44 protein-coding genes, 1 tRNA gene and 1 pseudogene are annotated in these 49,698 nt (G+C 52.6%); 27 read left to right on the top strand and 19 right to left on the bottom strand.

The window, feature by feature from the left end; genetic code table 11:
* The first annotated feature begins 359 nt into the window (after positions 1-359).
* From K4305_RS11260 to K4305_RS11225, 9 genes are all read left to right on the top strand, one after another.
* Entirely contained in the window at positions 360-932 is a 573-nt protein-coding gene (locus K4305_RS11260) for a hypothetical protein (protein WP_331562550.1), read from the top strand.
* Entirely contained in the window at positions 922-1,878 is a 957-nt protein-coding gene (locus K4305_RS11255) for a toll/interleukin-1 receptor domain-containing protein (protein ID WP_331562549.1), read from the top strand. The genes K4305_RS11260 and K4305_RS11255 overlap by 11 nt, the downstream gene beginning before the upstream one ends.
* Positions 1,879-2,004: 126 nt before the next feature.
* The gene (locus K4305_RS11250) at positions 2,005-2,967 is read left to right on the top strand and encodes a XamI family restriction endonuclease (RefSeq protein ID WP_331562548.1); all 963 of its coding nucleotides are present in this window, start codon (positions 2,005-2,007) and stop codon (positions 2,965-2,967) included.
* Positions 2,968-2,969: 2 nt separating this feature from the next.
* Entirely contained in the window at positions 2,970-4,538 is a 1,569-nt protein-coding gene (locus K4305_RS11245; RefSeq protein WP_331562546.1) for an Eco57I restriction-modification methylase domain-containing protein, read from the top strand.
* A gap of 11 nt (positions 4,539-4,549) precedes the next feature.
* Positions 4,550-4,771, top strand: coding sequence for a hypothetical protein (locus K4305_RS11240; RefSeq protein ID WP_331562545.1), 222 nt, complete (start codon positions 4,550-4,552; stop codon positions 4,769-4,771).
* Positions 4,772-4,798: 27 nt separating this feature from the next.
* Positions 4,799-4,846, top strand: a complete 48-nt coding sequence (locus tag K4305_RS12345; protein WP_442880476.1) for an SEC-C metal-binding domain-containing protein — start codon at positions 4,799-4,801, stop codon at positions 4,844-4,846.
* 41 nt (positions 4,847-4,887) lie between these two features.
* Positions 4,888-5,553 (top strand): DUF2971 domain-containing protein, encoded by a 666-nt coding sequence (locus K4305_RS11235; RefSeq protein ID WP_331562544.1) that lies wholly within the window; start codon positions 4,888-4,890, stop codon positions 5,551-5,553.
* 62 nt (positions 5,554-5,615) lie between these two features.
* Positions 5,616-6,398: a Cthe_2314 family HEPN domain-containing protein gene (locus K4305_RS11230; protein ID WP_331562543.1), complete on the top strand. Its 783-nt coding sequence runs from the start codon at positions 5,616-5,618 to the stop codon at positions 6,396-6,398.
* A 234-nt stretch (positions 6,399-6,632) separates the two neighbouring features.
* Entirely contained in the window at positions 6,633-7,604 is a 972-nt protein-coding gene (locus tag K4305_RS11225; RefSeq protein WP_331562542.1) for a transposase, read from the top strand.
* Positions 7,605-7,649: 45 nt separating this feature from the next.
* On the opposite strand, the gene K4305_RS11220 is transcribed toward K4305_RS11225, so the two are convergent.
* On the bottom strand, positions 7,650-8,666 hold the full coding sequence (locus K4305_RS11220; RefSeq protein ID WP_331562541.1) for an STAS-like domain-containing protein: 1,017 nt from the start codon (positions 8,664-8,666) through the stop codon (positions 7,650-7,652).
* 169 nt (positions 8,667-8,835) lie between these two features.
* Here K4305_RS11220 and K4305_RS12340 point away from each other — a divergent pair.
* The 3 genes and pseudogenes from K4305_RS12340 to K4305_RS11205 form a co-directional block, all read left to right on the top strand.
* Positions 8,836-9,124: pseudogene (locus tag K4305_RS12340) on the top strand (IS1634 family transposase); the annotation flags it as partial.
* Between the two features lie 61 nt (positions 9,125-9,185).
* Positions 9,186-9,542, top strand: coding sequence for a hypothetical protein (locus tag K4305_RS11210; RefSeq protein ID WP_331562538.1), 357 nt, complete (start codon positions 9,186-9,188; stop codon positions 9,540-9,542).
* Between the two features lie 213 nt (positions 9,543-9,755).
* Positions 9,756-9,893 carry a hypothetical protein gene (locus tag K4305_RS11205; RefSeq protein WP_331562537.1) on the top strand — a complete coding sequence of 46 codons (138 nt, stop codon included), beginning with the start codon at positions 9,756-9,758 and terminating at the stop codon, positions 9,891-9,893.
* 106 nt (positions 9,894-9,999) lie between these two features.
* Here the strand turns inward: K4305_RS11205 and K4305_RS11200 are convergent, their stop codons facing one another.
* From K4305_RS11200 to K4305_RS11190, 3 genes are all read right to left on the bottom strand, one after another.
* A complete protein-coding gene (locus K4305_RS11200) occupies positions 10,000-10,512 on the bottom strand; it encodes a hypothetical protein (RefSeq protein ID WP_331562536.1) in 513 nt (170 codons plus the stop codon).
* A 436-nt stretch (positions 10,513-10,948) separates the two neighbouring features.
* Positions 10,949-11,968 (bottom strand): SEC-C domain-containing protein, encoded by a 1,020-nt coding sequence (locus tag K4305_RS11195; RefSeq protein WP_331562535.1) that lies wholly within the window; start codon positions 11,966-11,968, stop codon positions 10,949-10,951.
* A 56-nt stretch (positions 11,969-12,024) separates the two neighbouring features.
* On the bottom strand, positions 12,025-13,005 hold the full coding sequence (locus tag K4305_RS11190; protein WP_331562534.1) for a hypothetical protein: 981 nt from the start codon (positions 13,003-13,005) through the stop codon (positions 12,025-12,027).
* A 146-nt stretch (positions 13,006-13,151) separates the two neighbouring features.
* Here K4305_RS11190 and K4305_RS11185 point away from each other — a divergent pair, with 146 nt between their 5' ends.
* From K4305_RS11185 to K4305_RS11165, 5 genes are all read left to right on the top strand, one after another.
* Positions 13,152-13,934 (top strand): hypothetical protein, encoded by a 783-nt coding sequence (locus tag K4305_RS11185; protein WP_331562533.1) that lies wholly within the window; start codon positions 13,152-13,154, stop codon positions 13,932-13,934.
* Positions 13,935-14,327: 393 nt separating this feature from the next.
* Positions 14,328-15,212: an N-acetylmuramidase family protein gene (locus K4305_RS11180; protein ID WP_331562532.1), complete on the top strand. Its 885-nt coding sequence runs from the start codon at positions 14,328-14,330 to the stop codon at positions 15,210-15,212.
* 182 nt (positions 15,213-15,394) lie between these two features.
* Complete coding sequence (locus K4305_RS11175) at positions 15,395-15,961, top strand: nitroreductase family protein (protein ID WP_331562531.1); 567 nt, start codon at positions 15,395-15,397, stop codon at positions 15,959-15,961.
* Between the two features lie 263 nt (positions 15,962-16,224).
* Positions 16,225-17,331 carry an Acg family FMN-binding oxidoreductase gene (locus tag K4305_RS11170; protein WP_331562529.1) on the top strand — a complete coding sequence of 369 codons (1,107 nt, stop codon included), beginning with the start codon at positions 16,225-16,227 and terminating at the stop codon, positions 17,329-17,331.
* Positions 17,332-17,397: 66 nt separating this feature from the next.
* A complete protein-coding gene (locus tag K4305_RS11165) occupies positions 17,398-18,369 on the top strand; it encodes a transposase (RefSeq protein WP_331562528.1) in 972 nt (323 codons plus the stop codon).
* An 86-nt stretch (positions 18,370-18,455) separates the two neighbouring features.
* On the opposite strand, the gene K4305_RS11160 is transcribed toward K4305_RS11165, so the two are convergent.
* Complete coding sequence (locus tag K4305_RS11160; RefSeq protein WP_331562526.1) at positions 18,456-19,355, bottom strand: SDR family oxidoreductase; 900 nt, start codon at positions 19,353-19,355, stop codon at positions 18,456-18,458.
* Positions 19,356-19,602: 247 nt separating this feature from the next.
* Positions 19,603-22,467: a PAS domain S-box protein gene (locus tag K4305_RS11155; RefSeq protein WP_331562525.1), complete on the bottom strand. Its 2,865-nt coding sequence runs from the start codon at positions 22,465-22,467 to the stop codon at positions 19,603-19,605.
* A gap of 95 nt (positions 22,468-22,562) precedes the next feature.
* Here K4305_RS11155 and K4305_RS11150 point away from each other — a divergent pair, with 95 nt between their 5' ends.
* Both K4305_RS11150 and K4305_RS11145 read left to right on the top strand, forming a co-directional pair.
* Complete coding sequence (locus K4305_RS11150; protein WP_331562524.1) at positions 22,563-22,760, top strand: hypothetical protein; 198 nt, start codon at positions 22,563-22,565, stop codon at positions 22,758-22,760.
* On the top strand, positions 22,757-23,584 hold the full coding sequence (locus K4305_RS11145; RefSeq protein ID WP_331562523.1) for a 5'-nucleotidase, lipoprotein e(P4) family: 828 nt from the start codon (positions 22,757-22,759) through the stop codon (positions 23,582-23,584). The genes K4305_RS11150 and K4305_RS11145 overlap by 4 nt, the downstream gene beginning before the upstream one ends.
* A 71-nt stretch (positions 23,585-23,655) precedes the next feature.
* Here the strand turns inward: K4305_RS11145 and K4305_RS11140 are convergent, their stop codons facing one another.
* Together K4305_RS11140 and K4305_RS11135 are read right to left on the bottom strand one after the other, a co-directional pair.
* A complete protein-coding gene (locus K4305_RS11140; RefSeq protein WP_331562522.1) occupies positions 23,656-24,510 on the bottom strand; it encodes an MBL fold metallo-hydrolase in 855 nt (284 codons plus the stop codon).
* A gap of 82 nt (positions 24,511-24,592) precedes the next feature.
* Positions 24,593-25,162, bottom strand: a complete 570-nt coding sequence (locus K4305_RS11135) for an outer membrane protein (protein WP_331562521.1) — start codon at positions 25,160-25,162, stop codon at positions 24,593-24,595.
* 202 nt (positions 25,163-25,364) lie between these two features.
* On the opposite strand from K4305_RS11135, the gene K4305_RS11130 reads away from it, so the two are divergent.
* The 3 genes from K4305_RS11130 to K4305_RS11120 are packed head-to-tail and all read left to right on the top strand — an operon-like array spanning position 25,365 to position 27,925.
* The gene (locus K4305_RS11130) at positions 25,365-26,174 is read left to right on the top strand and encodes an SDR family oxidoreductase (protein WP_331562520.1); all 810 of its coding nucleotides are present in this window, start codon (positions 25,365-25,367) and stop codon (positions 26,172-26,174) included.
* 7 nt (positions 26,175-26,181) lie between these two features.
* Positions 26,182-27,540 carry a cobyrinate a,c-diamide synthase gene (locus K4305_RS11125; protein WP_331562519.1) on the top strand — a complete coding sequence of 453 codons (1,359 nt, stop codon included), beginning with the start codon at positions 26,182-26,184 and terminating at the stop codon, positions 27,538-27,540.
* Between the two features lie 7 nt (positions 27,541-27,547).
* Positions 27,548-27,925, top strand: a complete 378-nt coding sequence (locus K4305_RS11120; RefSeq protein ID WP_331562518.1) for an AAA family ATPase — start codon at positions 27,548-27,550, stop codon at positions 27,923-27,925.
* Here the strand turns inward: K4305_RS11120 and K4305_RS11115 are convergent.
* Positions 27,915-28,385 (bottom strand): hypothetical protein, encoded by a 471-nt coding sequence (locus K4305_RS11115; protein ID WP_331562517.1) that lies wholly within the window; start codon positions 28,383-28,385, stop codon positions 27,915-27,917. The two genes, K4305_RS11120 and K4305_RS11115, sit on opposite strands and share 11 nt — an antisense overlap.
* A 180-nt stretch (positions 28,386-28,565) precedes the next feature.
* Between K4305_RS11115 and K4305_RS11110 the strand changes: the two genes are divergently transcribed.
* Entirely contained in the window at positions 28,566-31,118 is a 2,553-nt protein-coding gene (locus K4305_RS11110) for an ATP-dependent Clp protease ATP-binding subunit (RefSeq protein ID WP_331562516.1), read from the top strand.
* 77 nt (positions 31,119-31,195) lie between these two features.
* On the opposite strand, the gene K4305_RS11105 is transcribed toward K4305_RS11110, so the two are convergent.
* From K4305_RS11105 to thiL, 3 genes are all read right to left on the bottom strand, one after another.
* Positions 31,196-32,572 carry a TrpB-like pyridoxal phosphate-dependent enzyme gene (locus tag K4305_RS11105; protein ID WP_331562514.1) on the bottom strand — a complete coding sequence of 459 codons (1,377 nt, stop codon included), beginning with the start codon at positions 32,570-32,572 and terminating at the stop codon, positions 31,196-31,198.
* 131 nt (positions 32,573-32,703) lie between these two features.
* A tRNA-Leu gene (locus K4305_RS11100) sits at positions 32,704-32,789 on the bottom strand.
* Between the two features lie 92 nt (positions 32,790-32,881).
* The gene (gene thiL, locus K4305_RS11095; RefSeq protein ID WP_331562513.1) at positions 32,882-33,949 is read right to left on the bottom strand and encodes a thiamine-phosphate kinase; all 1,068 of its coding nucleotides are present in this window, start codon (positions 33,947-33,949) and stop codon (positions 32,882-32,884) included.
* 133 nt (positions 33,950-34,082) lie between these two features.
* Between thiL and ftsY the strand changes: the two genes are divergently transcribed.
* Positions 34,083-35,036 (top strand): signal recognition particle-docking protein FtsY, encoded by a 954-nt coding sequence (gene ftsY / locus K4305_RS11090; protein WP_331562554.1) that lies wholly within the window; start codon positions 34,083-34,085, stop codon positions 35,034-35,036.
* Here ftsY and K4305_RS11085 read toward each other — a convergent pair.
* Positions 35,024-35,617: a GIY-YIG nuclease family protein gene (locus tag K4305_RS11085; RefSeq protein ID WP_331562512.1), complete on the bottom strand. Its 594-nt coding sequence runs from the start codon at positions 35,615-35,617 to the stop codon at positions 35,024-35,026. The genes ftsY and K4305_RS11085 overlap by 13 nt on opposite strands.
* 124 nt (positions 35,618-35,741) lie before the next feature.
* Here K4305_RS11085 and K4305_RS11080 point away from each other — a divergent pair, with 124 nt between their 5' ends.
* A complete protein-coding gene (locus tag K4305_RS11080) occupies positions 35,742-36,374 on the top strand; it encodes a protein-L-isoaspartate(D-aspartate) O-methyltransferase (RefSeq protein WP_331562511.1) in 633 nt (210 codons plus the stop codon).
* An 88-nt stretch (positions 36,375-36,462) separates the two neighbouring features.
* On the top strand, positions 36,463-38,562 hold the full coding sequence (locus K4305_RS11075) for a peptidylprolyl isomerase (RefSeq protein ID WP_331562509.1): 2,100 nt from the start codon (positions 36,463-36,465) through the stop codon (positions 38,560-38,562).
* Between the two features lie 20 nt (positions 38,563-38,582).
* On the opposite strand, the gene ptsP is transcribed toward K4305_RS11075, so the two are convergent.
* From ptsP to rfaE2, 6 genes are all read right to left on the bottom strand, one after another.
* On the bottom strand, positions 38,583-40,343 hold the full coding sequence (gene ptsP / locus K4305_RS11070; RefSeq protein WP_331562552.1) for a phosphoenolpyruvate--protein phosphotransferase: 1,761 nt from the start codon (positions 40,341-40,343) through the stop codon (positions 38,583-38,585).
* A 48-nt stretch (positions 40,344-40,391) separates the two neighbouring features.
* Entirely contained in the window at positions 40,392-41,924 is a 1,533-nt protein-coding gene (gene dnaB / locus K4305_RS11065; protein ID WP_331562508.1) for a replicative DNA helicase, read from the bottom strand.
* A 2-nt stretch (positions 41,925-41,926) separates the two neighbouring features.
* Entirely contained in the window at positions 41,927-42,568 is a 642-nt protein-coding gene (locus K4305_RS11060; protein WP_331562506.1) for a uracil-DNA glycosylase, read from the bottom strand.
* A 2-nt stretch (positions 42,569-42,570) separates the two neighbouring features.
* A complete protein-coding gene (coaBC, locus tag K4305_RS11055; RefSeq protein ID WP_331562505.1) occupies positions 42,571-43,815 on the bottom strand; it encodes a bifunctional phosphopantothenoylcysteine decarboxylase/phosphopantothenate--cysteine ligase CoaBC in 1,245 nt (414 codons plus the stop codon).
* A gap of 61 nt (positions 43,816-43,876) precedes the next feature.
* Positions 43,877-48,439: a translocation/assembly module TamB domain-containing protein gene (locus tag K4305_RS11050; RefSeq protein WP_331562504.1), complete on the bottom strand. Its 4,563-nt coding sequence runs from the start codon at positions 48,437-48,439 to the stop codon at positions 43,877-43,879.
* On the bottom strand, positions 48,426-48,929 hold the full coding sequence (gene rfaE2, locus K4305_RS11045) for a D-glycero-beta-D-manno-heptose 1-phosphate adenylyltransferase (RefSeq protein ID WP_331562503.1): 504 nt from the start codon (positions 48,927-48,929) through the stop codon (positions 48,426-48,428). Before rfaE2 ends, K4305_RS11050 begins: the two co-directional genes overlap by 14 nt.
* Before the next feature lie 427 nt (positions 48,930-49,356).
* Between rfaE2 and K4305_RS11040 the strand changes: the two genes are divergently transcribed.
* Positions 49,357-49,698, top strand: a 342-nt coding sequence (locus K4305_RS11040; protein ID WP_442880474.1) for an LpxL/LpxP family acyltransferase, incomplete at its 3' end; no start/stop codon positions are given.

Genomic DNA, 49,698 nt, shown 5'->3' with positions numbered 1-49,698 from the left:
AGGTTCTTCCAGGGAGCTTTTAAGCCCAAAATGTGTCAAAGAACGGTGTTTTTTAGGATCGACTACGAGCTTTTCGGCTGACCCAAGTACAGAGATATATCAAAACTCAATAAATCGAGGTTCCCTTAACTGGAATAAATAAAATAAATGAAATGTGATTTTATGTGTAACACCTTGTCCTGTTGCAGTCCCAAGTATGACCAAACAATACTGAATTTATAGAGCGATGAGGTGAATTTCTGGTTTTAGGTATTGCTGGTAAATAATGTGGTTTTTCTTGGCGTAATAAGTAGTAATTATGGTGATTGTTTAGCATTTTACATAATTCGATAAACAGATCTTGTTAAGAGTGATATTCTATGGTTGTCATGCAAACTGAAAAAATGATGCCCAATATAAGCTGCTTTTTGCGTTTTCTTTTTAACCCATTTTTTCGGAACTGGTGGGCGGTGCTTACTGGATGTGCATCGATTCTTGCAATATATATTACGCCATCGCAAGGTGTTAATCTAACGGGCGCTATGATGATGACAATGACCTTTTTTGTTCTCACCTTGATCTTTATTACCCTATCGGTATTAAGCCAAGGTTGGCAACTGTACATTAGCCGATTAGAAGGATTGCGTGTATTCTCATTTGATCGCAATCGTGAGTTCCCAGAAGGGTGGGTGTTTATTCTTGATGGAAATATCGATCTTGCTGTTGGTACGGTGGTCGATGTACACAAGAAAACCGGGGAGGCTGAGGTGCCACTTGCTCTTGTTCGAATTAACTCACGGAACTCGATTGGAAGATACCAAGCAACACCTATTGGGAAAATGAATCCTGTGCATATCAAAGAACATTCAGCTGGCGGTCTAAAACCGAGGGACCTGACTGTACATACTGCTGTTGACTTGCAACGTATAAGGGAGGTTGCCAATGACCTCTGATAAAAAGCTGTTTATCAGCCACTCTCACAAAGATCATGATTTTGCTGAGCGCTTAGCACGTGAGCTTATGTCGCAGGGACAGGATGTATGGTTAGACAAATGGGAAATACAACCGGGGGATTCAATAGTTAGTAAGATATTTGAGGAAGGGCTTTCCAATGCTGCTGCATTTGCTATCGTTCTATCAAAAGAAAGTGTTCGTTCTAAATGGGTACGTGATGAACTAAATATAGCGACAATCCGTCGTATCGAGGATTTAACAAGGGTTATTCCTCTTCTCAAGGAGGATGTAGAAATTCCAACTGCACTCCGCACATTGCACTGGATAGATATGCGATCGGATTTTGCTCGTGGTGTACGTGCGATTTATAATGTACTGCATGGTATATCGGAGAAGCCAAGCCTTGGAGAAACCCCTGCACACTTGCAGTCATTAATAAAACCTGTGGCGGGATTGTCTCGGATTGCCTCATCAGTTGGTCTTTACCTTCTTAATGCGTCAGATGTCGATGAGCCTTTTATCCGAGGAATTCGAAACAAAGAGCTTTCTGAATCTCTTAGCCTTGCCCCTGTGGAGGTTAATGATGCAGTGGATGAATTAGAATCTCAGGGACTTGCTGAAACGGATAATGAACTTGGTACTCACCCATTCGTTTTTGGTTTTGTCACAGCAACATATCTTCTCTTTCATGCGTTGAGTGACTTTTTGTCATATAGTCCTCAAGATGATGTGAGAGTTGTGCTTAGTGCTGTTGCTGCCCTAGAGAAAACAGATGGTACGGTACTTCAAAGTCATACTCATTTATCCCCTGGACGATTAAATAGGGCTGTTGATTACATCAAAGATTATGGATATGCCGATGTTTTGTTTGCGTTAGGCACTGCCCCCTATCGATTTTCTGAGGTAAAAGCCACAAGAATTACAAGACAGGAGTCGCTTGATTAGTTTTGAGATACCTATATAATATGAAAACTGCGAAAGCATTGTTCTGGGTGTTATAACAATACGACCGAAGTAATTGATGTTATGAATGCTGGGTTTCTGTAACGCGTTTTAAAATGCAGGGAAGGTATGGCGGTTAATCTCGATAAACCGGCGAGGTGGAAAGCCGACATTGCGAAATCGGTCGATATGTACAACGACTGGTTCATGACCTTTGCCCCGCAAGCGTTCCGCTCGACACGAATGCAGACAACGAGGGACGTAGAGTCTGCATTGCATTTCACCGGCAACATGACCGCAGTAACTCCTGCAGTCATTCGCGATCATCCCGATATCCTGCCGACACTTCGCATGTCCACCTGCCCTCCGCTTGCCGTTGACCGACTTATCGGACTTTCGGGTGTTTCTTCAAATCTTGTGAAAAGTCTTGAGCTGAGAAAGAAGCTGCCTTCAAAAATGAATTCCGGATTGCTGGATGAGGATCTTCAACGGATAGCAGCTATCATCGTCAAGATGGCCGATCCGGATATTTTTGTCTGGCTTGGCCGGAAAATGCAACCGGACAACGATGAAATACACAGGGCGGCTACCATTGTTGCCGACCGGCTTTGCGGCGCGGTTGCCAATCCGATTATCCGTAATGCCCAGGAGAAACGGCAGCTTGCAGCGATCAAGTCATGGCTTGAAGCTCGTGGTTGCAGGCAGTTGCAAAATGGCGAGGCGGTACGTTTTGACTCGATGCCTCCGGGCACGTTTACCTTCCGCATGAATGTGCCGGTCGATCTTGAGGGCGGCGTCAAACGGGTGAACATACCGGTTGATGCTGTGATCATGCCGGGGAAGTCGAAGAATGGAGCCTTACCGGTTTTCTTCGAGGCGAAATCTGCCGGGGATTTCACCAATACGAACAAGCGCCGGAAGGAAGAGGCCATGAAGATGAGCCAGCTTCGCAGCACCTATGGGCGGAACGTCCGGTTCAATCTTTTCCTGTGCGGTTATTTCGACAGCGGTTATCTTGGATATGAGGCCGCAGAAGGCATCGACTGGGTCTGGGAACATCGCATCGACGACATGGCGCTTTTCGGGATATGAGCATGACGGTTTTACAGGATACATTCGAGGCGAACCGCCTCAGGCTGCAAAGCGAACTCGACGCCGGAAAGACTCAGGCTGAACGCAACCGTCTCGGCCAGTTCGCGACGCCGACAGCCCTTGCTCTCGATATCCTTACCTATGCGTCAACGCTGATTCCTGAAGATGAACCTGTCCGTTTTCTCGATCCTGCAGTAGGGACAGGCTCATTCTTTTCAGCATTCCGGCAGGTTTTTCCGGCAGGGCGTATCGACTCCGCACTTGGTTTTGAAGTCGATACCCATTATGGTGAACCGGCCACCCATATCTGGCGGGATACAGGTTTCACGATCAGGCTTGCCGATTTTACGGCAAGCGAACCTTCAGTGCCTTTCAATCTGGTGATCTGCAATCCCCCGTATGTGCGGCACCACCACCTGCAGAATGGTGACAAACTGCGCCTTCAGGCGAAAACCGCCTGTGCAAGCGGCATGAAGATCAGCGGTCTTGCCGGGTTGTACTGCCACTTTCTTGGCTTGTCGCACTCATGGATGGCTGAAGGTGGCATTGCGGGCTGGCTCATTCCGAGCGAGTTCATGGATGTGAATTACGGCAAGGCCATCAAGCGGTATCTGCTCGAAAAGGTCACGCTGCTGAAAATCCATCGCTTCGATCCTGACGATGTGCAGTTTGCCGATGCGCTTGTCTCTTCCGCTGTCGTCTGGTTCCGCAAAGCACCGCCCCCGGAAAACCATCAAGTCTCGTTTACCTTTGGCGGTTCGTTGCTTGAACCCCGCTGCAGCAGGGATGTTTTGGCGGAGGATCTTGCCCGAGAGGCGAAATGGACACGGTTTCCCAAGGCAACCGGTACCGGAACAAAAGAAGCGAGAGCGGTCATAGCCGACTTCTTCCATATCCGGCGAGGCATAGCTACCGGCGACAACGCTTTTTTCATTCTTGACAGAAAAGAGATTGTTGCAAAAAACCTTCCGATGGAGCTGTTCCGGCCCATCCTGCCAAGCCCTCGCTATCTCGTCGAAAACGAGATCCTTGCCGATGCGGATGGATATCCCCTGCTTGAACGGCAACTCTTCCTGCTCGACACAAAGCTTCCTGAAGAGACGATCAAGGAAAGGTATCCGGCGCTCTACGCATATCTTGAAGAAGGGAAGGCAGAGGATGTTCACGAACGTTACCTGTGCCGCAACCGTACTCCCTGGTATTCACAGGAAAACCGGCCTTCTGCTCCTATTGTGTGCACGTACCTTGGCCGCAGCAACACGAAAAGCGGGCGACCTTTCCGCTTCATTCTGAACAATTCGATGGCTACCGTAGCGAACGTCTACCTCGCATTGTATCCAAAACCGCAGCTTGCAAAAGCTGTCACTCAGAATCCCTCGTTGATTCGTTCAGTATGGGAAGTTCTGAACCGGATTACTCCCGAACAGCTTCTCGGGGAAAGTCGGGTTTACGGAGGAGGTCTTCACAAACTCGAACCGAACGAGCTTGCCAATGTCGATGCATCGCAGATAGCCGAACTGATTCCGGATTTCAAGATGGAATCGGGGGTGGAGCAACTGGGGTTGTTTTAGAAAGGAAAATAATGTGCGCCCTCCGAGGCGTCCGCATTTCCGCAGGCGAGCACGCGCTCGTCTTCACCTACGACAGCTCCGATTTCGACAAGGGCAGGTATGTGTCGCTTGCTGCGTTCGGCGTTGCTGTGGTGATGGTTGTGGAGGGGAGGATAAAAAATAGGTTTCTTTTGATACATGCGACAACCAATTCGAGCTGGGACTTTTTTTCGCTGCATTGCCGAATGCTGTGAGATGGAGAAGGTTGATTACAACGATCCGTGTCTGTGTGGTCCGGGCTCAAATACAAGAAGTGTTGTGAGGATTGACGAATAGAAAAAGAGACAATTACAAATCGAGGTCAAATCCTATGGGGTTTCTTTATAAATTTAGGCCCTCCGAGCCATTAGGGCACTTGGTGGATATATTACTTGAAATGCGCCTCTATTGCGCTCCTTACAATGAGCTCAATGATCCTTTTGAGGGTCAGTTCATAGAAGAACTCACTAATATAAGCCATCCGATGGCACTCACATATATGCTTACGAAAGGAATGCCTTTATCGTATTCTCAGGTGGATAGGACTATGAATATCAAGAAGTCAGTCCAAGATTTATCTGCCAGCAAAACAGACCTTCCGCGAATATGTAGCCTGACATCATCTCATTCCGATGTGCGAATGTGGTCTTTGTATGCATCTGGCCACAATGGCGTGGCGTTCGAACTGAATTTTGATGGGTGTGATATCAAGACTCATGAGGTTATCTATGAACCTACGTTAAAAAAATGGAGTACAGGCCTGTTAACGGTACCATCCCATGAAGAAGTACTTACCCGAAAGACGGAGCATTGGAGGTACGAGCAAGAGTATCGGATATTTACCAAAGAAGAGTATGTGTCTGTAGCAAACCGGATTCGCCGAGTGATTCTCGGTGCTCGAGCTACGCCTATGCTTGAGACTCTTGTGCGCAGGCTGGTTGGTCACAATATTGAGGTAGTCAAAGCATCTTTGGATTTTGATGGCGTTCGCGTTTGATCGTATAAGCGAATCAGGAGTATCCTGAAAGCGCCTATAAAAACTGGTAGAGTGAGGAGAGTATGAAAGTTTCTTACATAAAAGGTCAAGCTAACCAACAAGTGAACTCCTTCGCTGCACTCACAGAGAATGCGTTTACGCAAGCGGTATTTAAGGATGCTCTGAAGTCAATGAAAATTGCAGATAAGGGCAGGCTGATCCCTGAAGATGCCGATGTTGATGAATATCAGTTCTATATACAAGGAGTCGGTTTTCATCTAGCTCATGCTCTCACTTGGATGAGACAACTAAATTCTGCTGTTGAGCTTTTAACTAACTACGACTACTCGAAGCGCATCTCAACCTCAAGGGCAGATCACCTGATTTACAATATTGAAAATTATTTAATCAGATTGAATTCAACTTATGACAGGATGTTGCAACTTACTAATGCGGTTTTCCATATCTGCACTCATGAAGAGCATGTTTCACATTCAGTAATAATAACTAACGTTAAAGTGCAGCACCGACCTGAAGTTGTAGAAAAGTTGAAAGCGATTAAGAAAAATCTCGATAAGTACGCACAGGATCGACACGCAATTATTCATAAACATTCATTGCTTGATGAAAAATTGCGGCAAATTGAACTTCTTTACCAAGACAATCTTCTGTGCCAAATGACTGGAGAAGAAAAAAATCAAATAAAACTTGTCAGAAAAAATTGTTTGCGTGATTATGTTGTTGCAAAAAAAGCTGAATTTCAGAACATGAATTTCAAGTTAAATAAACTTGCAGAAGAGCTTTTCGAGGAATTGCTTATAGAATATGAATTTCAGAAACAGCAGTTCAAACTACGAGGGTACTGAAAATAAAAATTCATTTAAAGTAAACCCCCTTATAGGGAAGTCAAAAGGGGTTTACTATAAATATTTATGGGGAATGAGGAGGTGTGAAGTCTATGCATCGAAGGCCCCACTAGTCGGGAGGGAGGGCGGAAGGAGGGGACGCTCACAACTACGTAAACTAACGCGATAAAATTCTTACTTTTCAGAAACAACGCCAATCCTCGGACAGTAAGGAACCCTTAACAACGAACACCAATGCCGAGAGGAGCAAGACTGGACTCGCCGGGTACGCTGCATCATGTGATGGTGCGGGGCATCGAAGGTAACAGCATTGTTGCCGATGACGAAGACCGGATGTATTTCGTTTCGCGGATGGGGAAGGTCGCGGCGGCAACCGGCACGAGCATCTATGCCTGGGCGCTCTTGACCAACCATGCGCATATCCTGCTGAAGAGCGGAGCTTCCGGCCTGTCGACGTTCATGCGCAAGCTCCTGACCGGTTACGCCACAGGGTACAACCTCAGACACAAGCGTCACGGCCATCTGTTCCAGAACAGGTACAAGTCGATTGTCTGCGAGGAAGAGCCCTATTTTCTCAGGCTGGTCAGCTATATCCATCTCAACCCCCTTCGAGCAGGTCTTGCCGAATCGCTTGATGATCTGGAACGTTATCCTTGGAGTGGTCATGCTGTGGTGATGAAACGGATACGGCATGAGTGGCAGGACCGGAACTATGTGCTCGGATACTTCGGCAAGCGGGAATCGTCTGCCCTGCAAGCGTATCGGGAGTTCGTTGCAGAAGAGAGTGGACGGGGTCGGCAGCCGGAACTGACCGGAGGCGGACTTATTCGCTCGATAGGAGGCTGGTCGGAAGTGAAGTCGCTGAGGAAACGACAAGAGAAGCAGTTCAGCGACGAGCGGATTCTCGGAAGCGGCGAGTTCGTCAAAGAGATGCTCGACGATGTTGAAGAATCCGTGAAAGAGAGGCTGCCTGCAACAGCAGCAGCGACGGAAGCCGGGGAACGGCTGGTGAGCGCATGCGAAGAGGCGGGAATAAGTGTTCAGGCGCTGCAGGGCGGAAGCCGGAAGCGGGAGTGTACGGAGTTGCGGAAACGGCTTGCGCTGAAATATGTGCTTGAGCTCGGGATGACCTATGCCGGATCGGCGCGTCTGCTGGGGATTTCAGCAGCTGCGGTCAACCAGATCGTGAAGCGTTGTGGGTTGTAAGTTTTCGTAGTTGTGAGCGTCCCGTTGCTCCTCTGATGGGGAAAGTTACTTGACAGATAGAGCTCTCAGGATCATTTTGTTTACGGCGTCCGTTGCATGAGCGGTAATGAGTTTCACTTCGGGATGGTTCGATGCAAATACTCTGAAGATTTCGTCTGCAAATGCTTGTCCGATTTCTTCGACGTCTTCAAAATCAAGGATTACGGTTGAGAACTTCTCGAAGCGCGACACGAGCCTCTTTGCCTGCGATCGGGATACGAGCTTTTCCCCCTCATATCGGGCAAGCTTTACCGGAACTCTTGTTTTGTTGAAGGAATACTCGTCCGGCTCTGCATACTCGTCATAGATTTCCTTCATGGTTCGAGGGCAGGTGTTGCTCAATCTGAGATAAATGCTTGTGCCCGGTGTATCAGAGTCGATATCGATCAGCCAGTCATCTTTTTCTGCCTGGTGGGTGAAGTACAGATTTCTTGAGATGATAGCGAAGCTGTCGAATGCCCTCGATGTAAAAAATATACCTTCGCCGGAATGGTTCTGCGGGTCGGTTGTCAGCTTGCCCTTGGCAAGCTCAAGGATTGATTCCCGTGCATCATACAGGCCGGTCAATCGTTGAATACGGTGGAAGATGCCCTCGCCATCGTCAGTAATCGTCAGTTCGCAGTCTATTGCGTTTCTTGAAAAGTAAATTGACAGGTTAAGTCCCTCTGAGTGATCAAGAGCGTTGTTGATCATTTCTGTCGCACCGTATTGCCACATTTCGCGGACATTCCCCGGCAAATCGGCAATCAGGGGAGCTATCGATTCAAGCCATACCACATCCTCTTTCAGGCCAGCCAACCGGAATGTCCAGGATGTTTGTTTAAGAGGGATAAGTGTCGATTTTTTGACGTTTTTCGCCCCCTCCGATCTGACAAGTCCGGCTTCTTCGAGTGCATGCAGGTGCCGAGAAGCCGCCTGTCGTGAGATTTTGAAATGCCTTGCAGTCTCCGCGGCGACATTGAGCGACCTGTCCCTGCAAGCTGTCAGCATGTAGTTTCTTATTTCAGTTGTTCGTTCTCTCATTTGCCCGCCATGTCGTATTCATATTGTATTGATGACAACAATATATGGTTATATATTGACAATGTAAATGAGACTTGTTGACAACAAAGCTGGAGGATTTGACAACAACAGGCATGATCCACTGTGCCTGGAAGTCTCCGAGGCGTTGATCCATACCCTTAAATGTTAAAACTCCCTCGATATGAAGTGGCTGAGGATGCATTCCTCAGCGACGGTTTGATGGACGACTGTTCATCCAGTTCGACGCCCTGATACTCATCAGTGCGCTTCGCAAGCAGATGCGGGACTCCGGATTGATCGAGCAGCATACGGTGCGCAAACTGCTCAGGGAGATGGAGACGCTCACCAAGGTAACCTGTTTCGGCAAGTTCGGGCATATCCTTACCGAAGTGACCAAGCCTCAGCGTCAGATTCTCATCGCACTCAATATTCCCGTCCTTGACCCGGCATTGTTATAATTCTCCGGGAATTTAGGTTATAATACGTTATTGTATGTCCAGCTTTTAAAAAAGTGCTCTTATGAATAAATACTCTGTAATTAATATGATTCTCAGTGAACTTGATGAATTAATCGCAATATTGAGCCCGGCTCTAATTGCTGCATTTGTTGGATTCATCCGGTATTTTCACGAGGAAACCCCATTTGGAGCATTTCTCGAAATAATCAAATTTACTTTTCTGGCTGGTATTGTTTTGGCTTTTCCTATTGGCTTGATACGTGATGCAGTTTCTCCTCCACAAGGTAATATGGGTGGGCTTGTCATTTGGCTACCTTTTTTTACGATCATTACCAGTTCTATTATTGGCGCGATAACCGGTATTATTGCAGCTCTATCCTTGGCTTTGCGTCAGAATGACAATGAGGCCGAGAATTAGAGGAAGGTGTTTGCTATGAATACTTATGGAGCGTGGAGGAAGGAGATGGTGCCACTCATAATGGCATAAATTAAGTAGAGAAGGGTCGCTCGCAATTACATAAACTAACGCTGTGGATGATTTGCTTCTCAGCAGCCAAATCAATTCAGAGACCCGAACGATACCATAACGACGAACGCCAATGCCAAGGCAGCGAGACCGGACGCGCCGGGCATGCTGCATTGCGAGATGCTGCGGGGCATCGAGGGTAACAGTATTGTTGAGGGTGACGAAGACAGGCTGTTTTTCGGTTTGCGGGTGGGGAAGGCTGCTGCGGCAACCGGTATGGTCATCTATGCCCGGAACAAATAATCCTCGCAGCCCAAAAGGTGCGAGGATTATTTGTTTTAGTATCAATCGAAGAGAGCTGCGCGGCAGTTCTTTTCCATTTCGAGTCATTCAGCAGTCTACATGCGTGTTATCCTGGCGGCCGCTGATCGTAACGTCCCGGTCCATTCCAGGGGCCCTGGCCCCTGTTATCGCGCCATTGGCGATCGTACCGGTCGCGATGCCTGTTGTATTCAATATCCCTGAAACGGCGAATCTGCTCGATTCGGTAATGACGGATTCTGGGCGGTAGTTCGCGTACCCGGAGAGCTTTCCATGGTCCATTGTACCGTGCCGAACGGTACCATTGTCCACGGTCGTACAGATAGTAGAAATTCCCGGAAAGAACTATGTCGTAAGGAGCTCCGACTGACACTGAAAAACCGTGGCTTGCAAGTCGTATGAATGCCGGAGGTCTGTCGATAACAATGGTTTTTCTTGGTCCGCCCCCGATATTGACGCGTACATCAGCCAATGCGTCTGCCGTCGGACTTGTCATAAGCATACCGGTAACACCGGCGAGTATCAACAGTTTGTTTTTCATCATTCTCTCCTTTTTCATCATTACAGAATTACCCGCAAGAGCTTGAAACGATGTTGCCATCTCAGGTCCGGGTTTCAATCACAATCCAGCGGCTATAACTTCTGACGGCAGTTTGTTGTTGATTCCTTCGCTGAAACATTCCGGACTTAAAGGATACTTCTTGTCGTGAAAAATCGATGTTGCTGCTACGCGTTCCAATCAGGCATTCATATCTCCGCGACACTGTTCCGTATCCTCGTTATTGCGGGAGATAAGCTGACGATACATGAGATATGTCTGCGGTAAAAAAATGATTTGGATGTCATGATGTGTCAATGGAGCAATACAGGTGCCCCCAACATTATTTCACATTCCCGCAAAACAGGGATTGATGCAGGGATCAGTGTTTTGGATAGATGGGCGCCGGGGGTGGTCCGGCTGAGAACAGAACAGCGTTTTTGCGGACGATTCAGCCCGTCACTGGAGGGTTGAGGTTTTCTGCAATCCCGCAAGCGAATTACGGCACATGAAACCGGATTGCCTGATCGAGCAGCGGCAGCGCCCGGACTTGATACACGCGGTTCTCGCCATACTTCCAGTCCGACTTTTCGACATGCGCAAGTCCAAAGAATCCTGCAAACCGGTCAATTACCCGATGCAGATAAGACGATATTGCTATCTCTTCCGGACTTTTGGAGTACATTGGAGTGATTTCGTCAAGAAATGCAGGAAACGCCCGGAGAAATGCATTTGCGTAAAACAGGCCGTCACGTTTTTCCGAGCCGAACCGGTGGAGCAGATAGAGCGTAAAGAGAAATGAGCGCTGCAGTAAATACATGGGGCCGTATCCGTCTCTATAGGCCCAGTTATACTGTTCTGCATAAACCCTGAAAAGCTCCGGCCAGATTCCGGCCATGCCATGCCGGTCAAGGATTGTCCGGCATTTTTTTGTCAGGATAAACCTGCCCTTGTATTTTCTGATGAGACCGGCATAACCCGCTACGATTCGTATAAGGTGGAGATCGAAATAGTCGGCCTCTTTCAGCAGCTGGTATGGAGTGCGTTCGGTACCGAAGGTATCGGTGCCGTTGATGACTATTGAAATTTCGCGAACGGTATTCCTGGGCAGATTTCCTGTGGCGGTTGGTTTGAGTCCCTTGTCGCCGATCGCGTCGGCAAGCGCCTTGAACAGCGCTGCTGCGGTGCAGTCCGGGTTTTGCGGAAGAACGTCGGCAACTGTGGCGATGTCAGGGGCCGCAAAAGGGGTGTTGAGAATACTGCGCATTTCTGCGGGCGACAAACCGGCAAAAGCATCGCGAGGCTTTGTGTTCTGCCGGATCATGAATTCTTGCATAAACTGATTGGCATCCTTGATGGAGCCGAACTCACGATGCTGTTGAGCCTCTTTCAGCGCCTGCATCACCTCATCCATGGGATTGCCCGATTTCTTGTTGTGCGGTCTGAAACAGCACTCGTCAAATGGTTTTCCGCTGCCACAGGGGCAGGGAAAAGAGTGATAGGTATTGCCGTTTATCATATCCCTTGATGGTAGAACTATTCAAACTGGTCGAAGATGTAAAACAGTCCGACCGATTATTCCACGGGCCGCCATATGCCGCCATAATTCTCGTCGTCGCTGCCGATGCTCATGCGGCTTCCGGCGACAGATTCCGCAGGTCCGCTGAGCGCCTCGATTTTATTCGAACTGACAGCCCGCCATACCTCGGTATAACGATTACGCATAACGGGCGCGTTGAAATTTCCGGTAATTTTTCCCGGCGAGTAGATGATCGACGCGAACGTTCCGTTATCTCCGTTGTCGTCTGCGGCCGACAGCCAGATCACCCCTTCAGGCGAGATATGCATGTCACTGATATCGCGGTTTGTCAGCCCGTTTTTCCATTTACCGGGTGCATTGACCTTCACGCCCTCGAGCCCCTTTCCGGTGAACTGAAGCTCATGGCGTTCGAGATCGATTGTGCCCCATCGGATGACGCCATCGGGAAATCGTTGCGATCCTCCTCTTTCGCCGAGCAGGAGCCATAACCGGCCATCAGCTCCTTCGATGCACGCAACGCCCTCGTACTGATCGCCAACCTGCTGCGGATTGTTATCTGCCAATACAGGCAGTTTCATGACGCCAAGAATAACGGCTTTGTTTGTTCCGGTATCGAGCCGAAGATGAAACAAACGCCCGAATTTTCCTTTCCATGTTCCTGATTCAGCCATAAGGTATTCGTTCGGGCGCGAGGGAACGGCGCATAGCGCTTCAAGATCGCTTGCGCGGCCGTCGGGATCCGGCCAGAAGTCCACAGTAACGGGATGGAAAACCGGCGGAGCATCTGCCGGCAGCCTGATGATCGACATTCTGGGGCCGTTTTCGAACGACAACGCATCGTGAACGACGAGCCAGGAATTTCCGTCGATCTGCGCCATTCCGCTTATGCCTGAGGCTGAGGGCGGCAGCAAAGAAGCTTCATTCGCCTGATGAAAAGTGCTGCAACCGGACATCGGCAGCCATAGTGGAAGCAGCAGCGCGATGACGAGAACCGGGAGATGACTCTGAATTTTCATGATAAGCAGGTGGTTGAGACGCGACAAGTTGTTATTATTAAAAAGGTATGTAATAGTGCATAAAAATGTGCAACCGTTATGCATTCCGATTTTTGGGGCGCGTTATTTGAGCGCAGGTAAAATCGATAAATTCAAACGGAGCTGGTATGCATTTACTTTCATTTCGTTTTTCTGTCTCAACGGTTCTTTTATTTGTTTTTCTGCTCACGGATTTTGGCAGTGCGGAAGCTGAGACCTATTACCATGTTACCGTCAAAGCCATGCGGGAACCCTCTGATCCCGATGATTGCGAATGGGCCTGGGTAACGCTGGTCGAGATACCGAAAAGCAGGGCTTATCCGAGCGAGGCGGCGCTTGCGCAGCGTTACGGGGGTTCTCTTCGCGGCAGCGTGCTCGCTCTCGTCCGGGCCGACGCCTGGCGTTCGTTACATCGCCATACCAGCGAAGTCCGCTGCAACGGCCGTCGTTCGGAGATGGTTGTCACGTGGAGGGAGAGTCGCGGTGAGAGGGTATATGCAACAGGTGGACTGGACGATCCGAACGATCCGGACAAGATCAATTTCGGGTTTACCAGCAGGGAGATTCCCGACGACAACGGACGCTGGTTCGATCCTCGAAGCGCGGCTTACGTCGTTGCGGGCGTTCCGGTTCCGGCGGGAGGCGAGCCGGTCGAAATGCGAGGCGATTACCATATCAGGGCGGTCAATTACCTCGATCCGCTCAAACATTACGAACGATGCGGAAAAAGGTGGGTCGAGCAGTTTATCTCGGCGCTCGATAATTTCCATCTCAGCACCAGCTTTGAGCCGGGGGAGAACGAGCTTTTTGGCCAGACCCTGACCTCTCCCGCCAGAAAACGCATCTATGTCTACCAGATTATCCGTTCCGCCTCAAGGGAGCACCCGCAATGGCGGCAGACAACGATGTAGCGTTTATACTCCAGACGTCACTGTTTGTTTGGAAAGTAGAGGTGCGAAGAAATGCCTGATACGTGCGAGGCCGACCCTTTTATTCAGTGACTATTAGATGCAGATAATCGGGGACGAAAAGTTTCGGTTGCAATCTGGAAAACGGATCGTATCATGGCGTATGGTGCCAAAAGGAATCGCATCGTTGCCGATTTGCCTGTAATATCCTTTATATTATAAATATTCGGACTATACGAAGGAGCAGATTGCTTGTTGACAGGCTTTCAGCGGCCTGTTCACTAATGGGCAATTTCCGCCTGATCGCGTCATAAACAACCGCTTGTCTGCAGTTGATCAGCATCGTTTTATTTCCGGTCGTATAGCGTTGCACCCTTATTATTAACCAAATAAGTCATGAAAGACATTATCAGACTCGCTCAGGAAATCCTGTGCCAGCGCGGATTGTATTCAGGCGCAATTGATGGTTTAACGGGACCAAAAACGCTCAAAGCGGTTATCAGTGCCATAGGCCGGAAGTATGAACTGACACATTCGCCAAAACGCACGGAGCAGTATGTGGTAATGTTCCTGCAGGACTATGCATTATCCTGCGGTATCGATCCTGGGCCTGTTGATGGATGGTACGGACGAAAAACAGCAGCCGCTGTCATGCAAATTCGCCGGAACAGGGGCGAACGGGAAAATGAAGATACGGACAAACTGCTTGATGAAGCGGATTTTGACAATGCGGCCGCGATGTCAGGAATCGAAAAAGCTCTCATCAAGACGGTTACCGCCGTAGAGTCGAGAGGCCGTGGGTTCCTTGCAAACGGAGAGCCGGTCATTCTTTTCGAGGGCCATGTTTTCTGGAAACAGCTACAGCTGAAAGGAATCAGTCCCCTCGAATCATCCGGACTATTACCGGCAGGCGTGCTGTATCCTTCATGGACGAGCAAGTGGTATGTTGGCGGAGAAGGTGAATATACGCGACTTGCAGCAGCGAAAAAGATAGACGAGGAAGCCGCGCTTAATTCTGCTTCGTATGGCCTTTTTCAGCTTATGGGATTCAACCATAAAGGTTGCGGCTATGAGGACGTTCGGTCGTTTTTCGAAGACATGCGTCGGCATGAGCGGTATCAGCTTATCGCGGCCATGCGTTTTCTGCAAGCCACCAGGCTTGATAAGCCGCTCAAAGCGCATGAATGGGTGAAGTTTGCCAAAGGGTACAACGGTCCGGGTTATGCGAAAAACAGCTATCACATCAAACTTGAAAAGGCCTATAAAAGGTACGCACAGTAAAACGTACAGAAAGTATTCCGACTATAAGTGCCGAGTACTGATAACTCATTGTTAAAATTATTATTACAACGCTGCTCCTGATCCTGAAATGGTCATGTGACATGCGGTTCCGCATCGCCACATGTCAGCTTTCGATTGCCATGTGAATGCTTTTTCAGGTGGAGTCATAATACCGAAAAACCATGAACGAGACTATATCCACGATACTAAGGCGCAGAAGCGTGCGCGTCTATCGGCCCGATCCGGTCGGTCAGGCCGAACTCGGGCAGATGCTCGAAGCCGGTCGTTATGCTCCCAGCGCCATGAACCAGCAGCCGTGGCACTTCACGGCCATCCGGAATCCGGATCTGCTTCGTCAGCTCGAAGAGAACTGCAAAAGCGCGTTCCTCGAATCAAATGTCGAAGCTCTGAGGGAGGTCGCAAAACAGGAGGGATTCAGCGTTTTCTATAAGGCACCGTTGATGGTCATCATCTCTGGAGATTCCGGTGCTCTGGCCGCGCAATACGATTGCACGCTCGCCATGGAGAACATGATGCTTGCCGCAACCTCGCTTGGTATGGGCAGCTGCTGGACGCATGCCCTCATGATGTTTCATGCCACCGAAAAAGGCAAGTCGATTTTCAGTGAAATCGGTTTGAGATTTCCTGAAGGTCACCAGCCTTACGCTGCGGCCGTCTTCGGATGGCCGGCGGAGCCGTATCCGGAAGCCCCGCCCAAAAAAGCGGATTGCTCCACCATTATTGACTGAGCGCCGGGACTCTCTGCAAAGTAAGTTCCAAGGATCGCTGATCGGTAATCTGAAAAGTAACAGTCATTGCTTGCCGGATTGTTCCTGGTTTTCCCGCGCGCATGTCCGGCAGCGGCTGGTTGTTCGCCAGTGAAAAATCCGTTACTTTTTTTTCAGAGAATCAACAGGCGTATGGTAAGCTGATGAACGGCTGTCTGGTTTCAGGATTCTCGTGAGAGTTCTGGAATCTTCCGTGCGAAACCGACGCATCAAGGTTTAATAATATGATGACTCGAAGACGGTTTATCGTCTCCTCCATGGCTGCAGTTGGAGGTCTGGCGACCGTATCGGCATGTTCATCCCGAACAAATACCGACAGCCATACTCATATCGTAAGCAGCATAAGACGTCATGGTAAGGTCCAGGAGGGCAGCAGGCCAGCGCTCATGAGAGAGCTTGTACGCTACGCGACACTGGCGCCATCCAGCCACAACACCCAGTGCTGGAAGTTTCACATTGAAGATCGCTCCATCTCAATCCTGCCCGATTTTTCGAGAAGATGCTCCGTAGTTGATCCGGACGATCATCACCTGTTTGTGTCAATCGGGTGCGCTACCGAAAACCTGATACAGGCTGCATCGGCCAATGGGCTTAATGGCGAAGCGCTATTTGATTTGTCTTCGAACGGGATCGTACGCGTTTCTCTGGAGCCGGCAAAAGCAGTTAGCACTCCACAGTTCAATGCGATACCGGAGCGCCAGAGCACGCGGTCAGAGTATGACGGAAAACCGATATCAACGAATGAGCTGGCGATGCTTGAACGGTCGGGTACAGGCAAGGGAGTTCGTATCCTTTTACTCACTGAGCCTGCGGAAATGGAAAATGTGCTCGATTATGTCGTTCAGGGTAATACGGTACAAATGAATGACAGTGCATTTGTTGAAGAGCTGAAAGCCTGGATCCGTTTCAGCGAGAGCGATGCAGTGCGGACACGAGACGGGCTGTATTCGGCATCGTCAGGTAATCCATCCGTGCCTTCGTGGCTGGGCAGCCTTCTTTTTGGTTTGTTTTATACGCAGAAGAACGAGAACGACAAATATGCCAGGCAGGTGCGCAGTTCGTCAGGTATAGCGGTGTTTGTATCGGAGATCGATGGTCCTGAGCAATGGATCGAAGTCGGACGTTGCTATGAACGGTTCGCGCTCCAGAGCACGGTATTGGGAATTCGAAATGCGATGCTCAATCAACCGGTGGAAGTTTCAGCACTGAGGCCGCAGTTCGGCACCTTCCTCGGTATAGGGAGCCTCAGGCCGGATCTGGTCGTACGGTTCGGCCGTGGCCCGACGCTGCCACCATCGCTGCGACGTCCGGTTGCTGACGTTATGGCATGATGTCGCTTAAGTATATGGATGGGACGCTCGCAATTACATAAACTAATCCGATAAAATTATTCACCAATGCCGAGAGGAGCAAGATTGGATGTGCCGGGTACGCTGCACCATGTGATGGTGCGGGGAATCGAGGGTAACAGCATCGTTACTGATGACGACGACCGGCGATTTTTCGTTTCGCGACTGGGGAAGGTCGCTACAGCAACAGGCACGGGCATCTATGCCTGGGCGCTGATGACCAACCATGCGCATATTCTTCTGAAAAGCGGGCCTGTCGGTTTATCAACGTTCATGCGCAAACTCCTGACCGGTTATGCCACCTGGTACAATCGAAGACACAAGCGTCATGGCCATCTTTTCCAGAACAGGTACAAGTCGATTGTCTGTGAGGAGGAGCCGTATTTTCTTCGGTTGGTGAGCTACATTCATCTCAATCCTTATCGAGCTGGACTTGTGGGATCGCTCGATGATCTGGAGAGGTATCCCTGGAGCGGCCATGCTGTGGTGATGAACCGGATCCGGCATGAGTGGCAGAATCGGGCTTATGTGCTCGATTACTTTGGACGGCGGGAGTCGTTGGCTCGGAAAGAATACCGCGAGTTTGTGGCAGAAGAGAGCGGACGGGGTCGCCAACCGGAACTGACCGGAGGAGGACTTATTCGCTCGATCGGCGGGTGGTCGGAATTAAAGTCGCTGAGGACGCGGCAGCAGAGACAGTTCAGCGACGAGCGGATTCTTGGTGGCGGTGAGTTCGTAAAAGAGATTCTCGATGAAGCCGATTCTGTGGTAAAGGATCGGCTGCCGGCGATAGCTGTAACAGCGGAAGCCGAGGACCGGCTGCTTCAGGCATGCGAGGGAGAAGGGGTTAACGTTCAGGCATTGCAGAGCGGGTGCAGAAGACGGGAATGCTCGGAGTTGCGGAAACGGCTTGCGCTGGAATATGTGCTGGAGCTTGGAATGACCTATGCCGGCGCTGCGCGTATGCTTGGAATATCAGCGGCGGCGGTGAACCGGATTGTGAAGTCGAATGATTCGTAAGTTTACGTAATTGCGAGCGTCCCCTCATTCCGCTCTTTCCTCTCATTCCGCTCATCCCGTTTGCGAGCAGTTTCATTTCATGGTATTCATTGTTGGCCGGTTTTTTCTGCTTTTGCAGCAAGGTCACGGTAAAAATCCTTGAGATGTCGCGTGCCGGCAGCCGGGGCGACGTTGTCGAGTCCGCTTACCGATACCGCGAAGGCGAGTACGCCTGCCAGCGAGCGGTTGAAAATGCCGGTTACAAACAGCGCGGCATCTCCGATCCACATGGGAATGTGGGTGATCCAGGGGGACTTGCCGACGGCTTCGAAGGCCATGTTCAAGGTTTCGTTGAAGGTGTAGATGTCGGGGCCGCCCACGCTGATTTCCTTTTCATTGCTTTCGGCCGCATCGACGCAGACTTTGGCGAGATCTGCCCCGTGGATGGGATTGACGTGGTTTTCGCCGTCGCCAAGCATGAACATGTGGCCGGAGCGAGCCATGGAGAGGAACATGCCCATATCGGAAAAGAAGCCGGTTGGCCGGATGACAGCATAGGAGATGCCCGAGGCCCGAAGGTCTTTCACGAAGAGTTCGTGGGCTTTGACGACATCGACGTTCATCATCTTCTCCGCATTGAAGACCGATATGTAGATAAACTTTTTAACGCCGTGCGTGAGGGCGTCCTCAAGAAGGGCTCTGTTGCCGAGATGATCAACCTGCTCGCTGGTGATGTTGTCCTGGGGTTTGGTGAGTCCCATGCAGGAAAAAACGATATCGACGTCCCTGCATGCGTCTTTGAACGATGCAGTATCTTTGGCGTCGCCCTTTACCGCTTCTTCTATGAGCGAAGCTACCGCAGGTTCGAGGTTGGGTCCTTCGCTTGCAAGCTTTTCGGGGTTCCTTACGAGCGCGCGCACCGCATATCCCCTTCGGGCGAATTCGCTTACGACATATCTGCCGAGATAGCCCGATGCTCCGGCTACCAGCACTTCAGGTTTGTCCATGATCTCCGTTTCTTGTTTGTTATGTCCGTTTGCTCTTTTAACAGTCAGCGCCGGTTAATTGTTCAGCGGAATATACTCAGGCAGGACGCGCAAAACGGCGTTAATAACGGGATGCCTCATGAAAAGCATTTCCGCGCTTGCCAGGCGTTTGCCGCGTATATCATGCAAACATGGTATACGCGGATAGGCGAAACAGGATTTTCGTTTGAGCTGAACCGGCGGGAGGTATTTCATAGGCCGTTTTACGCTATTCGGCTGGTTTGACGGAAGCCGGGCGGGTTATGAGCTGGTTTATGGTTGTCGTGAGTTCCGGGATTTTTACCGGTTTATGCAGGCTTTTGACGATTCCCGATCGTTCAAGGTCTTTGTGGCCTATATCTTTGCCATAACCTGTCATGAGGATTACCGGAAGCAGTGGTCTTGCTTTGTGCAGTTCGACAGCCAGTTCGATACCGCTCATCAATGGCATTGTCAGATCAGTGATGACCAGATTGAACTGGTCGGGTTTTTGACTGAAAAGTTCGAGAGCTTCGACAGGCGAATCCAGCGCGGTGACATTGAAACCGAGTTTCGTCAGCAATATGGTCATCATCCTGTTGTTGGCGCTTTCGTCGTCCACGATAAGAATGTTGCCGTTGCCGGGCATGGGAGAATCGTGCGTTCCGATTTTTCCGCAAGGAGTGTCGATGGTCGGAAGGTAGACATGAAACACAGAGCCTTTTCCGGGGGTGCTTGCCGCTGTTATTACCCCATTGCAGCCTGTGATGATGCCATGAACCACAGACAGCCCGAGACCGGTACCTTTGTTGACCGGTTTTGTCGTGAAGAATGGTTCGAACATCCGTTCGAGAGTTGCCTCGTCCATGCCGATGCCGGTATCGGCTACAGCGAGCCTTATATACGTTTTCTTCTGCAGTTTCGGATGCAGCAGCACCAAGGCGTCGTCCGGTACGATTTCCGTCAGTTCAATTGTCATGATGCCTCCCGATTCCTCCATAGCCTGAAATGCGTTGATGCAGAAATTGACGATGACCTGATGGATCCGCGACGGGTCGGCCAGGATATTGCTGCAACTGTTGTCGATCCGCTGCTCGATTGAAATGGATGATGGTATTGACGGACGCAGGAGTTTCAGCGCTTCGGCAATGACCGCCTGGACGCTTATGACAGAGGGCGTGCTTTCCTGGGCCCGGCTGAATGTCAGGATCTGTTCGACAAGATTCCGGGAGCGTTCGGCGGCATGCATGATTTCCTTAAAGTAGTCGTGGAACGCATCGCTGTCGTCTGTGCTGCTTATGCCTATTTCGGCGTAACCGATGATGGGTGTAAGGATATTGTTGAAATCGTGCGCTATTCCTCCGGCAAGCGTTCCGATGGTTTCAAGACGCTGGGATTTTCGCAGGCTCGATTCAAGCAATCGCTTGTTTTCCTCCTCCTGTTTTCTGTCCGTGACGTCGATGACTATGCCGACGTATCGCAGTATCCTTCCATCCTTGTCTTTATGGGGAATTCCCCTGGTCATGAGCCAGCGGACGTTTCCGTCGCTGTCGCGAACCCTCCAGGTGCTGTTGAACTCAGCGCCTTTTTTCAGGGCATCGAGTACGGCCTGTTCGGTGATTGCCCTGTCTTCAGGGATGATTGTCCTGAGCCAGTTATCAAAGGAGGGTTCGCAACTGTCCGGTTCAAGACCGTACAGCTTCCAGATTTCACTGGACCATACGCTGGCGTTCGAAGGTGTTTGAGTTTCCCATAAACCCGCATTGACTGCGGAGAGAATGAATTGCGTCCGTTCATTGCTTTCTGAAAGCAGTTCCTGTATGCGCTTTCGCTCGGTAATGTCGTTGACGATGGAATAAAGCAACTGCTTGCTGTCGATGGTAATTGGGCCGCTCACCACTTCGACATCGCGAATCGATCCATCCGCACGCCGATGCCTGAAAAGAAAGTAATTGCATTTGCTTTCGACCGATCGCCGCATTTCCTTTTTAATCTCCTCTTCGGAAAGGGTATTGATTTCAGTGATTTTTTTTTCGAGGAGTTCTTCAAGTCGCCAGCCGTAGAAGTTCGCGGCTGCGGGATTGGCATCGACGATGCTGCCGTCTTCAGGATCGATAATGAGCATGGCGAGATGTCTGTTCTGAAAGAGGCTGCGATATCGGGCTTCGCTCTGGCGCAACTGTTCCTCGGCGAGTTCCCTGGCCTTGCGTATTCGCAGCATCGTTATGCCGTAAGCGAGGTTGTCTGCCAGTTTGGTGAGAAGTTGCGTTTCTTCGTCGTCGAAGGCGTCCGGAATGGAGGAGTAAATGGTCAGGGTGCCGAATGCCGTGCGGTTTTTTTTCAGGGGGAGGCTTTGTGCGGACGTATAACCCTGTTTCAGGGCTTCTTCCCGCCACGGCTTGAATGAAGGGTCGGTCAGGGTGTTGCTGATCGAGCAAGCCTGTCCCGTACGAATTGCACTTCCTGTAGGGCCCTGTCCCCGTTCGGTGTCCGACCAGGTAATCCTGAGCTGTTCAAGGAACCCTTCTTCAATGCCGGCCATGGCTGCGGGGCGTACGGTTTTCGCTTCATCATGCTCGGCATATCCCACCCAGGCCATCCGGTAGCCTCCTGTATCGACGACGATGCGGCAAATGTCGCCGAGCAGCGCAATTTCGTTATCTGCATGCAGCAGCGCATGGTTGCAGTTGTTGATTGCAAGCAATGCGCGATTGAGTTTCCGCAGTTTTTCTTCAGCCTGTTTTCGTCCCGTAACATTTTCCATGGTGCCGATAATGCGCGCTGCCCGGTGTCGGTCATCAAAGCCGGAAATACGGGCTTTGCTTTCTATCCAGATTGGTGTGCCGTTTTCCGGTTCCAGCTGATACGAAAGGAATACAGTATCCGTATTATCTTCAAGGGACGATCTGATGCGGGAAAAAAAATTCTGGTGACTTACAGGGAGTCGGGCCATCTCTGCAAAACAGGATTCCGTTGTATCCGGACAAGGAGCAATGCCGGTGAGTTCGTAATACCGGGGGCTCAGCAGAATAATTCCTGTATTCAGGTTCCATTCCCAGAATACTTCAGTGGCGATGTTAAGGATCAGTTGTGCTCTATGGGGGTCGGTATGCATGGTATTCGTTAATTCACATCCATGTTTCAGTTCCGGTTATGCTGCTCTGATTAATTATTGCTGTGGATCTTTTGGGGAACCATGCTGAAAATACCTTGAAAAAAGGAACTTGCAGCCGTTTTTTTTGGAAAGCCGGTGTGTTTGCGTTTGATCTGCCGTTATTTTTACCGTTCTGCTTGCCTGAAATGTTTGAAGTTGCAGGGCGAACAATCAGTTCTTTTGGTATTTTTCAAAAACGAAATCTGACGCTGACCCATCATTCAAACCCCATTTTTCGGAGGTTACTCTCATGAACAATTTCTGCAGATCGCTCTTTGCCGGCATGGTTCTGATGCTCTCTGCCGGGTGCGCATCGACCGCCAACAACAATCTCAACAGCCTGCTGTGGATGCAATCCTCTGCGGAGTACAAGGCCAGCGCCGTGCAGACCTACAATGCTGCATTTCAAAACATCGACGCAGCGCTCGCAGATCGAAGTTGGACGGCAGCCATGGAACAGGATGGAGACTGCTTCTCCTTGCCACCTGCGGTTGTAATGGATATCGATGAGACCGTGCTGGACAATTCAGGCTATATGGGCAGACTGGCGCTTGAAAACGGCGCATGGAGTGCCGACACCTGGGACGAGTGGGTAGCCCTGCAGGAGGCTGCGGCCGTTCCCGGTGCGATCGAATTCATCAATGCCATGCGGGGTAAAGGTGTTCGGGTGATTCTCATTTCAAACAGGGAGTGCAGGAAACGAAGCGAATCGGGAGAGCCATGCCCGCAGCAAACCGATACGATCGCCAATCTCCGCAAAGCAGGCATGCTCGATCCAGGGCCTGAGACCATTCTGTTGAAGGGCGAAGAACCGGGTTGGACTTCCGAGAAGAAAAGCCGCAGAGAGCGGGTTGCCAAAAAGTACCGGATCGTGATGCTTTTCGGCGATGATTTCGGCGATTTTCTTCCGGGCGTGAAATCCGCCATCACTCCGGAGGAGAGAGATCGTCTTGTCGGCGAGTACCGGGGTTATTGGGGCAAAAAATGGTTCATGCTGCCTAATCCAACCTATGGTTCCTGGCTGGACATACTGAGCGAACCGAAGTCGGGATATATCAAAACTTACGGTAACAAGTGAGATACGTGACAGGCAGGCATCCGGCATTGTTGTGCAGTCGCATCCTTACGACAAACAAATATTGCATTCCGTTATAACGGGAACTCCACCTTCATCCCTGCATAGCCGGGTTCGACGGGGCAGTGGAGGTTGCGGCGGAAGTAGAGAGCTGCGGTCTCTCCCGTGCAGTGGCAGGGGATTATTCTGCCAATGTCGAAAGCGTTCAACTCCTCGACCGTTCGGTTGAGCCGTTCCGGAGATGCGGTCGAAAGGTGGAATCCGCCGATAAGGGCGGCAATGCGGTTTCTTCCGGTAAGTTCCGTGACATAACGCAGCGTGTTGACGATGCCCGAGTGGCAGCATCCGGCAATCAGCACCAGTCCGTCACGGGTTTCGAACCATATCGAAAGATCGTCCTCGATCGCGTCGGGTATGGCGCCTTCGGTATCAAGGTAGAATGGTCCTCCGGTATCTTCGAACCCTGTCTGCCGGGGGACGGGTCCTGTAATTCCGGCTCCGCAAGGAAGTACCGAGGGTTGTTCGATGAAGTTTATCCTGTTTTCCGGCAGTGCTGCAAGCGTCGCCGAGACTTTTTCAGGCATGAAGGTCGGTTTCGCAATGCCCTCACGGATGCTGTAGCGTTTCCGGAAAGCGCCGGGATGGAGGTAGACGTCGGCTTCTGGCGCAAGGGAAAGCACATCGCAGACGCCCCCCGTATGATCGTAATGGCCATGGCTCAATACAAGCTGCCTGACTTCGGACAGATCGACGCCAAGGGCCGTTGCGTTAGGCAGAAGCACATTCTCCCTGCCGGTGTCGAAGAGGACGGTGCAGGTTCCCGTTTCGATCAATGCCGCAAAGCCGTGTTCGGCAGTGCAGTACTCTGATGCGTTGTTGTCTGAAAGAATGGTGAGCGAGAGGTTGATGCCGTTCATGGCTGAGTCCATGCTTTTTTTTGATTCCGGTGTGCAGTTCATAAAAACAGCCCGCCTTTGGGACGGGCCGCTGTCGAATCGGTTCATGTGGCTCTCAGAGCCCTATTCTCAGGCCGAGCATCACGTTATGGCTGTCGATACTGATTTTATCCGTTACTCCATCGAATTCGGCATCCGCGGTTATCAGATAACGGTATTTGGCATCGAGCTTGATCATCGGAGCGATGCTGAATCCTGCGCCGACTCCCACCTGGCCGGCAAGAACCGTACTGCTGTCGTCGGCCGAGGGTAAACCGTCAGTTTTTATATCTGCAAGCCCTATACCGGCGGTAAGGTAGGGAGTGACAGGATTGATCGGCAGATCGAGATCGATGTATCCGTTAGCCATGTAGGTAACCATTGATACATCGATGTCGCTCTCCTCGATACCGTTATTCTGATAACCGATTTCGCCTTCAAGGCGCAGATTTCCGCTATCAAGACCTACGGCACCGGTAACGGCATATCCGGTGTCGTAAGGCCAGGTAAAACCGCCTCCCAGATCTGAATCTTCCATCATGGCGATTCCTGCCGAACCGCTGACGTAAGGTGTTGCCGCACAGGCAGATGCCGTCGTGCCGATTAAGAGCACGGCGCCGGCGAGAATTGTTCTCCATATGTTCATCGTATGATCCTCCGGAATGTTGTCGTTCAAGAGACAAATGGGCGTTGTACCCACAGGTAATGTACATACAGCAACCGAGTCTTCAAATCCATTTTCGTGTTTTACCGCAAGGCGTTATACCGTTTTGCCGGATTGGCTGCGAAATGGTTATTTTACGGTCGGTTTTACGAGACAGCGAACCGCACATAAAACAAAACGTACCATGCAGAAGGAATCGATAAGTATTCTCGGATGCGGCTGGCTCGGCCTGCCGCTCGGCGTCGCACTCATGAAGGAAGGGTATTTCGTTAAAGGGAGCACCACGAAGGAGGCGAAGATCGACCTGCTTCGCCAGGCTGGCATCGAGCCTTATCTCGTGACGCTCGATCCGGAAATCGACGGGGATGACCTCTGCGATTTCCTGCAGAGCGACATCCTCGTCCTCAATATTCCGCCGTCGAGGAGGGAAGATATCGTGGAGTTTCATATCCAGCAGATTTCTTCGCTTATCGACGCTCTCGGGCAATCTCCGGTGCGATCGGTGCTGTTCGTCAGCTCCACGTCGGTCTATCCTATGCTCAATCGCGAGGTGAGCGAAGAGGACGCTCTGGATCCGGATTCGCCTTCCGGGCAGGCACTGCTGCATGCCGAAGAGATGCTCATGCAGGAGAGCGGGTTCCAGACTACGGTGGTGCGATTCGGCGGGCTTGTCGGGTATGAACGGGGGCCCGAAAGCTACCTTGCGCGCATGACGGAGATTGCGGCTCCCCGGCAGCCCATGAACCTGACCCATCGGGACGACTGTGTGCGCATCATCATGGAGATCATACGGCTCCGGCAGTGGGGGGAGGTATTCAACGCATGCAGTCCGGAGCATCCGCTTCGGATCGATTATTACCGCCGCGCAGCCGAAGCATCCGGTCTCCCGCTGCCGCCGGAAGCCGTGACAACGGAACCTGCCGGCTTCAAGCTGGTCAGCAGCCGGAAGCTCGAAAATGCGCTCGGCTACACATTCATGCATCACGTTCAGTAAGACGGGGATGACGTCGACGCATACGGCATTCCTGCTCGCGGCGCCGTCGAGCGGCTCCGGTAAAACGACGCTCGCTCTGGCCCTTATGCGGATTCTCGCAAAAAGGGGGCTCCGGGTTCAGCCGTTCAAGTGCGGGCCCGACTACCTCGATACCCGTCTGCACGGATTGGCCGCATCCTGCTGCGGCAGGCAGAGCAACGGCATCAACCTCGATACCTTCATGGCCTCGGAGCGGCATACACGCGAACTGTTCGCCCGGCATGGCCGAAATGCCGATGTTTCTGCAGTCGAAGGCGTCATGGGACTATTCGACGGAGCCGAAAAAGCAGAGGGAAGCAGCGCGGAGATCGCAAAACTGCTCGATCTTCCGGTCATCATGGTGCTGAACGCAAAAAGCATGGCCTACTCGGCGGCCCCTCTGCTCTACGGGTTCCGCACCTTCGATCCGGACTTGCGGCTTGCAGGAGTGATTTTCAATCAGGTCGGTACGTCCTCTCACTACAGCTACCTCGAGGCGGCAGCGAAGGATGCCGGCGTCGAACCGCTTGGTTATGTGCCCCGAAACCAGCGGATCTCGATCAGCGAGCGCCATCTTGGCCTCAATACCTCGCCCGATTACGACCGCGACGCGATCATCGAGGCCATGGCGGAGCATGTCGCAAAGACCGTTTGCATTGACCGGCTCCTTGAAATTGCCCGGACTGTTCTGCCCGAAATCGATGCGCCGCAGCTCTCCGCTCCGGAGTCTGCCGGTTCTCGAAGGAGGATTATCGCCGTCGCCAGGGACGAAGCGTTCAACTTCCTTTATGATGAAAACCTGACGGTGCTGCAGGAGCATGGGGAGGTTGTCTTTTTCAGTCCCATGGAAGATCGTTCGCTTCCACGGGCGGATCTGCTCTATCTGGCTGGCGGTTATCCTGAACTGCATGCGGAAAAACTCGCTGCCAACCGGGATATGCGCGAAGCCGTAACCGCTTATTGTATGCGGGGAGGCGCAGCCTGGGCCGAGTGCGGCGGGCTGATGTACCTGGCAAAAACATTCACGACGGCCGACGGCACCGCCCACCCTATGTGCGGCGTGTTCGATCTCGATACCTCCATGCAGGACGCCCGGCTGAGCCTCGGCTACCGCAAGGTCCGGTTCGATGGCGGTTACCCTATGGAGCTTCGCGGCCACGAGTTCCACTACTCCCGAATCGTCCGGCAGGGCCTGTTGCAGAACGCGGCATCGGTCAGAAACACCCGGAACGAGCCTGTCGGTACCGCACTTTTCCGCACCGGAAACACCTTCGCCTCCTATGTGCACCTCTATTGGGGAGAACGGCGGGATTTTCCGGCATTCCTCATGGCAGCACTTCAGGCTTAGGGAGAGTATGGCGGGATATATCATCACCGGAGGTCCGGGGAGCGGTAAGAGCACGCTTATCGAAGGGTTACGACAGCATGGGTTTCGCTGTTACAGCGAGGTCTCGCGGCAGCTTATACGCCACCAGAGCATGGAGCCGGATGGTGTACTGCCGTGGAAAAATCTGCCGGCCTTCGCCAGCCTCGCATTCGACGCCATGATCGATCAGCATGAAGATGCCCTCGGGAGTTCCGGCATCTGTTTTTTCGACCGAGGAATCCCCGATATTTTCGGTTACCTCGAAGCCGGCGGGTATCGGGGGTCAAGGCTGGGCTACGAGTTGTGCGAAGTGCCGAAAACAACGGTAGACGATCGGATAACATTTCTCAATACCGTTACAGGATGAACTCCATGTCGTAGCCGCCCTGTTCGCTCTCCTCGATGAAGCCGATCAGAGTTTCGATGAAACCAAGGAATTTTTGAGGATCGATCCTGCGAAGCCAGGCGATTGCTGCGGGCTTGTCCTGCCATCCGAGCAGGATGGTCTCCTCTTTTTCGGGATCGATTTTTCCTGCCGCTTCTCCGATAATATTGTTCAGGCTCCTCAGATTTCCGTTCGGCAGGTAGGCTTCGTCCCAGCTGTCCAGACCGTTGCCGGACTCGGATACGAACGGCAAGGTATTGCAGGCCCCGACGATGCCGTAATGGAAAAGCGAGGCATAGTCGTGAGCATCGATTCCGAGAGTCGCATAGGCTCTGTAGCCGCTGTCCCCGAGACGCACCCGGTTGATGGTGCCGGTCCGGCAGATGGAGAGTTCCCGATGTTCCGGCTTGCTGTCGTCGATGAGAATATGATGCACGTTCATAACCGCTTCGTTTCGGAGGTAGAAACCTTTAATGGATGGATGCTGTTTTGCTTTTACTGCAGATTGCTTTTCCGGACTGATATTTATATAATTAATTTTGGTTTATCGATGCGTATCACCGGTCGTTCGGAGAACTGTGATTTTCATGGGCTGTAAAACAAACTTATTTATCGAGCAAGAATGGAAGGAAATTTTTCGAATAGAGTACAGGACGTCATCCGTCTCAGCCGTGAAGAGGCGTTGAGGCTCGGGCACGATTACATCGGCACAGAGCACCTCCTGCTGGGCCTTATAAGAGAGGGCGAGGGAATAGCTGCCCGCATACTGAAAAACCTCAAGATCGATCTGTTCCGTCTTAAACAGACCATAGAAGAGAGCACGCACCAGAAGGTTCCGGCAACGCAGATGGGCAACGTGCCGCTCACCAAGCAGGCCGAAAAGGTACTGAAGATCACCTATCTCGAAGCGAAAATCTGCAAATCGAACATTATCGGCACCGAACATCTGCTGCTTTCGATTCTCAAGGGCGAAGACAATATCGCAGCACAGATTCTCGAACAGTTCGGCGTTACCTACGATCTCGTGCGCGACGAACTGATCACCATCACCACAGGCAGGAGCGAAGCCGACGAGCCTCCCATGGAGGGTTCCTACTCGGCGGGCTCTTCGGAGCGTGTTCCGAAAAAAGGCGATCCCAAGCGCGGCGAGCGCACAAAAACGCCTGTGCTCGACAATTTCGGGCGCGACATCACCCGTCTGGCGCTGGAGGACAAACTCGATCCCATCATCGGTCGCGAAAAGGAGATCGAACGCGTTGCGCAGGTACTCAGTCGGCGAAAAAAGAACAACCCTGTGCTGATCGGAGAGCCCGGCGTAGGCAAGACCGCAATCGCCGAAGGCCTTGCGCTCAAGATCGTGCAGCGAAAGGTATCCCGAGTGCTCTACGACAAGCGCGTGGTTGCGCTCGATCTTGCCGCGCTTGTCGCCGGCACGAAGTACCGCGGCCAGTTCGAAGAGCGCATGAAAGCGCTCATGAACGAGCTCGAACGCTCACGCGACGTGATTCTGTTCATCGACGAGCTGCATACCATCGTCGGCGCAGGCGGCGCCTCCGGTTCCCTCGACGCCAGCAATATTTTCAAGCCCGCGCTGGCCCGCGGCGAACTGCAGTGCATCGGGGCCACCACGCTCGACGAGTATCGCCAGTACATTGAAAAGGACGGTGCGCTCGACCGCCGTTTTCAGAAAATCATGGTCGAACCGGCATCCGTCGACGAAACCATCCAGATTCTCAACAATATCAAGTCGAAGTACGAGTCGCACCATCACGTGCGCTACTCCGAAGATGCCATCGAGAAAGCCGTGAAATTTTCGGAGCGCTACATCACCGACAGGTTTCTGCCCGACAAGGCCATCGACGTGATGGACGAGGCCGGCGCAAGGGTGCATCTGAGCAATATCCATGTGCCCAACGAGATCCTCGAACTTGAAAAGTCCATCGAAGATGTCAAGGCGGAGAAGAACCAGGTGGTGAAGATGCAGAACTTCGAGGAGGCTGCAAAGCTGCGCGACAAGGAGAAAAACCTGCTCGAATCGCTTGATCACGCCAAGCAGGAGTGGGAAGAACGCTCTTCGGAAAGCGTTTACGACGTCACCGAAGCCGATATCTCATCGGTGATCGCCATGATGACCGGTATACCCGTGGTCAAGGTGGCACAGTCGGAATCGAAGAAGCTTCTCAGCATGGAGGCCGACCTCATGAAAGAGGTGATCGGACAGGATGAGGCCATAAAAAAGATAACCAAGGCGATCCAGCGGACACGGGCAGGGCTCAAGGACCCGTCGCGTCCGATCGGCTCGTTCATTTTCCTCGGTCCCACAGGCGTCGGCAAGACGGAGCTTGCCAAAGCGCTTACACGCTATATTTTCGACAGTGAGGACGCCATGATCAGGGCCGACATGAGCGAGTACATGGAGAAGTTCTCCGTGAGCCGCCTTGTGGGAGCGCCTCCCGGCTACGTTGGCTATGAAGAAGGCGGCCAGCTGACCGAAAAGGTGCGTCGCAAACCCTATTCTGTGGTGCTGATCGATGAAATCGAAAAGGCGCATCCCGATGTCTTCAACATCCTGCTCCAGGTGCTCGATGAAGGCGTGCTGACCGATGGTCTTGGCCGTAAAGTCGATTTTCGCAACACCATCATCATCATGACCTCGAACATCGGAGCCAAGGACATCAAGAACATCGGTGCAGGCACCGGAATGGGCTTTTCCGCGCCGGACGATGCCACAGGAAGCTACAAGAGCATGAAGTCCACCATCGAGGACGCACTGAAGCGTGTGTTCAATCCCGAGTTCCTGAACCGTATCGACGACATCATCGTCTTTCATCCGCTCGATAAGCAGCATATCTTCAAAATCATCGATATCACTGCCGGGAAGCTTTTCAGAAGGCTCCGCGAAATGGGTATCGAGGTCGAGATCGACGAAAGGGCCAAGGAGTTTCTTGTCGACAAGGGGTACGATCAGAAGTACGGCGCACGACCCCTCAAAAGGGCGCTGCAGAAGTATGTCGAGGATCCTCTTGCCGAAGAGATGCTGAAGGGCCGGTTCACAGAAGGCAGCCTGATAAGGATTACCTTTGACGAAGTCGAAAAGGAGCTGCGTTTTACGGAAGGCCATGAACAGAAACCGACAGGAAAAGCCGAGGAGGTAACTCCTCCGGAAGAGAAGTAGGCCCTTACGGCAGACAGAAAAAGAAAGCGCCCGCGAGTTTTTCCGGGCGCTTTTCTTTTACCGCAGCGGCAGGAACCCTATACGCCCGGAGGCAGAGGATGGTCCTTGATTGCCGCAAGGGACTGCTCAAGCAGTTCGTCAGGCAGGGCGTAGTCGGTTATTCTGCCCGACATGAAAGAATCGTAGCCCTGCAGATCCATAAGCCCGTGTCCCGACCAGTTCATGAGAATCACTTTTTCCTTTCCCTCTTCTTTAGCCTTTTCGGCTTCACGGATGCTCTGGGCGATGGCATGCGAGGTTTCGGGGGCGGGAATGAACCCTTCGGTATGGGCGAAGAGCAGCGCGGCATTGTAGCATTCGGTCTGCGGCAGGGCGGTTGCGTCGATCAGGCCCAGCTGTTTGACATGGCTCACCAGCGGTGCCATGCCGTGGTAACGCAATCCTCCGGCATGGATAGCCGGTGGTATGAAGCGGTGTCCGAGGCTGTGCATGGGCAGAAGCGGCGTCATTTTGGCGACGTCTCCGGTGTCGTACACATAGGGGCCCCGCGTGAGGGTCGGGCAGGCTTCCGGTTCGGTTGCGATCACCTGCACCTCGCGACCGTGTATCTTGTCGCAGATAAAGGGGAAGCTGATGCCCGCGAAATTCGATCCCCCTCCGGCGCAGCCGATCACCACGTCGGGGTAGACTCCGATTTTGTCGAGCTGCTTTTTCGCTTCGAGCCCGATGATGGTCTGGTGCAGCATCACGTGGTTCAGGACGCTGCCGAGCGCATAGCGGGTATCCTCGCGCTCTACGGCCTGTTCGATCGCTTCGCTGATGGCTATGCCGAGGCTGCCGGGAGTGTCGGGCATCTCTTCGAGGATGCTGCGTCCCGCAGCCGTCAGGCTGCTCGGGCTGGCGATGCACTCCGCGCCCCATGTTTTCATCATGATCTTCCGGAACGGCTTCTGGTCGAAGCTGATGCGCACCATAAACACCTTGCACTCTATTCCGATCAGCTTGCAGCTCATCGCAAGCGCGCTGCCCCATTGACCCGCACCGGTTTCCGTTGTCAGGTATTTGATACCGAACTCCCGGTTATACCAGGCCTGTGCGACGGCGGTGTTTGGCTTGTGGCTTCCGGCAGGCGAAACGCCTTCGTTCTTGTAAAAGATTTTTGCCGGCGTGCCGAGTGCCTTTTCAAGTCTTCGAGCCCTGTAAAGCGGCGAAGGACGCCAGAGCTTCAGGATGCCGAGCACCTCTTCGGGGATGTCGATCCAGCGATCGGTGCTCATTTCCTGCTCGATCAGGTTCATGGGAAAAACCTTTGCAAGATCATCAGGCGAAATCGGCAGGCCGTTCATACCGAGAGGCGGAGGCATGGGAGAGGGAAGATCGGCCTGGATATTGTACCACTGCCGGGGCATTTCGTGTTCGTCGAGGATGATTTTAGTTGGATCTGAACTGCTCATGGCTGTCACAAGGTTACAGGTTGCGTAAAACGCGGAGAAACAGTCAACAGGGATGTTGTGCTGCAACAAGTTAAAAGGTAGTGAATATCCCGGGAATTGGATAATGCAGAGTCGAACGGCTTTGGTCGGGGTGCCGAAGGCGGGGATCGAACCCGCACGTCCATTGCTGAACACAGGATTTTAAGTCCTGGGCGTCTACCAGTTCCGCCACTTCGGCCGCTCGGTTCAGGAGCAGGGATGTCAATTTAGCATCTTCAATGTTTTTACCCAAATAATGATCCATCTATTTGGCACTCATCCAGGAGAGGCTTATCTCCGGAAATGATCGTAACCGGCTAGGTCGGAGAGATTGATGGTCATGCCGTAGATGTCGGTGAGGAGGATTCCGGTCTCTTTTTCCGTTATCTCTCCGATTACCGATATATCCCTGCGATCTTCGATCGAACATGCGGATTCGGGCGGAAGCGTGAAGAGCAGTTCGTAGTCTTCGCCGCCTGCGATCGACCAGGTGATGACATCTTCCTGCAGTTCGTCAGCGATCTCCCTGGCCTGGGGGTTGACGGGAATCCGGCTTTCGAGAATTATCGCGCCGGTGTCGGAGCTGGCGCAGATATGCCGCAGATCGGAACCGATTCCGTCGGAAACATCGATCATTGCGCTGGGTACGATATTTCGCTCATGAAAGAATTTTACGATGTCGATCCGTGCTGCGGGCAGCAGCTGGTGTCTGATCGCATTTCGGTACTCCTCCAGATCGGCTATGATGCTGTTGCTGTAAGGTTCGTTACCGGAAATCTGTTCGAGCATGATATGCTTTTCTCTCATAAGCACTTTAAGCCCGGCGGCCGCGCCGCCGAGCGTACCGGTTACGCAGATGAGATCGCCAGGTTGCGCACCGCTGCGCATCGTGATGCGCTCCGCTGTAACCTCGCCGGTCATGGAGACCGTAATGACAAGGCCCGAACGGGAATGGGAGGTATCGCCTCCCGCAATGGCAAGTCCGTATTCCGACGCGGCCTGACTCATGCCGGTGTAAAGCTCTTCGATCATCCCGACGGAAAAAGAGGAGGGAACGGCCAGCGAGACCATCGCATAGCTCGGCAGGGCGTTCATGGCGCAGATATCCGAGACGTTCACGCTGATGCATTTGCTGCCGAGATGCCGGAGGGGCGAGAAGAGCAGATCGAAGTGCACCTGCTCGGCCAGCAGGTCGGTTGTGGCAACCTGCATTGTGGTTTCTGAAAGCCGGTAAACCGCACAGTCGTCACCGATTCCCTTCACAAGAGCGGGCGTTCCGGCAAGGGTCGGCTGCACGAGCTTCGAAATCCGGTCGATCAGTCCGAACTCGCCGATATCCGATATGGCTTTATAAGGCATATTTTTATGTACATTATTCAAACACTCAGCATCGACAGGTTCTCAGGCGATCGAGATGCGGCCGATGACTGCTTCAGATGCAGGCTCGGTCAGCCGAGCTTTTTCATTTAACATAGGCAATTTTCCGTTCATCATGGGTTTTTTCGACAATTTCAAATTGTCCCGGCTGAAAGAGGGGCTCAGCAAAACAAGAGAGACGTTCCGCGACAAGCTTTCGGTAATAACGCAGGGTAAAACCGATATCGACGAAAAGTTTCTCGAAGAGCTTGAAACCATTCTTGTTGCCGCCGACGTCGGCGTGGAAACGACGCTTTCCATCGTCGATGCGATAACCGAACGGGCGAAAAAAGAGACCTATCGTTCCGAAAAGGAGCTGAACGATATGCTGATGGACGAGATTCAGCAGATGCTGCTCGATACCGACACGGAGCATCCGCTCGATTTCGACGTTCCGCTGCCCGAAAGTCCCTATGTGATTCTTGTCGTCGGCGTGAACGGAGCAGGGAAAACCACAAGTATCGCAAAGCTGGCCCATAACTACGACAAGGCCGGCAAAAAGGTTATCATCGCCGCAGCCGATACATTCCGTGCCGCGGCTTACGAACAGTTGAAAATATGGGCTGATCGAGCCGGCGTGCCGCTTATCGGCCAGGGACAGGGAGCCGATCCCGCTTCGGTGGTCTATGACGCGGTCAGTTCGGCCGTGGCCCGCAATGCCGATGTGGTGCTTGTCGATACCGCAGGCAGGTTGCATAACAAGAGCCATCTCATGGAGGAGCTTGCCAAGATCATGCGGGTTGCCCGGAAGAAAGTGCCGACTGCGCCTCATGAAGTGCTTCTTGTGCTTGACGGAACGACCGGACAGAATGCCGTACAGCAGGCAAGGGAGTTCACGAAATTCGTCAACGTGACCGGGCTGGTGCTGACCAAGCTTGACGGTACTGCAAAAGGAGGGATCGTGCTCTCCATTTCACGGGAACTTAAACTTCCCGTCAAGTACATCGGGGTAGGAGAAAAGATTGACGATCTGCAGCTGTTCGACCGGGAAAAATTCGTCGAAGCCGTTCTGGGACGTCAAGGGAAGTGATCCCCGCAATCCGGCATTACAGCCGGAAGGAAAGTGTGGAGACGGGCAAGAAGGGTTTCCGGATCCGAGCAGTGCAGAAGGTGCGTCCTGTTCCGGGTATCCTGCGCACCAAGCCGGGCAGCAGGTGAGGCGGTTTCCGGACATTGCTCCAGCCATGCGGCCATACCGTCTTCGAGTTTTTCAGGGCTTCTTAAGATCGCTATATGGAAAATCGACGTTTCCGGCCGTTCGAGAAGATAATCGATGTGCCAGTGCAGTTTTTTTTCGACGGGAGGCAGGGTTGCCGGACATGCAATGTCGAGTCGCTGAAGCAGTCTGCGCAAATCATTCAGGATTGGATGGGGCCGGGCGCCTCCGGATCTCGACGCATGTCGCATAAGCCTTCTGGCCAGCGGTTCGGATCCCGGTCTGCTCGCGAGCGCCGAACCGAGATAGATGTAGCATCCTGCAGCAAGAGGTACCGGCACCCCTTTTCTGAAACTGCCGAATGCGATCTGAACGGGTTTTCGCAGATCGATAAACAGAAGATAGGTGCCCTGTTTTTCTTTTTCACCGAAAATCGTGAACTTTCCCGATTTCATTGTCCATACGTTTATCTCAAGTCGGTTCTCAAGTTATGAAAGGCGTTATATATACAAACCGTTCGATGTTGCTCCACAGATGCGGTATTCCGGAGCGGGTTCCATGAACAGGCCGGGCGGGCATATGGCCGAAAGGCGCAGGGAGATGGTCGATGGACTCCGGCAGAAAGGCATTTCCGACCTGCGCGTGCTCGAAGCTATGGAAAGCGTGGAACGCCACCGGTTCATCGACGAGAAAAGCCATTCCTGCGCATATGAGGATTCTGCTTACCCGATAGGGTACGGTCAGACCATATCGCAACCCTATACGGTTGCCTATATGACCTCCCTCCTGGTTGAACGTTGCCCTCCTCCGGCAAGGGTGCTCGAAATCGGTACCGGTTCAGGCTATCAGGCAGCGATACTCGACGCGATCGGTTATCGGGTATACACGGTTGAACGAATTCCCGCACTGTATGACCGCGCTGTACAGCTTTTTGCCGAACTCGGGCTCCCCATTTCATGCAGGCTCGGTGACGGTTCGCTCGGCTGGCCTGAAGAGTCTCCTTTCGGGGGTATCATGGTTACGGCAGCTGCCCCTCGCTGTCCGGAGCATCTTCTGCAGCAGCTTGCGGAAAACGGGAGTCTGGTCATTCCGGTCGGCGAACAGGGGATGCAGCGGATGACCGTCTACCGCCGGGTCGGCCCGCGCTACGAAAAAGAGCTGTTTCATCATTTCGCTTTTGTCCCGCTCATCGGAAGGGAGGGTTGGAATTGAGCGATTCCGGTCGTAATTTAGTCTCCCGGTTATTTCCGGTTCCAGGCTCCGCCCTGATTTATCAATATTATTCAAGGAATGAACTGTTATGGCTGTAATGACCAGCTTGCGGGAAAAAACCCATCTTATTCTTTACGCGCTTCTGGCAGCATTTGTTGCGCTCATCGTGTTCGAATGGGGGATGAACTTTTCCGGTTTTTCCGGAAACAAGGGCGGCGCTGCAGGCAAAGTGAACGGAAAAGAGGTTCCCTATGCGCGATATGAGGAAGTTTACAGGGAATTTACGGAAAACTTCCGCAGGACCAATCCCGGAGACGATATAACTCCGGAAGTCGAACTTGGCCTTCAGGAGCAGGCCTGGAACGTTACCGTCGATCAGACGCTGCTCGAAGAACAGTTCAGGAAATTCGGGATCCTCGTAGACGACAGCGAAATCGTTGCTGCGCTCGATGGAGACAATCCTCCGATGATCATACGGCAGAACTTCGTGGATCCGGCAACCGGAACCCTTGACCGCAAGAGACTCGATGCCGCTCGTCGTGATCCGAAAAACAAGGAGATGTGGCTTCAGATCGAGGATATTGTTCGTCGGGAACTCAAGGTCAGCAAGCTCATTCGTGCCCTGCAGTCCATGGTACATGTTTCGGATCGTGAACTCGACGCGGTCGTCAAGCGCGAATACATGATGTTTTCGGCATCGTTCATCCCGGTTCCGCTCGATGTAGCCGGTGCCGACAGCAAGTTTCCCGTGAAGGCCGAAGAGATCCAGGCCTATTACGACAACCACAAGGAGCAACTCCGGCAGCCGCCATCGAGAAAAGCGGATTATGTGTTTTTCCCGCTCGTTCCTTCATCGAAGGACAGCAGCGTCGTTCGTACTGAACTCGAGGCGCTCAGGGCGGAATTCGCTTCGACTCAGAACGACAGCGATTACGTTAAAGTGCAGAGCGATCGTCCCACCGGAGTCGATCGTCAGTACAGTCGTGCCGATTTCTCGCCTGAAGCCGGTGCTTTTGTTTTCAGTAACGCAAAAGCCGGTACTGTCGTCGGTCCTGTTGCCGATAACGGCTACTACCGGTTGCTGAAAGTAAAGAAGGCCGTCGCCGGAGAACCGGTGGCACGGGCATCGCATATTCTTCTTCGTTTCAATCCTGCAAGCAGGGAGGATGTTGCGAAAGTGAGGGCGCGAATGGTGGATATCTATAAAAAGCTACAGGAAGGCGTTCCTTTCGAAACGCTTGCCGGAAAGTACTCCGAAGATCCCGGAAGCGCGGCAAGAGGCGGCGATCTCGGATGGTTCGGAAAGAATGCCATGGTACCGGAATTCGCCGAAGCCGTCTTTTCCTCCAGACCGGGTTCGCTGACGCGACCGGTGCAGACGAAATTCGGCCTGCATATCATCAGGGTGAACGCAATAGATCAGAGCGCCTTGGTGTGTTCGGAAGTCGTCCGTCTGATCAGGCCCTCGAGCGAAACGGTCGACGCATCGAGGCGGACCGCCATGGTTTTCCAGATGGAGGCTAAAGAGAAAGGCTTTGAGAAGAGCGCCGCTTCCGGCAAACTGCGCATCGAAGAAACCGGAGAGTTCAGCCGTCGGGCACCCATTCAATCTATAGGCTTCAACGAGAAAATAGCGGCATTCGCATTCGGTGCTTCGGAAGGCGAACTGTCTGACGTTATCGAGACGGAGAAGGGCTTTTACGTTATGCGCCTTACCGGCAGGAACGATACGGGATTTCGTGCTCTTGACGATGACCTGAAAAAACGCATTACCGCCGAACTTGTTCGGGAAAAGAAAGAACAGGCCCTTGAAAAGATGCTTGCCGCGCTCTCTGCAAAGCCGGGGGCGACTCTCGAAACCATTGCGGCTGGCAACAAGGCGTTCGATATCGTACAGGCTGACGATATTCGTTGGGTTGATGGATATATTCCCGGTTACGGCGTTGACCGTCCGCTTGTAGAGGCGATTTCAGGCATGAAGCCCCGAGTGCTCTCAAAGCCGGTCAGAACCACGGCGGGCTATGCGCTCGTGAGGCTCGACAAACGCGTCATGCCCGGCGATGTCGATATTAAAAAGGTCAAAGTCAATGTTATGCCCAACCTTGTCAGGGCCAAACAGGAGCAGTTCTTTGCGGAATATTTCGCTTCCCTGCGCAAGAACGCAAAGATCGAAGATCTCCGCAAGTAAACGGTTGAATCATCAATTGATTACAGGGCTGCCAGGAACTCTTCCAGGCGGCCCTTGATTTTTTCTGCCGAATCGAGCTTAAGGCACTCGGCAGCGAGCATTTCAGTATCGGCAATGGTCATGGCCGATACGAGTTTTTTCTGCTTGGCTATATCGGCGCTAACAATACTGAACTTGCGAAGGCCGCATCCAACGAGGAAAGGCAGCGCAAGAGGATCGGAACCCATATCACCGCATATTGAGACACGGCATCTGTTTTGCTGGGCTTTAGAGATGACCCGGTGCACCTGCCGTACGATCGCCGGATGGAACTTGTCGAACAGATCCTGTACGATAACGTTGTTCCTGTCAACCGCAAGCGTATACTGCGTGAGATCGTTTGTTCCGATACTCACGAAATCGACCTCACGGGCAATTTCGGCGATCATTTCCACTGCGGCCGGCACTTCGATCATGGCTCCGATGAAGGGCTTTTCGGCATGTCCCTGCTCTTCCTTCAATTCATCGCACAGCTTGTCGAGCGTTACCGTAATGAACCGTATTTCCTCGACGGAGGTGATCATCGGCAGGAGGATGTGGATGTTTCCGTGTATGTTCGCCCGCACAACGGCCCTGAGCTGGTTTTCAAGGATTTCAGGAACATCGATGAGTATTCTGATGCCTCTCCATCCGAGATTGGGGTTGGGTTCCCTTACCGGAGAATAGAGCAGCTTGTCGCCGCCGATGTCGAAGAGTCGCACAACAAGCGGCATTGGGGCGATTGTTTCGGCCATTTCGAGGTAATAGCTGAACTGCTCCGATTCTCTGGGTACCTTGGTTCCGTCGATAAAAAGGTTTTCGGTTCTGAAAAGCCCCACCCCTTCCGAACCGGAGGCCTTCATTCCTGTCAGCTCCTCCTTGAAATCGATATTGGAATAAAAAGAGATTCTGACGCCGCAACGGGTATAGGCCGGCTGGTCAGCCGTTCTGGAGGCATCGGCCTCGAATCGCAGTTCTTCTTCCCGTTTTCGGGTATACCGTTCAACGGTTTTCTCTTCAGGATTGATCACCACCGTACCGGTTCCTCCGTCGATGATCAGCTGATTGCCGGTCGATACCATCTGCGAGAAATTGCCGAGCCCGACAACCATCGGGATGTTGAGCGACTTGCAGATTAGCGAAATATGGGAGGTTTTACCACCGGTATCGGTGACGAAGCCCTTGACGTTGCTGCGGCTGAGCAGGATGACGTCTGCCGGTGACAGATGTTCCGATACTACGATACTGCCTTCGGGTATCCATGAGTGCAGCTTTTTGATGTGCAGGTTCCTGATGATTCTTTCCTTGATGTCCCTGAAATCACAGGCTCGCTCCTGGAAAAGCTGGTCATCCGAGTTCATGAAATGTTCGAGGTACCTGCCGAATTCCTCGTCGATCACCAGCGAAGCCGCCTTAAGCTCCTTACGGATCCGGGCTGTAATGGCCTCTATAAGCACCTGGTCGTGCAGCAGCATGATCTGGGCTTCAAACAGGTTCGCATAGCCCTTGCCCAGTTTTCTCGTCGTTACCCGCTCGATTTTTTTCAGTTCTTTTTCCGAACGGTGCAATGCGGCGACAAACCGCTCTATTTCATGCTCGATCTCTTCGGGCAGAATGGTTCTGCTCTCGTGCTCGTACTGTTCCTTTTCAAACGCATAGGAGGTTCCTATGGCTATACCGCGGGATGTTCCGATCCCGCGATACGAATCCTCGCCCGATTTAAGAACGGCCCCTTTATACTTTTTCCGGCCTTCCTCCGGCATTGTGGGAAGTTCGGATTGTCCGGTGATATTTTCACTCATACTCGTTGTTTAAAAAGGCGCATCGTCCTGGTTGATGAAGGATGTGGAAGGAACACGGGGTTCGGGAGATTCCGGAAATTCATGGGTTGGCGGTTCTCTGCCGTCTTCATGCTCTCCGCCGGTGATATAGACGTTGGCAGTGGACTGAAACCGTCCGTAGTTCTTCATGAAGAGGAGCCGTATGTCGCCGATAGGGCCGTTTCTCTGTTTTCCGATGACGATTTCGACGATGTTTTTCGTGGATGAACCGTCCTCGAACGTATCTTTGCCGTACATTTCCGGTCGGGAGAGGAACATGACGACGTCGGCATCCTGCTCGATGGAGCCCGACTCCCTGAGATCGCTCAGCTGAGGTCTTCTGTCGCCTGATCGCTGTTCGACCGACCGGTTGAGCTGGGCAAGCGCGATGACCGGTATGTTCAGCTCCTTGGCCAGCGCCTTGAGCGAACGGGATATCTGCGCGATTTCCTGCTCGCGGTTCGATTTTCCATCCCTGACCGGCGTTACCAGCTGCAGGTAATCGACCACCACCATGCCGATATTATGTTCCTGCTTCATCCGGCGCGTTTTTGCCGACAGCTCCATAATGGAAATACCCGGGGTATCGTCTATAAAGAGTTTTGCATCGTTGAGTTTGTCCATGCTGTTGATGATCCGTCCCATCATCTCGGGAGATATCCGACCGGTCCTTACCAGCTGCGATTCAACATAGGCTTCTGCGCACATGAGCCTGATCGCAAGCTGAACTTCTGCCATTTCAAGGCTGAAAAAAAGCACGGGAGTATTGAAATCTACCGCAGCGTTTCGCGCAAGAGCCAGAGAGAATGCGGTCTTGCCCGCAGACGGTCTTGCCGCGATGATGATCATATCGGATGGCTGAAAGCCTGCGGTGAGCTGATCGAGTTCCGAAAAGCCCGATCCGACACCGGTGATCGACGATTGCGATGCTCTGAGGGTTTCAAGCATGCGAATGCCGTTCTTCACCAGATCCTTGATAGGCGACGCCTTCTTTTTAATGCCGGCCTGCGAAATATTGAAGAACTGCTGGGACGCATGTTCGACAAGGTCGAAAATATCCATCGACGAGCTGTATGCGACGGAGGATATTTTCGCAGATATGGAGATCATCCGCCGGAAAAGATATTTCTCTTTGGCCAGCCGGGCGTAATACTCCACGTTGGCCGCACTGATGACTTTTCCGGAGAGTTCAGCAAGGTAATGCCTGCCTCCCACGGGCTCCAGCTCGTTCATTTTCAGCAGTTCTTCGCTGACCGTGATCAGGTCGATAGCCTGCCGTTTATGATAGAGCCGCATCATGGCCGTGAAAATGATCTGGTGCCGCTTTTCGTAGAACACTTCCGCCCCGTTTTCGCCGAAGATCTGTATGACCTGTTCGACAGGCTCTTCTTCGAGCAGAAGGCAGGCAAGCACTTCCTGTTCGATATCGGTGGAATAGGGTGGTACCCTGCTTTCGCGGCTGAAATCGATATCCTTGCTGAAATCGATGGCGTCGGATTTCTGTTTCTGTGCTGATCGTATCATGGTCATGGATTGTTCGTCGTACCCGGCAGAGCGTCGTAATGGCTGCGCATCATCTGGACGTCTTCCCAGCATCCACGTTTCCAGTTCGGATTCCGCAGGAGCGCGGCCGGGTGATAGGTCACCACGCAGTCGAATCGCTTCCAGCGTATGATCTTTCCTCGCATTGCGCCCAGTGAAAGATTGTTATCAAGCAGCGAATTGGCGGCAACCCTGCCGAGCAGGAGCAGCATGCCGGGATCTATCAGTTCAAGCTGTTGCAGAAGCCAGGGAAGACAGCATTCGATTTCCCCGGGCAATGGGTTGCGGTTCTGCGGAGGCCTGCATTTCAGGATGTTGCAGATGAATACCTCTTCCCTCCGGAACCCCACGGCCATCAGAATTTTGTCGAGTAATTGACCGGAACGTCCGACGAACGGGCGACCAAGAGCATCTTCATCGGCTCCCGGCGCTTCGCCGATCACTACAAGCCTCGCCGTTGGATTTCCTTCGCCGAAAACGAAGTTTCTGCGGGTCGTCGAAAGCGCGCATTTCGTACAGGTTTTTGCGCTTTCGTACAACTCCCGGAGATCCCGGTATGGGGAGTTTTCACTGTCCCGAGTCGGGCGTTCTGCGAGCTCGCTGCCTGTAAATAACAGTTCCTGCATGGTTAACGTTCGGTTTCTCCGTTACCGGCTGCGGCGATAAGCTCTTCGACGTGGTTGAGCAGCCTGCGTGCAGCGTCGGTTTTCTGCATCGGCGGAAGGCTCGTTTCGCGATGGTTACGGTCAATGAGGGTCAGCGAGTTGGTATCGACCTCGAACCCGGAGGTTTTCCGGTCGTATGTGTTGAAGGCGATGAGGTCGAGATGTTTTTCGTCGAGTTTCCGGTGCGCGTACGCCAGCCCTTCGGAGGTTTCGAGGGCAAAGCCGACGGCAAGCTGGCCGGGTTGCTTCTGTGCTCCGAATTCGGCAATGATGTCGGGATTGCGTACCAGATGCAGCTGCATCTGCTGCTCGTTCTTTTTCAGTTTGCCCTCGTACGGAATTTCAGGCCGGTAATCGGCTACAGCGGCAGCGGCAATGAAAATCGCGCAGGTGGTATAGAACGGTTTTGCCGCATCATGCATCTGGCAGGCGCTTTCGACATCAATCCGTTCGATCCCTGCCGGCGTTTCAAGGTGAACCGGACCGGTGATAAGCCTCACATCCGCTCCTCGCTCCCGGGCCGCCCGGGCCAAGGCAAAACCCATTTTTCCCGACGAATAGTTCGAGACGAACCGAACGCCGTCAATTTTCTCCCTGGTCGGTCCTGCCGTGACGACCACCTGCAGTCCGGCGATGAGAGAGTCCGGCAGGCCAGCCTGCAGCGCAGCGTCGATGCGCTTTGCGATTATCCCGGGATCCGCCATTCGTCCCGTTCCGCACTGTCCCGATGCGAGATCGCCGCTTTCGGGTTCGAATACGGTACATCCTCCGGCAGCAAGCGTTGCGACATTTCGCTGTACCGATGCCGACCGGTACATCTGGCCGTCCATCGCCGGAAAAATCAGCACGGGTTTACCCGGGCGCAGTGTGATAAAACAGGCCGAAAGCATGTCGTCGCAAAGGCCTGCGGCAAGCCGGGCCAGGGTGTTGGCAGTTGCCGGCGCGATGACGAGGGCGTCGGCCCATTCGCCCAGCGAAATATGCCGGGTGAAATCCGTTCCCGGGATGTCGGCGGGCGGAAACATTCCGCTGCAGACTGCCTCGCCGGAAACCGTAGCCAGAGAAAGTTCGCTGACGAAACGGCCTGCCGAAGCGGTAAGGGCGACACGGACATTCGCACCGGCCTTCTTTAACAGGCGCACAATTTGCGGGGTTTTATAGGCGGCAATGCCGCCGCTGACGCCGAGGATGATGTTTTTGCCTTTCACTGCGACCAACAGCTTCGTTCGTTAGAGAAGAACACAGAGTAATGTATAAAAAGAGAACGACTTATTTCTTTTTGTCCTGCTTGTTTCCGGAGGGCATAATGCGTTTCCAGAACTGCTCCCATGTGTGGAAGCGCTCGCGATAGGAGATGCTCGCCCCCCAGGTTTCGGAGGGTTTCTGCAGATTGGTGTTCGAGCCCTGTCCGGGAAGCTGTCCGTATGAGCGGTAGGCTTCGACATAGACCTTCGGCGTTACCCGATACTCTATTTTCTGAGACGTGCCATAATAGCTGAATAGCCCCTTATCCCTGATATCCGGGCTGCTTCCCGTTCCTACGAAGCGCATTCTGCCATCCGTTCCGGGAATGTTCACGGCAAAGTAGAGGTCGAGTCCGCTGAGCTGTCCTTTGCTGTCGACTCCCATGTTGACATTGAAGCTTTCTACTCCGGCAATATTCTGGATCGCCCTGGAGAGCTGCGAGGACAGGAGTCCCGAACCGGCAGCCAGGCCTGCGCTCGAAACCGCGATGCTGCCGATCTGGCCGGTGGTTCCGGGGGGAGCGTACCACTGTTTCGAGAGCAGCATGGAGAGCACGTTGATTTCCGCATTGGGATCGATCTGGCTCGGCTGCCCGCCGATCATGCTCTGCGAGGCATAAGGCTGCATCTGTTCGTTCAGATAGTAGCCCATGCCGACGCGCGGTTCATTGAGCGTGCCGGTAATGGCAAGCAGCAGTTTTACGTTGTCTCTTTCGCCGGTCTGCGGATTAGTGACGCTGAGATATCTGGTTCCGTAAAGATTATCCATCTGCCCGTCACGTATTTCAACGTTGTTCCAGGTGATTTTTCCTCCGTCTTCCAGATCGAAGTTCGTATTGGAAAACCGGTATTTTCCGTCGGTGATGTTGACCGATCCATACAGCCGGTATCGCTGGCTGCTTTTGTTGACGATCAGGTACAGATTGCCGATTGTGGTTTCAAGCTCCTCGCCCCTGAGGCGATCGAAAATTACCGTATATTTTAGTGGTTCGATGCCGGTAAGTTTCAGATCTCTGATCTGCAGGATATCGAGCAGCGAATAATAGAATTCCACCGGACGTTCCTTTGTGCCGTTATTCTCTCCGTTACCGGTTTTTTCAGCAGGATAGCGGGGGACGAACTCGATGAATTTTTCAACGCCTGCGTATTTTGCGCTTGCGTTCGCCCCGGCTCTGTAGAGTGAAAAGTCGGCATTGTCGATCCGCATTTCTCCTTCGACAACCGGCGAGGCGAGGTCGCCATGCATTCTTATCGAACGGGTGGTTCCGGTAATGGTGCCGAAAGAGGTTTCGTCTTTTTTATCCTTTTTATCGAACAACAGCAGTTGTGAACAACTGGCTCCAAGTGCGAGGGTTTTCGGTTCAAGATCAACAATCCGGATAACGCCGCTGAGCTTGCCGGTGCCGCCTGATGCGTCGCTGACGAGGATATCCTTCAGTTCCACCTGTCCGGGATTTACCTCTACGGCGCCATTGAGTATATAGGTAACCTGCGTCGGTTCAACCGTTATCCTGGTATTCTGCAGGCGGGATGTGAGGTAGATATCCGGTTTTGGCGTTCTTCCCCCTATCACGAGCGTGGTGGGGATGATGCCTTCGGCGTTTTCGAAAAACGGCAGTACATACTCGATGAACCGGGCCGAGAGGTTATCCGACCGGAACGATGCATTGACGGGTTGCTGTGCCGGAACGCTCGCTTTCCACGGGAAGTACTGCAGACTCAGCGGTATCGATCCGCTTCCCTCTATGGTATTCATGGAAAGCGAAGCGGGCGATCCCGAAGCTGGTGCGGCCGAACTTCGGAAATCGAAACCGAGACGACTGCCTCCGTGGCGGGCGTTCAACTGCATGTTTCCGAACAGCAGCTTGTCGTAGCGCACTCCTTTTCCTGTCAGGGCAAGAGCGCTCTGTTTGGCTCCCGGCGAACCGCTGACGGTCAGCGATCCATTGATGGTGCCGTAGAGTCCGGCTTTCGATCCGGAAGGGGTTTTTGCATTGAAACCGCCAAGATCGATATTGGAAATCGCGCACCGGAAGGTGCCGGCCCGGTCGCTGCTCAGCTCTCCGTCAAGCACCACCTGCTGAATGCCTTTGGCCGCGCTGAGTCGGTTGAACATCAGCGAAGAACTTCCGATAACGATGCGGGAGCCTGACGGAACAACCCACATCTTTCCACCGCTTCCGATAGAGAATTCAGCGACGTTCAGGTCATAGACGCCGCCCCGCTGCATTGCAGATACACCGGCGCTTATTTTCCATGCCTGATCGGGAAGGTTGCCATCGAGGGCGGCAACGAGTTGTCCCGGGGTATAGGCCATGTCGAAAACAAGTCCGGAGGCGCGGACTCCCGACGCAAGCAGAGTTGCGGCCGTCCCTTTTGTAGAGGCTTTCGGAATGCCTTTCGACGAGCATTCCATCGCGGCCGTGGCTTTCATGTCGTTCAGCGTCGTGCCTTCCGAAACAAACAGGGGAAGATCTATGGATGAGGTGATCGAGCAGCTCCCGTTGCTGTAGAAAAGCTCACCTTCGGCGCTTCCCTGAAGCGTCATGCCGTTTACCGGCAGGACGAGCGCGAGCGGCGCGACTTCCCTGACGGCAAACCGATAGGCTACCCGGAATGGTTTGTCCGGGTCAGGCTTTGAAACGTTTTCGGGGATAGAAAGGCCGGTTTTCCAGAGGCTTCGGGCTGTTATTTCTCTTGCTGTCCCTTCCCCGGCAAGCAGCAACGCTCCGGTGAGCTGTCTGAGGGTATACTGGCCGCTGAGCGACGCATCGAGAAAATCGCTGTTGAAGGTGAACCGGGAAGCGCCGTCGCGCTGGACGATGGCGGCGCTGCATTCGGATTTGTCTTTAAGCCGGAACCCGTTTATCGATGAAGGCGCAAAACGTATGAGTGCAGCGGCATTCAGAGTCCGGGCATCGATGCCTTCGCCTTTCAGCGCGAAGGTTCCGTTCAGGTTGGTCGTGAAGTTGCGGGATGCAAGGGGCTTTGCAAGGTCAATCCTGCGCATCTTTCCTTCCGCGCTGTACCTTGGTTCCTTCGCGTTCCAGTCGATTTCTCCGCTTGCATCAAGCTGTTCGTCGCCGTTCAGCAGTACAAGCGCCGTACCGATTTTGTTATTTTCATAATCCACAGAGAAAGAGCCGCTACGGATATCCTGCTTTTCCCAGTAGGAGTCCCGGATGTCGGCGGAAAGAGAGAGTTGTTCAAGGCTTTTGAGCCCGGTACTTCTTGCGGAAATGTCGCCGGACGCCTGCAGCAGGTTTTTTCCGCTTTTTCTTCCCGCCGCTTCGGCGATCCGGTACGGTTCGAGATCGTCAAGCCTGAACGAACCCTTCCATGCAAGCTGTTTATTGAGGTTTCCGACGGCTTCCGCATCGATGGTGACCTTGCCGATTCCGGTCATGAGGGTGAACGCTGTTTCTGCCTGTTTCTGCGACACTTCAGCACGACCGAAGAAGCTGACGGTTCCGAGTTGTTCGGCCAGGCTTTCATAAGAGGTATCCCTGAGAAAGGTTTTGAAGAAAACCGGCTCGATGGTCGAGCTGTCGCACACCGCCTTGAAGGTCATGTCGTTGTCGCTGCGAAGCCGACGCACTTCTCCCTTCAATGACAGCCGGCTTTTTCCATACAAAACCCGGGAATCGAAAACTTCCAGCGAACCATCCGAGAGCTTTGCGTCGCCTTTGAGGCGATAGAGGCCATCCGGCAGGCGAAGTTCAGGAAGAAAGATTTTCAGGTCTTCGGTATGCAGGTTCAGCGCATGGATATTGACGAACGAGCGGCTTGTCTTGAGGCGCTCGACAAACTGCTTTGCGTCGCCCTCTTTGAACAGGTCGAAATCGTCGAGCGAAACCGAGAGTTCCGCGTTGCTTCTGCCGCTTCTGGCCTTGAATGCAAGCAGTTCGCTGCGGCTTGGGGAGAAGTGGAAGGTTCCCGAAGCCTCCTTCAGACTGAATCGGTGGGAAGGCAGGGTGAAACTGCCTTTTTCGAGAACGCCACCGAACAGATTATCCTTGATCCTGAGGTCGGCGATTCCCAGGTCGATGTTTTCCGACCGGTACTCGACGGGCGGTTTTCCTGTCGTCTTTCTGAGCAGGGAGATGCTTCCCCTGCTCACCGAGATTTTTTTGCAGAAAAAACTCTCGATAGGTGCTCTGGAAGAATCCGGTTTGCGGGAGGAGAAAATCCGTTCGATATTGAGTTTTCCGTCTTCACGTTCGATAATTGCGGCGCTGAGGCTGTCTGCCGCGATCCTTCTGAACGAAAGCCTGCGGATTTCAGGCTGCAGCAGCATGAGAAAATTGAACCGCAACCTGATCCTTTTCGCTGCTATAGCGGGCGCTTCGGCCCCGGGCTCATAGATCGACGGTTTCAGGAGTGTTACCCTGTTCGGAAACTGGAGTGTGACATCCTGCAGCTCGAGCCGCCCGAAATACTCGTCGTTGAAGAGATCCACGATCTGATCGTGCGCATAACGGTTGAGCATGCCGCTGTTCAGAACGATGGCAGCGATGACCGAAACCACGAAAATGCATCCCGAAATCACCATCAGGATGGCAATTATGGAGCGTTTAATCGTTTCCAAGCCGAGCCCCCGGACAGTAACGTTTCAGGATGGTGTCGATAATGCCGGATGTCGAACGTTCCTCCAGCAGGGGAACAGTCATGACGCTGCCGCCTGCCGCCACAACGGCTTTCGCTCCGGCAATTTTCTCTATCGGCCAGTCGGCCCCCTTAACCAGTACATCGGGAAGCAGCATGCCGATCAGCACTTCAGGCGTATCCTCATCGAAAATCGTAACGGCATCGACGGCTTCGAGAGCGGAAAGCAGTTCCGCGCGATCTGGTTCGGGGCATACGGGGCGGAGGGGGCCCTTGATGCGACGCACCGAATCGTCGCTGTTCAGACCGATCACCAGCGCGTCGCCGAGTTCGCGGGCAGCCGCCAGATACCGGGCGTGACCCGCATGCAGAATGTCGAAGCAGCCGTTCGAAAACACAACTTTTTTTCCTTGTGATTGCCAGTCGCGTACTTTAAGGACTGCTTCCTGATGTGTGAATAGTTTAAAGCTCATCGAAGTGCTTTCTGACCGTTATGTTTACGGTAATGTACTCTACACAATAACAAATATAATGTTATTCATCACTTTGGATATACCCAAACCATCGGGAATGGCGAGTTCCTTCCTTACTCGGACGATTATGCCGCAAGCGGTATTTCAGAACTCTTTTTGTAACATAACTCCGGTTTGCTTTTTTTTATCAGTAGACTGAAGGGAACCTCTGAAACGTGTGAAGAGCGATCAAAGAAAACAAGCACCATAAAGGAGCGCGAGTATAACAGCGCGGACGGAGCGGAGAAACCAGAGTGTACACCGCAGCACATGAGGATTTCGAGCACCGACCAACACAGCAATTTGAGTTCGTAATTACTTTTTAGAGGTTCCCTGAGCCACTGGATGTGAAGAACAGACAATACAGGGCAGATTATAGAAAAAATGTATGAGTATTGATGTTAACGAGTTGCGGGCCAGACTCAGGAGATTTTCCGGAAAAGCGGTCCAGCGGGTTACATACAATGTGATCGATCTGCTCGGTTTCATGGTGCGTAAACTCAACAGACGTCAGACCGTTATCCTTGCATCCCTTATTGGTGATTTCATGCACCATGTTATCAGGCTCAGGCGATCCATGGTTTATCGCAACCTGAGTCTGACATTCCCGGACAAATCAGGGGAAGAAATTCGTCGTATCGCCAGGGCCATGTATCGGAACGTGTTCGCAACGTTACTCGAAGTGCTGCGCCTGCCACTGATCCGGAACCGCGAGGATGTGGCCAAACTT

The sequence above is a fragment of the Chlorobium sp. genome (genome assembly GCF_036528655.1).
In the GTDB taxonomy this organism is placed as follows: domain Bacteria; phylum Bacteroidota; class Chlorobiia; order Chlorobiales; family Chlorobiaceae; genus Chlorobium.
The sequence above is the reverse complement of the archived record's forward strand: the minus strand, read 5'-3'. Positions and strand labels throughout refer to the sequence as shown.

What these genes read in the sequence shown, in the direction of transcription:
- K4305_RS11125 (WP_331562519.1), top strand. Translation starts at nt 26,182, where the DNA reads ATGACGTCGACGCATACGGCATTCCTGCTCGCGGCGCCGTCGAGCGGC.
- K4305_RS11110 (WP_331562516.1), top strand. Translation starts at nt 28,566, where the DNA reads ATGGAAGGAAATTTTTCGAATAGAGTACAGGACGTCATCCGTCTCAGC.
- K4305_RS11140 (WP_331562522.1), bottom strand. Translation starts at nt 24,510, where the DNA reads ATGGACTCAGCCATGAACGGCATCAACCTCTCGCTCACCATTCTTTCA.
- K4305_RS11120 (WP_331562518.1), top strand. Translation starts at nt 27,548, where the DNA reads ATGGCGGGATATATCATCACCGGAGGTCCGGGGAGCGGTAAGAGCACG.
- K4305_RS11245 (WP_331562546.1), top strand. Translation starts at nt 2,970, where the DNA reads ATGACGGTTTTACAGGATACATTCGAGGCGAACCGCCTCAGGCTGCAA.
- ptsP (WP_331562552.1), bottom strand. Translation starts at nt 40,343, where the DNA reads ATGCCGGAGGAAGGCCGGAAAAAGTATAAAGGGGCCGTTCTTAAATCG.
- K4305_RS11080 (WP_331562511.1), top strand. Translation starts at nt 35,742, where the DNA reads ATGGCCGAAAGGCGCAGGGAGATGGTCGATGGACTCCGGCAGAAAGGC.
- K4305_RS11235 (WP_331562544.1), top strand. Translation starts at nt 4,888, where the DNA reads ATGGGGTTTCTTTATAAATTTAGGCCCTCCGAGCCATTAGGGCACTTG.
- K4305_RS11210 (WP_331562538.1), top strand. Translation starts at nt 9,186, where the DNA reads ATGAATAAATACTCTGTAATTAATATGATTCTCAGTGAACTTGATGAA.
- K4305_RS11145 (WP_331562523.1), top strand. Translation starts at nt 22,757, where the DNA reads ATGAACAATTTCTGCAGATCGCTCTTTGCCGGCATGGTTCTGATGCTC.
- K4305_RS11085 (WP_331562512.1), bottom strand. Translation starts at nt 35,617, where the DNA reads ATGAAATCGGGAAAGTTCACGATTTTCGGTGAAAAAGAAAAACAGGGC.
- K4305_RS11220 (WP_331562541.1), bottom strand. Translation starts at nt 8,666, where the DNA reads ATGAGAGAACGAACAACTGAAATAAGAAACTACATGCTGACAGCTTGC.
- K4305_RS11155 (WP_331562525.1), bottom strand. Translation starts at nt 22,467, where the DNA reads ATGCATACCGACCCCCATAGAGCACAACTGATCCTTAACATCGCCACT.
- K4305_RS11260 (WP_331562550.1), top strand. Translation starts at nt 360, where the DNA reads ATGGTTGTCATGCAAACTGAAAAAATGATGCCCAATATAAGCTGCTTT.
- K4305_RS11205 (WP_331562537.1), top strand. Translation starts at nt 9,756, where the DNA reads ATGCTGCATTGCGAGATGCTGCGGGGCATCGAGGGTAACAGTATTGTT.
- K4305_RS11175 (WP_331562531.1), top strand. Translation starts at nt 15,395, where the DNA reads ATGAACGAGACTATATCCACGATACTAAGGCGCAGAAGCGTGCGCGTC.
- K4305_RS11200 (WP_331562536.1), bottom strand. Translation starts at nt 10,512, where the DNA reads ATGGCAACATCGTTTCAAGCTCTTGCGGGTAATTCTGTAATGATGAAA.
- K4305_RS11240 (WP_331562545.1), top strand. Translation starts at nt 4,550, where the DNA reads ATGTGCGCCCTCCGAGGCGTCCGCATTTCCGCAGGCGAGCACGCGCTC.
- K4305_RS11225 (WP_331562542.1), top strand. Translation starts at nt 6,633, where the DNA reads ATGCCGAGAGGAGCAAGACTGGACTCGCCGGGTACGCTGCATCATGTG.
- K4305_RS11170 (WP_331562529.1), top strand. Translation starts at nt 16,225, where the DNA reads ATGATGACTCGAAGACGGTTTATCGTCTCCTCCATGGCTGCAGTTGGA.
- K4305_RS11250 (WP_331562548.1), top strand. Translation starts at nt 2,005, where the DNA reads ATGGCGGTTAATCTCGATAAACCGGCGAGGTGGAAAGCCGACATTGCG.
- K4305_RS11115 (WP_331562517.1), bottom strand. Translation starts at nt 28,385, where the DNA reads ATGAACGTGCATCATATTCTCATCGACGACAGCAAGCCGGAACATCGG.
- thiL (WP_331562513.1), bottom strand. Translation starts at nt 33,949, where the DNA reads ATGCCTTATAAAGCCATATCGGATATCGGCGAGTTCGGACTGATCGAC.
- K4305_RS11185 (WP_331562533.1), top strand. Translation starts at nt 13,152, where the DNA reads ATGCATTTACTTTCATTTCGTTTTTCTGTCTCAACGGTTCTTTTATTT.
- K4305_RS11190 (WP_331562534.1), bottom strand. Translation starts at nt 13,005, where the DNA reads ATGAAAATTCAGAGTCATCTCCCGGTTCTCGTCATCGCGCTGCTGCTT.
- K4305_RS11165 (WP_331562528.1), top strand. Translation starts at nt 17,398, where the DNA reads ATGCCGAGAGGAGCAAGATTGGATGTGCCGGGTACGCTGCACCATGTG.
- K4305_RS11180 (WP_331562532.1), top strand. Translation starts at nt 14,328, where the DNA reads ATGAAAGACATTATCAGACTCGCTCAGGAAATCCTGTGCCAGCGCGGA.
- K4305_RS11060 (WP_331562506.1), bottom strand. Translation starts at nt 42,568, where the DNA reads ATGCAGGAACTGTTATTTACAGGCAGCGAGCTCGCAGAACGCCCGACT.
- K4305_RS11230 (WP_331562543.1), top strand. Translation starts at nt 5,616, where the DNA reads ATGAAAGTTTCTTACATAAAAGGTCAAGCTAACCAACAAGTGAACTCC.
- K4305_RS11130 (WP_331562520.1), top strand. Translation starts at nt 25,365, where the DNA reads ATGCAGAAGGAATCGATAAGTATTCTCGGATGCGGCTGGCTCGGCCTG.
- rfaE2 (WP_331562503.1), bottom strand. Translation starts at nt 48,929, where the DNA reads ATGAGCTTTAAACTATTCACACATCAGGAAGCAGTCCTTAAAGTACGC.
- K4305_RS11160 (WP_331562526.1), bottom strand. Translation starts at nt 19,355, where the DNA reads ATGGACAAACCTGAAGTGCTGGTAGCCGGAGCATCGGGCTATCTCGGC.
- K4305_RS11255 (WP_331562549.1), top strand. Translation starts at nt 922, where the DNA reads ATGACCTCTGATAAAAAGCTGTTTATCAGCCACTCTCACAAAGATCAT.
- ftsY (WP_331562554.1), top strand. Translation starts at nt 34,083, where the DNA reads ATGGGTTTTTTCGACAATTTCAAATTGTCCCGGCTGAAAGAGGGGCTC.
- dnaB (WP_331562508.1), bottom strand. Translation starts at nt 41,924, where the DNA reads ATGATACGATCAGCACAGAAACAGAAATCCGACGCCATCGATTTCAGC.
- K4305_RS11135 (WP_331562521.1), bottom strand. Translation starts at nt 25,162, where the DNA reads ATGAACATATGGAGAACAATTCTCGCCGGCGCCGTGCTCTTAATCGGC.
- K4305_RS11195 (WP_331562535.1), bottom strand. Translation starts at nt 11,968, where the DNA reads ATGATAAACGGCAATACCTATCACTCTTTTCCCTGCCCCTGTGGCAGC.
- K4305_RS11075 (WP_331562509.1), top strand. Translation starts at nt 36,463, where the DNA reads ATGGCTGTAATGACCAGCTTGCGGGAAAAAACCCATCTTATTCTTTAC.
- K4305_RS11105 (WP_331562514.1), bottom strand. Translation starts at nt 32,572, where the DNA reads ATGAGCAGTTCAGATCCAACTAAAATCATCCTCGACGAACACGAAATG.